General features: G+C 51.1%; 66 protein-coding genes, 1 tRNA gene and 1 pseudogene (2 of these 68 cut by a window edge). 36 read left to right on the top strand and 32 right to left on the bottom strand.

All coding sequences use genetic code 11. From position 1 onward, the window contains the following. The 4 genes from ACFQRK_RS00570 to ACFQRK_RS00555 form a co-directional block, all read right to left on the bottom strand. Nucleotides 1-309 carry the beginning of a class I SAM-dependent methyltransferase gene (locus ACFQRK_RS00570; protein WP_379002581.1) on the bottom strand. The gene continues 321 nt to the left of window position 1, outside the view, so the window shows 309 of its 630 coding nt (coding positions 1-309); it begins with the start codon at nt 307-309; its stop codon lies off the left edge, out of view. 12 nt (nt 310-321) lie between these two features. Beyond that, nucleotides 322-714 carry a RidA family protein gene (locus tag ACFQRK_RS00565; RefSeq protein ID WP_379002580.1) on the bottom strand — a complete coding sequence of 131 codons (393 nt, stop codon included), beginning with the start codon at nt 712-714 and terminating at the stop codon, nt 322-324. A gap of 107 nt (nt 715-821) precedes the next feature. Then, entirely contained in the window at nt 822-1,889 is a 1,068-nt protein-coding gene (locus ACFQRK_RS00560; protein WP_379002578.1) for a fatty acid desaturase family protein, read from the bottom strand. A gap of 178 nt (nt 1,890-2,067) precedes the next feature. Then, nucleotides 2,068-2,259 carry a cold-shock protein gene (locus ACFQRK_RS00555; RefSeq protein WP_379002576.1) on the bottom strand — a complete coding sequence of 64 codons (192 nt, stop codon included), beginning with the start codon at nt 2,257-2,259 and terminating at the stop codon, nt 2,068-2,070. A gap of 166 nt (nt 2,260-2,425) precedes the next feature. Here ACFQRK_RS00555 and ACFQRK_RS00550 point away from each other — a divergent pair, with 166 nt between their 5' ends. The 6 genes from ACFQRK_RS00550 to ACFQRK_RS00525 all read left to right on the top strand — a co-directional run bounded on the left by ACFQRK_RS00550 (nt 2,426) and on the right by ACFQRK_RS00525 (nt 5,796). Continuing rightward, complete coding sequence (locus tag ACFQRK_RS00550) at nt 2,426-2,746, top strand: hypothetical protein (protein WP_379002574.1); 321 nt, start codon at nt 2,426-2,428, stop codon at nt 2,744-2,746. Nucleotides 2,747-2,819: 73 nt separating this feature from the next. Then, nucleotides 2,820-3,266 (top strand): class I SAM-dependent methyltransferase, encoded by a 447-nt coding sequence (locus tag ACFQRK_RS00545; RefSeq protein WP_379002573.1) that lies wholly within the window; start codon nt 2,820-2,822, stop codon nt 3,264-3,266. A 72-nt stretch (nt 3,267-3,338) separates the two neighbouring features. Next, the gene (locus ACFQRK_RS00540) at nt 3,339-4,187 is read left to right on the top strand and encodes a methylated-DNA--[protein]-cysteine S-methyltransferase (RefSeq protein WP_379002571.1); all 849 of its coding nucleotides are present in this window, start codon (nt 3,339-3,341) and stop codon (nt 4,185-4,187) included. A gap of 10 nt (nt 4,188-4,197) precedes the next feature. Continuing rightward, complete coding sequence (locus ACFQRK_RS00535; RefSeq protein WP_379002569.1) at nt 4,198-4,911, top strand: 2OG-Fe(II) oxygenase; 714 nt, start codon at nt 4,198-4,200, stop codon at nt 4,909-4,911. A gap of 11 nt (nt 4,912-4,922) precedes the next feature. Continuing rightward, entirely contained in the window at nt 4,923-5,168 is a 246-nt protein-coding gene (locus ACFQRK_RS00530; RefSeq protein WP_379002567.1) for an Ada metal-binding domain-containing protein, read from the top strand. Beyond that, a complete protein-coding gene (locus ACFQRK_RS00525) occupies nt 5,155-5,796 on the top strand; it encodes an alpha-ketoglutarate-dependent dioxygenase AlkB family protein (RefSeq protein ID WP_379002564.1) in 642 nt (213 codons plus the stop codon). The genes ACFQRK_RS00530 and ACFQRK_RS00525 overlap by 14 nt, the downstream gene beginning before the upstream one ends. Here the strand turns inward: ACFQRK_RS00525 and ACFQRK_RS00520 are convergent. Both ACFQRK_RS00520 and ACFQRK_RS00515 read right to left on the bottom strand, forming a co-directional pair. Next, nucleotides 5,787-6,677, bottom strand: a complete 891-nt coding sequence (locus ACFQRK_RS00520; RefSeq protein ID WP_379002562.1) for an aminoglycoside 6-adenylyltransferase — start codon at nt 6,675-6,677, stop codon at nt 5,787-5,789. The genes ACFQRK_RS00525 and ACFQRK_RS00520 overlap by 10 nt on opposite strands. A gap of 19 nt (nt 6,678-6,696) precedes the next feature. Next, entirely contained in the window at nt 6,697-7,683 is a 987-nt protein-coding gene (locus ACFQRK_RS00515; RefSeq protein ID WP_379002560.1) for a GlxA family transcriptional regulator, read from the bottom strand. Nucleotides 7,684-7,820: 137 nt separating this feature from the next. Between ACFQRK_RS00515 and ACFQRK_RS00510 the strand changes: the two genes are divergently transcribed. After that, nucleotides 7,821-8,267, top strand: a complete 447-nt coding sequence (locus ACFQRK_RS00510; protein WP_379002558.1) for an SRPBCC domain-containing protein — start codon at nt 7,821-7,823, stop codon at nt 8,265-8,267. A 26-nt stretch (nt 8,268-8,293) separates the two neighbouring features. Here ACFQRK_RS00510 and ACFQRK_RS00505 read toward each other — a convergent pair whose 3' ends face one another. The 11 genes from ACFQRK_RS00505 to ACFQRK_RS00455 form a co-directional block, all read right to left on the bottom strand. Beyond that, nucleotides 8,294-10,015 carry an ATP-binding protein gene (locus ACFQRK_RS00505; protein WP_379002555.1) on the bottom strand — a complete coding sequence of 574 codons (1,722 nt, stop codon included), beginning with the start codon at nt 10,013-10,015 and terminating at the stop codon, nt 8,294-8,296. After that, nucleotides 10,012-11,136, bottom strand: a complete 1,125-nt coding sequence (locus tag ACFQRK_RS00500; RefSeq protein WP_379002554.1) for a sensor protein KdpD — start codon at nt 11,134-11,136, stop codon at nt 10,012-10,014. The genes ACFQRK_RS00505 and ACFQRK_RS00500 overlap by 4 nt, the downstream gene beginning before the upstream one ends. Before the next feature lie 78 nt (nt 11,137-11,214). Further along, nucleotides 11,215-12,297 (bottom strand): porin, encoded by a 1,083-nt coding sequence (locus ACFQRK_RS00495; RefSeq protein WP_379002551.1) that lies wholly within the window; start codon nt 12,295-12,297, stop codon nt 11,215-11,217. Between the two features lie 31 nt (nt 12,298-12,328). Continuing rightward, on the bottom strand, nt 12,329-12,889 hold the full coding sequence (locus tag ACFQRK_RS00490; RefSeq protein WP_379002550.1) for a K(+)-transporting ATPase subunit C: 561 nt from the start codon (nt 12,887-12,889) through the stop codon (nt 12,329-12,331). Between the two features lie 88 nt (nt 12,890-12,977). Then, the gene (gene kdpB, locus ACFQRK_RS00485; protein ID WP_379002548.1) at nt 12,978-15,005 is read right to left on the bottom strand and encodes a potassium-transporting ATPase subunit KdpB; all 2,028 of its coding nucleotides are present in this window, start codon (nt 15,003-15,005) and stop codon (nt 12,978-12,980) included. Nucleotides 15,006-15,020: 15 nt separating this feature from the next. After that, complete coding sequence (gene kdpA, locus ACFQRK_RS00480; protein WP_379002546.1) at nt 15,021-16,709, bottom strand: potassium-transporting ATPase subunit KdpA; 1,689 nt, start codon at nt 16,707-16,709, stop codon at nt 15,021-15,023. A gap of 5 nt (nt 16,710-16,714) precedes the next feature. After that, nucleotides 16,715-16,792 (bottom strand): potassium-transporting ATPase subunit F, encoded by a 78-nt coding sequence (locus ACFQRK_RS00475; RefSeq protein ID WP_379004629.1) that lies wholly within the window; start codon nt 16,790-16,792, stop codon nt 16,715-16,717. A 293-nt stretch (nt 16,793-17,085) separates the two neighbouring features. Further along, nucleotides 17,086-18,435 carry a sigma-54-dependent transcriptional regulator gene (locus ACFQRK_RS00470; protein WP_379002545.1) on the bottom strand — a complete coding sequence of 450 codons (1,350 nt, stop codon included), beginning with the start codon at nt 18,433-18,435 and terminating at the stop codon, nt 17,086-17,088. A gap of 109 nt (nt 18,436-18,544) precedes the next feature. After that, on the bottom strand, nt 18,545-19,264 hold the full coding sequence (locus ACFQRK_RS00465; RefSeq protein WP_379002543.1) for an NAD(P)-dependent oxidoreductase: 720 nt from the start codon (nt 19,262-19,264) through the stop codon (nt 18,545-18,547). A 13-nt stretch (nt 19,265-19,277) separates the two neighbouring features. Further along, nucleotides 19,278-20,003: a hypothetical protein gene (locus tag ACFQRK_RS00460; RefSeq protein WP_379002541.1), complete on the bottom strand. Its 726-nt coding sequence runs from the start codon at nt 20,001-20,003 to the stop codon at nt 19,278-19,280. A gap of 17 nt (nt 20,004-20,020) precedes the next feature. After that, nucleotides 20,021-20,740, bottom strand: a complete 720-nt coding sequence (locus ACFQRK_RS00455; protein WP_379002540.1) for a hypothetical protein — start codon at nt 20,738-20,740, stop codon at nt 20,021-20,023. Between the two features lie 216 nt (nt 20,741-20,956). Here ACFQRK_RS00455 and ACFQRK_RS00450 point away from each other — a divergent pair, with 216 nt between their 5' ends. From ACFQRK_RS00450 to arsB, 4 genes are read left to right on the top strand one after another with little or no spacing between them, the layout of a single operon-like run. Next, a complete protein-coding gene (locus tag ACFQRK_RS00450) occupies nt 20,957-21,289 on the top strand; it encodes an ArsR/SmtB family transcription factor (protein ID WP_379002538.1) in 333 nt (110 codons plus the stop codon). Nucleotides 21,290-21,336: 47 nt separating this feature from the next. Then, nucleotides 21,337-21,777: a DUF6428 family protein gene (locus tag ACFQRK_RS00445; RefSeq protein WP_379002536.1), complete on the top strand. Its 441-nt coding sequence runs from the start codon at nt 21,337-21,339 to the stop codon at nt 21,775-21,777. An 8-nt stretch (nt 21,778-21,785) separates the two neighbouring features. Then, complete coding sequence (locus ACFQRK_RS00440) at nt 21,786-22,214, top strand: arsenate reductase ArsC (protein ID WP_379002534.1); 429 nt, start codon at nt 21,786-21,788, stop codon at nt 22,212-22,214. Further along, nucleotides 22,211-23,269, top strand: coding sequence for an ACR3 family arsenite efflux transporter (gene arsB / locus ACFQRK_RS00435; RefSeq protein ID WP_379002533.1), 1,059 nt, complete (start codon nt 22,211-22,213; stop codon nt 23,267-23,269). The genes ACFQRK_RS00440 and arsB overlap by 4 nt, the downstream gene beginning before the upstream one ends. A gap of 33 nt (nt 23,270-23,302) precedes the next feature. Here the strand turns inward: arsB and ACFQRK_RS00430 are convergent, their stop codons facing one another. The 6 genes from ACFQRK_RS00430 to ACFQRK_RS00405 all read right to left on the bottom strand — a co-directional run bounded on the left by ACFQRK_RS00430 (nt 23,303) and on the right by ACFQRK_RS00405 (nt 28,854). Continuing rightward, a complete protein-coding gene (locus ACFQRK_RS00430) occupies nt 23,303-24,244 on the bottom strand; it encodes a transporter (RefSeq protein ID WP_379002531.1) in 942 nt (313 codons plus the stop codon). Nucleotides 24,245-24,269: 25 nt separating this feature from the next. Beyond that, entirely contained in the window at nt 24,270-25,331 is a 1,062-nt protein-coding gene (locus tag ACFQRK_RS00425; RefSeq protein WP_379002529.1) for a cytochrome-c peroxidase, read from the bottom strand. Between the two features lies 1 nt (nt 25,332). Next, nucleotides 25,333-26,205: an MbnP family protein gene (locus tag ACFQRK_RS00420; RefSeq protein WP_379002527.1), complete on the bottom strand. Its 873-nt coding sequence runs from the start codon at nt 26,203-26,205 to the stop codon at nt 25,333-25,335. Nucleotides 26,206-26,324: 119 nt separating this feature from the next. Then, on the bottom strand, nt 26,325-26,723 hold the full coding sequence (locus ACFQRK_RS00415) for a hypothetical protein (protein ID WP_379002526.1): 399 nt from the start codon (nt 26,721-26,723) through the stop codon (nt 26,325-26,327). Between the two features lie 116 nt (nt 26,724-26,839). Then, the gene (locus tag ACFQRK_RS00410; RefSeq protein ID WP_379002525.1) at nt 26,840-27,211 is read right to left on the bottom strand and encodes a hypothetical protein; all 372 of its coding nucleotides are present in this window, start codon (nt 27,209-27,211) and stop codon (nt 26,840-26,842) included. A gap of 47 nt (nt 27,212-27,258) precedes the next feature. Beyond that, nucleotides 27,259-28,854 (bottom strand): tetratricopeptide repeat protein, encoded by a 1,596-nt coding sequence (locus ACFQRK_RS00405; protein WP_379002523.1) that lies wholly within the window; start codon nt 28,852-28,854, stop codon nt 27,259-27,261. Between the two features lie 323 nt (nt 28,855-29,177). Between ACFQRK_RS00405 and ACFQRK_RS00400 the strand changes: the two genes are divergently transcribed. The 4 genes from ACFQRK_RS00400 to ACFQRK_RS00385 are packed head-to-tail and all read left to right on the top strand — an operon-like array spanning nt 29,178 to nt 31,405. Continuing rightward, nucleotides 29,178-29,555, top strand: a complete 378-nt coding sequence (locus ACFQRK_RS00400) for an ArsR/SmtB family transcription factor (protein ID WP_379002521.1) — start codon at nt 29,178-29,180, stop codon at nt 29,553-29,555. Next, complete coding sequence (locus ACFQRK_RS00395; RefSeq protein ID WP_379002520.1) at nt 29,527-30,477, top strand: SRPBCC domain-containing protein; 951 nt, start codon at nt 29,527-29,529, stop codon at nt 30,475-30,477. The genes ACFQRK_RS00400 and ACFQRK_RS00395 overlap by 29 nt, the downstream gene beginning before the upstream one ends. Nucleotides 30,478-30,521: 44 nt before the next feature. Beyond that, nucleotides 30,522-30,995 (top strand): SRPBCC family protein, encoded by a 474-nt coding sequence (locus tag ACFQRK_RS00390; RefSeq protein WP_379002518.1) that lies wholly within the window; start codon nt 30,522-30,524, stop codon nt 30,993-30,995. Between the two features lie 11 nt (nt 30,996-31,006). Then, nucleotides 31,007-31,405 carry a VOC family protein gene (locus tag ACFQRK_RS00385; protein WP_379002517.1) on the top strand — a complete coding sequence of 133 codons (399 nt, stop codon included), beginning with the start codon at nt 31,007-31,009 and terminating at the stop codon, nt 31,403-31,405. On the opposite strand, the gene ACFQRK_RS00380 is transcribed toward ACFQRK_RS00385, so the two are convergent. Next, entirely contained in the window at nt 31,380-32,339 is a 960-nt protein-coding gene (locus tag ACFQRK_RS00380) for a LysR family transcriptional regulator (RefSeq protein WP_379002515.1), read from the bottom strand. The two genes, ACFQRK_RS00385 and ACFQRK_RS00380, sit on opposite strands and share 26 nt — an antisense overlap. Before the next feature lie 98 nt (nt 32,340-32,437). Here ACFQRK_RS00380 and ACFQRK_RS00375 point away from each other — a divergent pair, with 98 nt between their 5' ends. Then, complete coding sequence (locus tag ACFQRK_RS00375) at nt 32,438-33,067, top strand: NAD(P)H-dependent oxidoreductase (RefSeq protein WP_379002513.1); 630 nt, start codon at nt 32,438-32,440, stop codon at nt 33,065-33,067. A 17-nt stretch (nt 33,068-33,084) separates the two neighbouring features. Here ACFQRK_RS00375 and ACFQRK_RS00370 read toward each other — a convergent pair whose 3' ends face one another. The 3 genes from ACFQRK_RS00370 to ACFQRK_RS00360 all read right to left on the bottom strand — a co-directional run bounded on the left by ACFQRK_RS00370 (nt 33,085) and on the right by ACFQRK_RS00360 (nt 35,615). After that, complete coding sequence (locus tag ACFQRK_RS00370) at nt 33,085-33,939, bottom strand: NAD(P)H-binding protein (RefSeq protein ID WP_379002511.1); 855 nt, start codon at nt 33,937-33,939, stop codon at nt 33,085-33,087. A 73-nt stretch (nt 33,940-34,012) separates the two neighbouring features. Beyond that, complete coding sequence (locus ACFQRK_RS00365) at nt 34,013-34,828, bottom strand: DUF6597 domain-containing transcriptional factor (RefSeq protein WP_379002510.1); 816 nt, start codon at nt 34,826-34,828, stop codon at nt 34,013-34,015. Nucleotides 34,829-34,847: 19 nt separating this feature from the next. Continuing rightward, nucleotides 34,848-35,615 carry an oxygenase MpaB family protein gene (locus ACFQRK_RS00360; RefSeq protein WP_379002508.1) on the bottom strand — a complete coding sequence of 256 codons (768 nt, stop codon included), beginning with the start codon at nt 35,613-35,615 and terminating at the stop codon, nt 34,848-34,850. Between the two features lie 307 nt (nt 35,616-35,922). Between ACFQRK_RS00360 and ACFQRK_RS00355 the strand changes: the two genes are divergently transcribed. The 5 genes from ACFQRK_RS00355 to ACFQRK_RS00335 all read left to right on the top strand — a co-directional run bounded on the left by ACFQRK_RS00355 (nt 35,923) and on the right by ACFQRK_RS00335 (nt 38,524). Beyond that, complete coding sequence (locus tag ACFQRK_RS00355) at nt 35,923-36,303, top strand: VOC family protein (protein ID WP_379002506.1); 381 nt, start codon at nt 35,923-35,925, stop codon at nt 36,301-36,303. A 106-nt stretch (nt 36,304-36,409) separates the two neighbouring features. Next, on the top strand, nt 36,410-36,892 hold the full coding sequence (locus ACFQRK_RS00350) for a helix-turn-helix domain-containing protein (protein WP_379002504.1): 483 nt from the start codon (nt 36,410-36,412) through the stop codon (nt 36,890-36,892). 10 nt (nt 36,893-36,902) lie between these two features. After that, nucleotides 36,903-37,337 carry a VOC family protein gene (locus ACFQRK_RS00345; RefSeq protein WP_379002502.1) on the top strand — a complete coding sequence of 145 codons (435 nt, stop codon included), beginning with the start codon at nt 36,903-36,905 and terminating at the stop codon, nt 37,335-37,337. Continuing rightward, nucleotides 37,321-37,782: a DUF1569 domain-containing protein gene (locus tag ACFQRK_RS00340; RefSeq protein ID WP_379002500.1), complete on the top strand. Its 462-nt coding sequence runs from the start codon at nt 37,321-37,323 to the stop codon at nt 37,780-37,782. Before ACFQRK_RS00345 ends, ACFQRK_RS00340 begins: the two co-directional genes overlap by 17 nt. Then, entirely contained in the window at nt 37,736-38,524 is a 789-nt protein-coding gene (locus tag ACFQRK_RS00335; RefSeq protein ID WP_379002498.1) for a DNA alkylation repair protein, read from the top strand. Before ACFQRK_RS00340 ends, ACFQRK_RS00335 begins: the two co-directional genes overlap by 47 nt. Nucleotides 38,525-38,544: 20 nt before the next feature. Here ACFQRK_RS00335 and ACFQRK_RS00330 read toward each other — a convergent pair whose 3' ends face one another. Both ACFQRK_RS00330 and ACFQRK_RS00325 read right to left on the bottom strand, forming a co-directional pair. Then, nucleotides 38,545-39,450, bottom strand: coding sequence for a DinB family protein (locus tag ACFQRK_RS00330; RefSeq protein ID WP_379002497.1), 906 nt, complete (start codon nt 39,448-39,450; stop codon nt 38,545-38,547). A gap of 96 nt (nt 39,451-39,546) precedes the next feature. Next, the gene (locus ACFQRK_RS00325; RefSeq protein WP_379002495.1) at nt 39,547-40,443 is read right to left on the bottom strand and encodes a helix-turn-helix domain-containing protein; all 897 of its coding nucleotides are present in this window, start codon (nt 40,441-40,443) and stop codon (nt 39,547-39,549) included. A gap of 222 nt (nt 40,444-40,665) precedes the next feature. Here ACFQRK_RS00325 and ACFQRK_RS00320 point away from each other — a divergent pair, with 222 nt between their 5' ends. After that, complete coding sequence (locus ACFQRK_RS00320) at nt 40,666-41,679, top strand: WD40/YVTN/BNR-like repeat-containing protein (protein WP_379002493.1); 1,014 nt, start codon at nt 40,666-40,668, stop codon at nt 41,677-41,679. An 89-nt stretch (nt 41,680-41,768) separates the two neighbouring features. Next, nucleotides 41,769-42,380, top strand: coding sequence for a dihydrofolate reductase family protein (locus ACFQRK_RS00315; RefSeq protein ID WP_379002490.1), 612 nt, complete (start codon nt 41,769-41,771; stop codon nt 42,378-42,380). A gap of 241 nt (nt 42,381-42,621) precedes the next feature. Here the strand turns inward: ACFQRK_RS00315 and ACFQRK_RS00310 are convergent. Then, nucleotides 42,622-42,695: transfer RNA gene (locus tag ACFQRK_RS00310), tRNA-Pro, on the bottom strand. Here ACFQRK_RS00310 and ACFQRK_RS00305 point away from each other — a divergent pair. The 7 genes and pseudogenes from ACFQRK_RS00305 to ACFQRK_RS00275 all read left to right on the top strand — a co-directional run. Beyond that, nucleotides 42,696-43,808 (top strand): phosphotriesterase, encoded by a 1,113-nt coding sequence (locus ACFQRK_RS00305; RefSeq protein WP_379002488.1) that lies wholly within the window; start codon nt 42,696-42,698, stop codon nt 43,806-43,808. It begins immediately after the preceding tRNA gene. Nucleotides 43,809-43,865: 57 nt separating this feature from the next. Further along, entirely contained in the window at nt 43,866-44,519 is a 654-nt protein-coding gene (locus ACFQRK_RS00300) for a Crp/Fnr family transcriptional regulator (protein WP_379002486.1), read from the top strand. A gap of 68 nt (nt 44,520-44,587) precedes the next feature. Further along, on the top strand, nt 44,588-45,382 hold the full coding sequence (locus tag ACFQRK_RS00295) for a sulfite exporter TauE/SafE family protein (protein ID WP_379002484.1): 795 nt from the start codon (nt 44,588-44,590) through the stop codon (nt 45,380-45,382). Between the two features lie 90 nt (nt 45,383-45,472). Then, the gene (locus tag ACFQRK_RS00290) at nt 45,473-46,033 is read left to right on the top strand and encodes a YeeE/YedE family protein (RefSeq protein WP_379002483.1); all 561 of its coding nucleotides are present in this window, start codon (nt 45,473-45,475) and stop codon (nt 46,031-46,033) included. 178 nt (nt 46,034-46,211) lie between these two features. Continuing rightward, complete coding sequence (locus ACFQRK_RS00285; protein WP_379004628.1) at nt 46,212-46,637, top strand: DUF6691 family protein; 426 nt, start codon at nt 46,212-46,214, stop codon at nt 46,635-46,637. A 45-nt stretch (nt 46,638-46,682) separates the two neighbouring features. Then, a complete protein-coding gene (locus tag ACFQRK_RS00280) occupies nt 46,683-48,077 on the top strand; it encodes a rhodanese-like domain-containing protein (RefSeq protein ID WP_379002481.1) in 1,395 nt (464 codons plus the stop codon). A 34-nt stretch (nt 48,078-48,111) separates the two neighbouring features. Further along, nucleotides 48,112-48,186 (top strand): annotated as a pseudogene (locus tag ACFQRK_RS00275) (hypothetical protein); the annotation flags it as partial. 5 nt (nt 48,187-48,191) lie between these two features. Here ACFQRK_RS00275 and ACFQRK_RS00270 read toward each other — a convergent pair. After that, entirely contained in the window at nt 48,192-48,362 is a 171-nt protein-coding gene (locus tag ACFQRK_RS00270; protein ID WP_379004657.1) for a hypothetical protein, read from the bottom strand. Nucleotides 48,363-48,383: 21 nt separating this feature from the next. On the opposite strand from ACFQRK_RS00270, the gene ACFQRK_RS00265 reads away from it, so the two are divergent. Both ACFQRK_RS00265 and ACFQRK_RS00260 read left to right on the top strand, forming a co-directional pair. Continuing rightward, nucleotides 48,384-48,668 carry a cation transporting ATPase C-terminal domain-containing protein gene (locus ACFQRK_RS00265; protein WP_379002479.1) on the top strand — a complete coding sequence of 95 codons (285 nt, stop codon included), beginning with the start codon at nt 48,384-48,386 and terminating at the stop codon, nt 48,666-48,668. Next, a complete protein-coding gene (locus ACFQRK_RS00260) occupies nt 48,628-48,927 on the top strand; it encodes a cation transporting ATPase C-terminal domain-containing protein (protein ID WP_379002478.1) in 300 nt (99 codons plus the stop codon). The genes ACFQRK_RS00265 and ACFQRK_RS00260 overlap by 41 nt, the downstream gene beginning before the upstream one ends. A 283-nt stretch (nt 48,928-49,210) precedes the next feature. On the opposite strand, the gene ACFQRK_RS00255 is transcribed toward ACFQRK_RS00260, so the two are convergent. Then, nucleotides 49,211-50,068, bottom strand: coding sequence for an RNA polymerase sigma factor RpoD/SigA (locus tag ACFQRK_RS00255; RefSeq protein WP_379002477.1), 858 nt, complete (start codon nt 50,066-50,068; stop codon nt 49,211-49,213). 249 nt (nt 50,069-50,317) lie between these two features. On the opposite strand from ACFQRK_RS00255, the gene ACFQRK_RS00250 reads away from it, so the two are divergent. The 4 genes from ACFQRK_RS00250 to ACFQRK_RS00235 all read left to right on the top strand — a co-directional run. Further along, entirely contained in the window at nt 50,318-50,770 is a 453-nt protein-coding gene (locus ACFQRK_RS00250) for a cold-shock protein (protein WP_379002475.1), read from the top strand. A 283-nt stretch (nt 50,771-51,053) separates the two neighbouring features. Next, nucleotides 51,054-51,644, top strand: a complete 591-nt coding sequence (locus ACFQRK_RS00245; RefSeq protein ID WP_379002474.1) for an RNA polymerase sigma factor — start codon at nt 51,054-51,056, stop codon at nt 51,642-51,644. Nucleotides 51,645-51,762: 118 nt separating this feature from the next. Continuing rightward, nucleotides 51,763-52,758, top strand: a complete 996-nt coding sequence (locus tag ACFQRK_RS00240) for a FecR family protein (RefSeq protein ID WP_379002472.1) — start codon at nt 51,763-51,765, stop codon at nt 52,756-52,758. Nucleotides 52,759-52,879: 121 nt separating this feature from the next. Next, nucleotides 52,880-54,311, top strand: the 5' end (the start) of a protein-coding gene (locus tag ACFQRK_RS00235; protein ID WP_379002470.1) for a SusC/RagA family TonB-linked outer membrane protein. 1,778 nt of this gene lie beyond the right edge of the window; only the first 1,432 of its 3,210 coding nucleotides appear in the window; it begins with the start codon at nt 52,880-52,882; its stop codon lies off the right edge, out of view.

Here is a 54,311-nt window from a genome sequence, read left to right as displayed (position 1 = left end):
CCGATGCGTATCAAATGGCATATCGGTTACCGAACCATGGTAGAGGGTTATTGTGGCCCCGAAATGCTTTCTTGCCATTTCAATGGCCGTCTTCGAAATCTCAATCCCCGTCACTTCCATACCGATTTCCCTGAAAATCTGCGCATTTCGTCCATAGCCAAAGCCGGGGATGAGAACCGTTTTCACCGACTGCCGAGCAAAGAAATCCCTCGCTACAATTGCCGATTTCGACGGCTCAAAGCCCCACATCTCGCGCTTTTCAGCGAACGCAGCCTCCCAAAATTCGGGTTGGTCGTTATCACCTGTCACGACGATTTCAATTTAAGCTATTCCCTTTTTCGCTATGCAGTCGATTTCTACTTTAATGCCCTTTACGAGTCCCGATTGCACGGTTGTCCGTACCGGTCTTATCCCCGTGAAGTACGTTTCATAGACCGCATTAAACCGGTCAAAATCGTTGATATCCGCCAAGTGGACGGTACACTTGATCACATCGTCGAGCGTCATACCGCCTTGGTCCAATAGGTACTGTAGGTTTTTGATCGTCAGGTGAGTTTCTTCCTCGATGGTTCCCAGGACAAAGGAAGAGGTGGCGAAATCCACCGGACCTTGCCCGCTCACATAGAGGCAACCGTCTACCAACAAGGCGTCCGAGTACGGGCCGGTCACAAATTCTTCTTTACGCAGGGGATGTGAAAAACGTTTCTTTTCCATATATTCTCTGGATTACATTAGTGGGGCAAATTATAAAAACGGGCGGAGTTTCCGCCCAAATATCTTTGTTTTTTTACCTGTTGGCATTCCCGTTCGTGCGGCGGCCGTCACCCTCTGCCCAGCCGGTAAATGTGGCGCAGGTGGGAGGCAAACGCGTGACCCATCGTGCGGTGCTCCAGATACGTTACGCCGAACTCCTTGCAGGTGGCCTTCACCAATTTGTTGATGGCCGGATAATGCACATGGCTAATGCGGGGAAAGAGGTGATGTTCCACCTGGAAGTTAAGCCCGCCCAGCAACCACGATACCGTGCGGCTGCCCGTCGCGAAATTGGCCGTAGTACTGAGTTGATGAACCATCCATTCTTGTTCGATTTTGCCACTTTCTCCGTCAGCAACCGGAAACTGCGTCGCTTCCACCACGTGGGCCAGCTGGAAAACCACTGCCAGGCAAAAACCGCAGGATACACCCACGATCAGCCAGCCGATAAGCGCGGGGAGCCAGCCTACCGCAACAATCGGAATAACAAAGTATACCGCCGCGTAAGACAATTTGGTACCCCAAAAGATCAGGTGTTCGCGTAGCGGCATTGCTTTTCGCTCCGCCTGCGGCCCCATCTTACCGGAGAAATATTTCTCGAAGTCCTGAAACAGCACCCACGCAATGTATGAGATTCCGTATAGCACAAACCAATACGCGAACTGGAACCGATGGAACCAATGACGCGGCTGATCAGCGTGCATGCGCATGAATTTGATGTCGATGTCATGATCAAGACCGTCGACGTTGGTGTAGGTATGGTGGCTGATGTTATGCTTCTGTTTCCAGAAATAGATCGTCCCGCCGAGCATGTTTAGCGTATACGCCGATATGTTGTTAATCCAAGCCTTTTTCGAAAAACTTTGATGCCCGCCCTCGTGCATGATATTAAATCCGATTGTTGCAAATGCAACCCCGAGAAGGATACACAACATGCAGGAAAGCCATATGGGCATAGATAGCGAAAGCAAAGCGGCATACAGGCCGAAAGCGGTGCATACCAAAAGTATGCTTTTAATATACAGCTTCCGGTTGCCGGTATTGGAAAGCTGCCGCGTTTTGAAGTAATCGTTTACCCGCGTGCGGAGCGTGCTGGCAAAAGGTTTATTGGTGCTGTTGAAACTGGTCTTGGACATGTAATGTTATATTAAAAAAAATAAAAAGTTTCCGAATATACGGAATCGAAGACCGGCAGCTGAGCGGCGGTGGTATATTTAACCTTTTTTAACACCGGCCACGGCTGCGGTACTCCGCAAAAAAAACCATCCGGGCATAATCTCCGGATGGTTTCTATACAATATTTGAAAAATGGGATTAAATCAGTTTTACATTTACTGCATTGAGGCCTTTCTGGCCTTGTTCGACTTCAAAAGAAACCTCATCGTTTTCCCGGACACGGTCTTTCAACCCCGAAGAATGAACAAATACGTCACGTCCACCTTCGTTAGGGGTGATGAAACCGAAACCTTTGGTTTCATTGAAAAATTTTACTACGCCTTCTTGCATGGCATCTTGAATAAAAAATAAATAAAATAAATTAATTGGCAGTAAAGGTATAAATAATTTACTGAAAATCAGCTTTTTTCTTTGGATAGTTTTATTCGATCGTTTTTGGGAAGCCGGCAAACATTGCCGACACTGAATTGTTTTACGGGAAAATTACCGGGAACTCATGAAAAAGAATAATTTTGAAGACGGGATCGCCGCCCCCCTGCAAGTGCCCGCTGAGCACGATCCAGGGGCTCCGCTGCAGGAGCGCACGGTGTTCGCTTTGGCGGACCTTGGCAAAGGTACGGCGAAGAAAGTAGCTGCGAAACTCGCCTTGTTAGGCGACGTCGATGCCAACGAAATACAGGTGAAGGAAATCCTCGAAGCGCTTTTTGACAAAGGCCTCGTAAACGGCTCAGATAACGCCGGCAATCGGGAGTACAACCTGGCAAAGGAGACCCGGCCGCATCGCGGACGTGTCGATCCCGATGCGCCAATGTATTGACAAAGCGAAACCTTATGCACGCTCAGTAGGCGTAGCCCACTGGCCTTGCGGGGCGACTCTTAACCGAAGCAAAATGGCACCAATCATTTCACAGCGTCTTTTGGAAATTGTGGAAGCCCTGCCCTTAACGCATGGCCTCCGGGTATTGGAAATTGGTTGCGGCACCGGCGCAGCAGCTCGTGAAATCGCAAAGCGGATCGGTAACGGGCACGTATTAGCCATCGATCGATCTGCAAAAGCCATCGAACAAGCCATCCGCAGTTCGCAACCGGAAATCAACAAGGGCACTTTGCGATTCCTCCAAGCAAAAATTGAAACGTTTGAATTGCCGGAAAACCAGCAACGATTTGACCTGGCCATTGCCGTCCGCGTAGGTGCGTTAGACGGACGCCACCCCGAGCTCGAACAGCAAGCCCTGTTAAAAATTGCCGCAGCATTAACCGATAACGGCAAATTGTTCATAGACGGAGGAAATCCCTTGAAAGAAAAGCCTCTTCCCAAGCCCAACCGCACCACCTGATACATAGAGCACGTTTCGGATTTTATGGCAATGAATTGTTTTGGAAATTTGCAGTAGAGAAAATTCATTGTTATGAACATACAAGCTAGCATCAATTACCATCGAATTGCGGAAGCAATCGATTACATCAGGGAAAATTTTAAATCGCAGCCCAACTTGGATGACGTAGCAGAAAAAATCCATTTGAGCCCATCGCATTTTCAACGGCTATTCACCGAATGGGCGGGAACCAGTCCGAAGCGCTTTTTACAGTACATCAGTGTTGAGCATGCGAAGCGACTGTTAAAAGAAGAACGGGCCACTTTATTCGACACCGCCTATGAAACCGGACTTTCCAGCACGAGCCGGTTACACGACCTGTTTATCAAGATCGAAGGGATGACGCCCGCGGAATACAAGAATGGCGGAAAAAACCTAGTCATCCATTACAGTTTCGCCGAAAGCCCCTTTGGTCCACTGATCGTGGCTTCCACACCAAAAGGTATATGTTACCTGGCTTTTCAAGAAGACGAGGCGAAGGCGTTGAGCGACCTTACCGCCAAGTTCCCAAACGCCACCTTTCTGCGGAAATTAGATTTGCTGCAACAAAACGCACTGTTCATCTTCCAGAACGATTGGCGCGAACTCCACCAAATAAAGCTGCATTTAAAAGGTACAGACTTCCAATTAAAAGTATGGGAAAGCCTATTAAAAATTCCGATGGGCAGCTTGTCAACCTATAGCAGTGTCGCCGACCGGGTTGGCAATCCCGGTGCTTCCCGCGCGGTCGGCACAGCCATCGGCAGTAACCCGGTCGCCTTCCTCATCCCCTGCCACCGGATCATCCAATCATCGGGAGCTTTCGGCGGATACATGTGGGGGGCAACCCGAAAGGCCGCCATCATCGGCTGGGAAAGGTCAAAAATCCATTCGGGAACTTAAACTGGCCGCCATGCAACACCTCATTGAAAGAATAAAAAACACAGATTGGCAAAACGTTACCGAACAGATGCACCTACAGGGATACGCCATCGTTTCCCGCCTCTTGACCGATGAACAGTGCAACGCGTTGAAAGCCCTGTACGATCAATCGGATCGATATCGAAAATCAGTTGTCATGGCTCGGCATCGGTTTGGTTTAGGCGAATACAAATACTTCAGTTATCCACTACCCGAGGTGATCCAGACGCTCCGTACACATATTTATCCGTATCTCGCTCCGATTGCGAATACGTGGTTCAAGGTACTGAATATGGGGTCCGAATTCCCCCTAAACCATGCAGCCTTCTTGGAAAACTGCCGCAAAAGCAACCAGCAAGAGGCAACCGTGTTGATCTTGAAATACGGCAAGGGAGGCTTCAATACCCTACATCAGGACCTGTACGGCGATGTGTATTTCCCCATGCAACTGGTATTCATGCTTGATGAGGTGGACAAAGATTTCACCGGTGGAGAATTTGTACTGACGCAACAAATCCCAAGGGCACAATCCAAAGCAATCGTATTAACACCTAAAAAAGGAGATATGCTAATTTTTACAACCAATTTTAAACCTGAGAAGGGATCGAAAGGGTATTACCGGGTGAACATGAAACACGGTGTAAGTGAAATAAAAGATGGCGAGCGCCACACGTTGGGAATCATTTTTCACGATGCATTAAACTAAGCCTTGGTAAAATGGTCGCACATGCAGAACTATCGGACGCCGTGTTAAGAAGTAAAATCAGAAACCAAGAGATTTGCTTCGGAGGAAACAAAATACTCAAAATTTATGGTTTACTAAACTGTACGTCAGGCAAACGGATGAAGAAAGCACACCGAGTGTTCTTTGCTACAGAACAAGAAGCACGGCAAAACAACTTTCGCCCTTGTTACCGCTGTCTGAAAGAACGTTATAAAAACTGGAAAGATGGACTTATTTAATCAAAAGATCGATCCACACAAAAATTGGCTTCCTTACCAGGGAACCGTCAATTATTTCGGCAGGTTGCTTGCCCGAGAGCAAGCGGATTTTTACCTACATAGGCTATTGGAGACCATTGAATGGCGGAATGACGAAGCCGTCATCTTCAGAAAGAAAATTGTTACCAAACGAAAAGTGGCTTGGTATGGCGAAAAGCCCTACGCATACACCTACTCGAATACCACCAAATATGCATTACCCTGGACCGAAGATCTATTAGCGTTAAAAGCACTAACGGAAAAAGAAACCGGAGAAACCTTTAACTCCTGCCTGCTCAACCTGTATCACAACGGAGACGAAGGAATGGCCTGGCATAGCGATGGCGAAGCCGACCTGAAAAAAGACGGTGCCATTGCGTCTTTAAGTCTCGGCGCGGAGCGCAAATTTGCCTTTAAACACAAACAAACCGGTGAGAAAGTAACGCTTACATTGGAGCACGGAAGCCTGTTGGTTATGAAAGATACCACGCAAACCTTTTGGCTACATAGGCTTCCGCCCAGTAAAAAGATTGTGAAGCCGAGGGTCAACCTGACCTTCAGAACCATCGTTATCCCTCGCCCTGGAGCGCATGTAGCCACTCAGCCGTAAATGCGAACCGCCTCCTTCGGCAACTGCTGTACGTGGGCAATGTATCCCGTTACCTTTCGGTCCCAGTCCAGGCGATAGCTGTAGCCTAATTTTTCCGATACATAGCCGGCCCAGTCCCTGAATAATTCAATGGTTGCCCACACCGCCCGCCAGGTGTCTGTCAAATCGCCACGCGAATACGTAGCCAGCAACCGGCTATAGGCTTCCGGCTGCAGGTATCGCTGGTAATATTTCCCGAACTTACCCGGATTGACCGCAAACCCATACTGACAGCCGATGTACCAGTCGGCCATTTGCATCAACGCACCGCGAATCACCTGATTCAACAATTCGTTCACCCATATCAACTCCTCGCGCCACAGGCCTTTTGCCAATCCCGCGTTGGTATACCAAAATTCGTTGCAGCAATCTTCGAATGAGCGTGCCGAAGGTTTTTGCACCCAATACCCCCTGTCACTGGCAGGTGGTAACGGCGCGCGCGTAAATAAGCCCTTTTTATCCCATAGGACCTTGCACAGACTATCTCCGGTAAAATGGCTCAGTTTTTCCAGCGGCACCAAGGTCAGGTCAATCCGGTTGCCGTCGGTAAACTGCAGCAAATATGAAAAAGCGCCCGCCAATTCCGGTGTCGGCGGATAAAGCTCCATGTCCTCAGGCATTTGCAGGATCATAAGCTCGCCGAATACCTCTACCCAGGCAGGATTGGCAAGGAACGGTCCAAGGTGTTCAACTACGTAAATTATATCATAATCCTGGAATATGTCCTTCGTTACATTCGGATTAGACCGCGATCCATCCTGCAATACAGCCAATATCCCTGAATCCTTTGCCGCAACTTCCAAAATTATTTCCAGTATCTGGGCTTCGCTCCTGCTAACCATTTTAATTATTTGTTACAAATTAAACAGCTTCCTTGTTGTATCGATTCCGGTATTCCAACGGCGACATACCGGTAATTTTCCGGAACACCTCCCGGAATGCCTTTACATCCGAGTACCCCACCTCATACATTACTTCATTAACAGTCTTACGGGTAGTTTCAAACGCCTTTTTAGCCGATTCGATTTTGACACGTTGCAGGTATTCAAGCGGCGTATTGCCGGTAGCTTTCACAAACCGCCTATCAAAGTTTCTCCGTCCGACGGCAAATCGCTTCGAAAGGTCTTCCACCGATATCTTTTCACAGAAATGATCTTCAAGATACTGCTGGGCATTTTTCACCACATCATCGCCGTGAGTCTTTTGCCCGGTGAATATGGCGAAAGCCGATTGCGTTTGCCGGTCGAGCTCGATCTGAAAAATCTTTGAACAATAAATTGCCGTCTCCCGGTCGTAGTATTTTTCAACCAAGTATAACAGCAAATTCAAAAACGAATAGCCTCCGCCATTGGTATAGATACCCCGTTCGTCGGTGATCAATTTTTCCGTTTTCAGCTGTATATTTGGAAATAACGCCCTAAAATGATTTGCCGAATTCCAATGGATGGAACAACTCCGCTTTTCCAGCAGTCCCGATGATGCCAAGATAAAGGCTCCGGTACACATGCTGGCCACCTCGGCTCCATTTTTATATTGCTGGCGCAGCCATTCGATCAATAACCTATTGCCATGCATGGCTTGCTCAAACGCCGGTGTGATGGAAGGGATGAGGATCAGGTCTGTCTTCTGCAACGAGGCGATGTTCACCTGAGGCTTGAAGGTCAGTAGTCCACCGATGAACGTCGATTCGTCGGCTACGCCAGCCGTCTCAATCGTAAACAACGGTTCTTTTCCCTGTTTTTGCCGATATTCATTGGCGCCCGTAAATACCTGGTAAGCACCAACGATACAGGCAATCGTACTGTTAGCGGTTTGCACGTCGGGCACTAAAATGGTTACGTGTTTCATCGATACTATGCTTTATACAAACTTAGGGAATTCCGACGTCCGAATCAACCCATCATAATGTCCATTTCACACCTACCAGCGGGGGCGTATTTGTCAATACCTTTGATGAAACGATTCATTTATCAAAATTTCACATCATGGAAAATCAAGATTTCAAAAAGAGCATCTGCCACAGGTTGCTTATCGAAGCGCCGGCTGAACAAGTCTATGCTGCCCTCACCACGCAAGAAGGCCTAGCCGGTTGGTGGACCCCGGAGACGGTGGCCAAACCGGAAGTAGACAGCATGTTGCGTTTTTCTTTCGGCCCTGACTACTTCAAAGAAATGCAGGTAGTGGCATTGATCCCATACAGCAGGGTAGAATGGCGATGTCTCAAAGCATCCGAAGAGTGGATAGGCACCACGCTGACCTTCGAGCTGGAACCGCACACCAAAGGGACCGTACTATTCTTCCGCCACGACGGATGGGCCGCATATACCAAGGAATTTGCCTCGTGCACGTACGATTGGGCGCTCTTTTTCCGGAGCCTCAAATTTCTGTGTGAAACCGGAAAGGGATTTCCGTACCCTGGGTTTAACAAATAGCTTGAGCGGCCCTATGGACAACCGCCTCAACAAGGCAGCTCAAAGAAGAAGGTGCTTCCCAGTCCCGGTTCGCTTTCTACGCCGATCCTGCCGCCCTGGTTTTCAATAAACTCCTTGCTGATGGCCAGTCCGAGACCCGTACCGGATTTATTGCTTCCCGGTACCTGGAAATACCGGTCGAAGATGCGATCGCGGTAACGTGGTTCAATCCCCCTGCCCGCATCCTGGACGGAAAACCGGAGTACTCCGGCACCTTTCCGGACGGCAATAACGACGCGTCCGTTATCCGGCGAATAGCGGATGGCATTGGTAATAAAATTGGTTAATACCCAAGCCGATTTCTCAGCGTCGATGTTCATCATGGGCAAATCGGAATCACAATCCACTACCAGATCGATGCCCCGTTGCACTGCCTGGGTTCTAGTGGCGCCCACCGTATACGTGATGATGGCCTTCGGATCGCTCGGCTGCATATTAAGCTGGATATGCCCGCTCTCCAGGCGCGACATATCCAGTAGCTCGCCTGTGATCCGCAAAAGTCGCTCGCTGTCCTCCCGTATGCTATCCACCAGTACGTGCTGCTCCCCATTGAGGGTGCCGGTAGCCGGGTGTTCCAGCAGATCGAGGCTCATCTTAATGGACGAAATCGGCGTTTTCAGTTCGTGTGAAACCGTGGCGATGAAATTGGTTTTGGCCGAATCCAGTTCCTTGAACGGCGTGATATTCCGCAGCAGGATAACCGAACCGATACGCCGGGATTGCCGTTCGCCGGTGGGCGTGATGTCAATATCGATGGTCTCCCGTTCGAAATAACTCTCTTTCCCATGAGCAAAGACCTTAATCGGATCCCTGTCTTCCCGGTTATCCCGCCCGGTCGGCTCTCTGACCAACGTGCGTATCAGATCGTTTTCAACAGCGAGCTCAGCAACCGGACTTCCAACCAGTTCCGATTTACCCAATCCCGTCACGTTCACCGCCTCATGGTTGGCAAACAGCACCGTTCCGTGCTCATCTGTCCCGATCACGGGGTCATGCATGTTATCAATCAGGGTTTCTATACGCCTTTTCTCCATCAGCAATTTCTCCAGCTTGCTGTTGGCGTATTCTTCCAGCTTCTGGGCCATCGTGTTAAACGACCGGGCCAGCTCCCCAAATTCGCTATGGCCTTCGAAGTGTACCCGTTCGTCGTAATGCTGGTCAGCGATCTGCTTAATGCTTTCGGTAAGCTCCTTGATCGGATTGGCGATGTTTCCCGGCAGGTTCACCAGCAGGATGAATGCGATGAGGAAACAACCAGCGCCGGTGACCGATATCCAGATAGTGGCCGACTCCGCCGTTTCTTTGGCTATTTCACTCTTGCGCACAATCGCGTCCATGTTCAGCCGCGTCAGTTCAGCGATATCCCTCCGTATTTCGGCATGGATGGCACTATCTATGGGATCGCTTTTCAACACGTTGAAATCAGCGACGATCTTTCGCGTCACTTCCCCCTCGCCGACCTCCGTCTGATTGCTTATCTGCCGCTTGAGGTTGGACTCGAAACGGGAAAGCGCACTGGTGTCCCGGCCGACATCATCTAAGGCCATCAGCATATTTCGGGAATACTCCAGGGTATTATAGTTAGCGGTGAGGATATTATCCGTATCGCTTTTCAGGTTGTTTATATAAAAGGTACTCACTGCGGCCAGCAGGACGATAAGGACAAACAGTGCCCCGACACCGAATGTCAGTTTGGTTTTTGTCTTCATGACAGCATAATTAAATCAATATCCGTTTCTGCCAGTTTATTCAGCAGTCGGTTGAACACGCCGGTCGAAAGGATCACCCGTAGCAACGTCACCCGTGGCTTACCGATACAAACCGTGGTGATGTTCATCTTGATCGCTTGTTCAATGATAGCGGCAGGAATACTATTGCGCTGGACCTGAATCACCTCGCCGCCCCATTGAGTGGCCATTTTAAAGTTATTGATCAGCATACGTTGTTTATCGAGTGCAATCCTATCCAACCGCTCCCGGGGCGTCTGTACATACAACACATACCAATCCCCGCTGTAATAACTTGCGATACGGGCTGTTTTACGGATAATGTGCTTGGCTTTCTCCGCATCACTCCCAATACACGCCAGGAAACGCTCGTGCCGGAAAGCCTCGTTCCGATGCACTTCGTGATCCACTTTTCTTACCACGTGGCCGGCCACTTCCTTCAGCGCCAGTTCGCGGAGTTGCAGAATGTGTTCGCTCTTGAAGAAATTGTCCAGCGCGGTCTGTATCTTATCCTGCTGGTAAATCTTTCCTTCCTTCAACCGCGTAATCAAATCTTCGGCCGTAAGATCAATATTGACGATCTCGTCGGCCATGGCAATCACTTTGTCGGGTATGCGCTCCCTGACATCGACGCCCGTAATGGCCTTTACCTCTTCATTCAGGCTCTCAATGTGCTGAATGTTGACCGCGCTGATCACGGTAATGCCGGCCTCCAGGATTTCGATTACATCCTGCCAGCGTTTTTCGTTTTTGCTGCCCTCGATATTCGTGTGCGCCAATTCGTCCACAACAACCACCTCCGGATGCAGGTTGATCACGGCCTGCACATCCAGTTCGGTCAGTTGTCTTCCCTTATAGAATATGTTCCTTCGCGGAACGACCGGTAGCCCCTCGACGAGCGTGGACGTCTCGGCCCGGCCGTGGGTCTCGATATAGCCAATCTTCACGTCAATCCCATTGCGCAGCAACGTATGGGCCTCCTGGAGCATGCGGTACGTCTTTCCGACGCCGGCGCTCATGCCGATGTAGATCTTGAATTTGCCCAATCTCGATTTCTTGATGAGATCGAGGAAATGATCCGCCGATTTTCGGTCTTCTTCCATTGTCAGGTAGCTTGTATACGTTATCCCAAAGGTAGCATTTTGCGCCTTTGGGATACCAAGAATTAGTTAACTGTTAAATCAAAAAGAGACGGCAAGTGCAGTGATGGCAACGGTACTGTATCCGGTTGCCGGGCCATCGCGCTTAGTGAAAACAGCCTCCTTGCTGCTCAGGTTGCGTACCTCTGTCCGCCAAACCAGGTTGGACAGGATATGGTAATCCACATTCAGGGAATAACCCCACGTCTGGAATCCGGAAGACGTCCCCGTAGCGATCAAAACGCCATCTTTGTCCTGATAGTATTCTCCACGCGCCGTCAGACTGAATTTATCGGTGGGCGCGTATTTTGCCAGCAGCACCGGTGTATACCACGTATGATATTCGTCGCTGCCTTTTTCCTTTTGCTCCATGCCCATGTCGAAACCAGCGGTGATACCAAACTGATCGCTCACTTGGAATAGCGCATAGAAATTATGGAAATACCGCATCCGGCGGGTGCTATCAGGCCTGTCGTTACCGATAAACGAGCCGCTGTTCAAGGTAATGCGATCCGTGGGCTTAAACGTCACCTGATGGCCGAAAGCCGGGGTTGTATTGCCGTCTACTCGCTGGATCCGCTGCCACCCGTTCAGGTACAGCGCGGCGAGGTACCATTTCCCGTTGGGACTGTTATAGCCCAGCCGCGCTCCCGTTTCGAAATAGGGTGAGTTTTCGGCAGATAAGCTGCGGGTCACCGTCCAGTTATCTTTACCTACAGCGCTTTCGAAACCGAGGTGCGACGGGAGGACGCCCGCATCTAACCAGAGGTCGTGCGTGCGGGAAAGCTTCACACCCACGTTGGCCTCGTAAAGGTTCTTCAACACGTCCGGCTCAGCGGAATAGTTGGCATTCATGTAAGTTCCCGCAGCGACGGCCAGGTTTACGCGAACGCGGTCCTGGTTGAGGCTTGCTTTGATAAAAACCAGGTTGAGCGCTACCTCGCCTGTCCGGTTGTGACTGTATACAAACTCCGGTCGGGTGTTGTTCAGCGGACGGTTGAAATCCTGCTGATAATAGGCCTCCGCATACCCGCTGATGGTCAGTGTATTCTCTGCGCGGTCCTGCGCAAAGGCACAGGTGGTGGCAAGCAATGCAACAGCATTGCAATAAGCAATCTTAATCATATGTAAGGGAAGTTATCTACGTATTTGAAAATTAATCCAATGCATCAAGCGCTAAATTCAATTTCAGCACATTGATTTTCTCGGGGCCCATCACGCCCAAAAAGGGCTGTTCGATCTGTTCCGAAATGAGTGCTTCCAGTTGATCGGCTGGCAGGTTGCGGGCGGCTGCAATGCGTTTCACCTGCACGCGCGCCGCCTTCGGCGAGATGTGCGGATCCAGGCCACTGGCACTGGCGGTCACGAGTTCCACGGGGATTTCCGATTTGCTCACCTCCGGATTGTGCACCAAAAAGGTGTCGATCCGCGCCTGCACAACAGCGAGGTATTCTTCGTTGGAGGGCCCTTTATTGCTGGCGCCCGAACCAGCTGCATTGTAGTCAACCATAGAAGGCCGCGAATTGAAATAACGATCGGCTGTAAAAGCTTGCCCGATATTGGCATAATATTTCTTTCCATTCGCGCTAATAACCTGTCCCTTGCCATTATTCGGCGCCAGTTGCGCAATACCAAGTAAGACCAGCGGATAGCACACCGCAAAAGCCACCAAGGTCACGAGGGTAAGTTTGATGGCCGGTAAAAGATGTGTTTTCATTCGAAATAATATATTTTTTTAAGCTTTTGGAACCTGCCTTACACCGCCTTTCACGTAAGACGCTGACAGGGAAGGTTTCCCGATCAAATTAAATGAATAGTGACACCACGATATCGATGGCCTTAATACCAATAAACGGCACAATAACACCGCCAAGGCCATAAATAAACAAGTTCCTGCGTAGCAATGCCGAAGCGCCGATGGGCTTATAAGCCACACCTTTCAGCGCCAGCGGAATCAACAACGGGATGATGATCGCATTGAAGATTACCGCCGATAAGATTGCACTTTCGGGGCTACTCAGGTTCATGACATTCAGCTTCTGCAAAGCCGGAATCGCGGTAATGAATAACGCCGGGATAATGGCAAAGTACTTGGCCACGTCATTGGCGATGGAGAAAGTAGTGAGCGTTCCGCGCGTCATCAGCAGCTGCTTACCGATCTCCACCACCTCAATCAACTTGGTGGGGTCGTTATCCAGGTCCACCATGTTGCCCGCTTCCTTGGCGGCTTGTGTACCGCTGTTCATAGCCACCCCCACATCCGCCTGGGCCAATGCAGGTGCATCATTCGTACCGTCGCCCATCATTGCTATCAACCGGCCTCCGGCCTGTTCCTTCTTAATGTAATTCATCTTGTCTTCCGGCTTAGCCTCTGCGATGAAATCATCCACACCCGCTTTCTCGGCAATGTTTCTAGCGGTCAACGGATTGTCGCCCGTCACCATGACGGTCTTGATGCCCATTTTACGGAGCCGCTCAAACCGCTCCCGGATGCCGGGCTTAATGACGTCCTGCAATTCGACGACGCCAATGGCCTGCTCATTTTCGGAGACGACCAACGGGGTGCCGCCGTCGCTGGATATCGCTTTTACCCGTTCTTCGATTTCGCCGGGGAAATTGTTGCCCGCCTGCTGTACCATACGGCGGATGGCGTCGGTAGCGCCTTTACGGATGCGTGTACCTTCAAAATCGATCCCTGAACTGCGGGTCTCTGCTGAAAATTGGATGAAACGGGGTGATTGCACGCCGTATGTTGCCGGATTCACACCAGCCAGTTCAACGATGGATTTGCCTTCGGGGGTATCATCTGCCATGGAACTCAGGGCGGCGGCACGGATAAAACGTTGTTTGTCCACCCCATTCACGGGATGGAAATTCGTTGCCTTCCGGTTACCGATGGTAATGGTACCGGTCTTGTCGAGCAGGAGCACGTCGATGTCACCGGCGGTTTCAACCGCTTTACCGGATTTGGTAATGACATTTGCCCGCAATGCACGGTCCATCCCCGCAATTCCGATTGCCGAAAGCAACCCCCCGATGGTAGTTGGTATCAGGCAGACAAAGAGCGAAATGAACGCCGCGATGGTAATTGGCGTATCGGCGTAATCAGCGAATGGCTTCAGCGTGACCGTTACAATAATGAACACCAGGGTAAAGCCTGCCAGCAGGATGGTCAATGCGATCTCATTTGGTGTTTTTTGGCGACTGGCACCTTCAACCAGTGCAATCATCTTGTCCAGAAAGCTTTCACCCGGCTGGGTGGTTACCCGCACATGGATTTTGTCGGATAGCACTTTGGTGCCGCCCGTAACGCTGCTCTTGTCGCCGCCAGCCTCCCGGATAACCGGTGCAGACTCCCCGGTAATGGCGCTTTCATCGATGGTGGCCATCCCCTCAATGATCTCGCCATCCGAGGGGATGATATCACCTGCTTCGCAGCATACAATGTCGCCTTTTTTGAGTTTAGGGGAAAATACCTTTTGGTATTTTCCTTTCTCTATAAATAACTTGGCAGGTGTCTCCTCTCTTGTCTTCCGCAGGCTATCGGCCTGCGCCTTTCCCCGTGCCTCGGCGATGGCTTCGGCAAAATTGGCAAAAAGCAACGTGATGAACAGGATCAAAAAGATGGCGAGGTTATAGCCGAAGCTCCCCTGCGTTGCCCCGCCCGTCAAGGTCCACAAGGTCACGGCGAGCATCACTGCCGTTCCGATTTCGACGGTGAACATAACCGGGTTACGGAACATGATCCTGGGATTGAGTTTAACGAACGACTGCCTGAGCGCCTCCTGTACCAAATCCCCCTGAAACAGTGATTGATTATGTGTGGTTTTCATGTTATTAGCTAAGTATTAGTACAACGAAAAATGTTCGGCTATGGGTCCGAGCGCCAGAGCCGGGAAAAAGGTCAATGCAGCAATGATGACAATGACCGAAAAGACCATCAGGCCAAAGGTTGACGTATCCGCCTTCAGCGTACCCGCGCTCTCAGGGACAAACTTCTTGCTCGCCATTAAGCCGGCAATCGCCACCGGGCCGATAATGGGTATAAACCGATTGATGATCAAATTAAAGCCTGTGGTTATGTTCCACCAGGGCGTATTGTCGCCCAACCCTTCAAAGCCGCTCCCGTTATTCGCCGATGCCGATGTATACTCGTACAGCATCTCGCTGAAACCGTGGAATCCGGGGTTGTTGAGCGTCGGGAGCGTCAATCCAGGCACTGCAGCGGCCAATGCCGTACCGACAAGAATCATAAAAGGATGGATCAAGGCAATGATGATGGCAATTTTCACTTCACGTGCTTCGATTTTCTTGCCAAGGAACTCCGGTGTACGGCCGACCATCAGCCCGCTGATAAAGACCGCGATAATGATGAAGACGAAAAAGTTAAGTATACCGACACCGACACCACCATAAAAGCAGTTTATAATCATCGCCAGCAATTCATTCATACCGGATAAAGGCATGGTACTATCATGCATGGAGTTGACCGAACCCGTCGAGATAACCGTGGTAGCGATGCTCCAAAAGCCGGACGCGGCTGCACCGATCCGCGTCTCCTTGCCTTCCATGGCCCCGCTGCTCATGTCGATGCCCATCCGTTCGATCGCAGGGTTACCCCGCATTTCGAGTGCGACATTCGGAATCGCCAATGCCAGGAAGCCCACTGTCATCACCCCGAAAATCATCCACGATAATTTTCGGCGATTCAGGTAATAACCCAGTGCAAGGACCATCGCCAGTGGGATGATCAACTGCGCAAACAGTTCAACCACGTTCGTCAGGTAGTCCGGATTTTCCAGCGGGTGCGCAGAGTTGGTCCCAAAGAAACCGCCGCCATTCGTACCCACGTGCTTGATAGCCACGAATCCAGCAGCCGGCCCTGTAGACACGCTTACCGTGTCGCCCTGCAAGGTGATCATGCGGTCTTTTCCATCGAAGGTCATCGGCGTTCCACGGAAGATAAGGATTATGGCTACCACCAACGCAACCGGCAGCAGGATGCGGGTGCAGGATTTCACGAAATAATCGTAAAAGTTACCCAGTCTTTTCGTAGTCGTCCCCTTCAGGGCGTTGAATAGCACCGCGGCCGCGGCCATACCGGTAGCCGCACTGACAAATTGCAGGAACATCAGGTACATTTGCCCGAGGTAGCTGATCCCCGTTTCGCCCGAATAGTGCTGCAGGTTGCAGTTCACCAAGAACGAAATCGCGGTATTGAAGGCCTGGTCAGCCGTCATGCCCGGGTTGCCGTCCGGATTCAGCGGCAGCCAGCCCATGTTCATCAGGATGAACATGCCGACGAGAAACCAAAGCAGATTGATGGTCAGCAAGGCCTTTAGGTTTACCTTCCAATGCATTTCAATCGTCGGATCGATACCGCTGATCCGGTAAAGCAGCCGCTCCAGCGGTGTAAAGACCGGGTCCAGCCACGTCCGCTGTCCGCCGTAGACCCGCGCGATGTATCGGCCGAGCGGGATGGCCAACGCCACCGTACCGGCAAACACGATGATAACTCCAAATAGTTCCGTATTCATGTAGATTAAAATTTTTCAGGTTTCAGCATTACATAGACGATGTAAACGAAAACCAGGATAGCCAGAATAAATAATGCAATCATCTTTGATGGATATAATGTTAAACTAGATGCGTTCGAAAGCGTCTACTGCCTTGAAGAAAAGCGCAAAGCATGCTAGCCCCGCGATGATTAAAATTGTTGTGACCATACGTGTGAATTCCTTTCATTTGATGTGTTATTGTTTTTTTGATTCCGGTGGATACCAACGGCATTCCAAAATTGACAACAAAACAACAACAAACTGAAATACAGCACAATACAAGCAAAAAACACAGATATAGGCACAAAAAAAGCCTATCAAAATGATAGGCTCCGTTATCAATATGGAAAGAATCTCAAAGGTTGTACGCCTCGATCTTCCGATAAAGCGTAGCGATACCGATTTCAAGTAACCGGGCAGCCTCGGCTTTGTTGCCACCCGTGTAGTTCAGTACGTTCTGGATATGTGCCTTCTCGGCATTTGCCATGGAAAACGCCGCAATTGGTTGGCCTTGGTGTGGCTGTACGGGATGGTTGAACTCATAAGGCAAGCTGTCCGTATCGAGTACGTCCCCTTCGGCCAGGATCACGCTTCGTTCGATGACATTTTTCAGTTCCCGGATATTGCCCTTCCACCGATGCCGTTTCAGCGCTTCGATGTACTGCCAGGTAAGTGCCGGACACGGTTTATTCATCCGTTCGGCCGACAGCTCCGCAAAAAATTCGGCCAGCGGGCCGATGTCCTCAATCCGTTCACGTAATGCAGGCAAGGATATGATAAACACAGAAAGCCGATAGTACAGGTCGTTTCGGAAATTCCCCGATTCCGTTTCTTTCTCCAGATCGCGATTGGTAGCCGCGATGATGCGGACATCCGACCGTACCGGCTTCGTCTCGCCCACCCGGAGAAACTCGCCCGTTTCCAGTACGCGCAGCAGCTTGGCCTGCAATTCGATGGGAAGCTCTCCAACCTCATCCAGAAATAGCGTACCGGTGTTCGCCTCCTCAAAAAGTCCCTTTTTATCTTTGGTTGCCCCGGTAAATGCACCCTCCCGATGGCCGAACAGCTCGCTCTCCAGCAAATCCTTGCTAAACGTAGCGCAATTCAATGCAACGAACGGCTTGGCTTTCCGATTGCTCGCCTGATGGATAGCTTGGGCGAATACTTCCTTGCCGGTGCCTGTTTCGCCGAGCAGCAACACGGTGGTATCCGTCTGTGCCACTTTCTTCCCGAGGTCAATCGCTGCTTGAAGCACCTTCGATTTTCCGATCATGCTATCAAACGAATATTTCCTTCCCACCTGTTGTTCCAGCTGATGTACCCGCTTCGACAGCTGTACCTTCTCAAAAGCCCGATGAATCAAAGGTAGGATCCGGTTATGGTCATCCCCTTTGGTTATGTAATCAAATGCACCATTTTTGATGGCCTGTACACCATCGGGAATGTTTCCATAGGCTGTCAGGAGAATGGTTTCTGCCAACGGCTGTTTCTCCCGGATTTCCCGGATGAAGTCAACCCCGTTTCCATCGGGTAGCTTCACGTCGCAGACCACCACATCAAAATCCGCACGCGACAGCTTAAGCCGCGCCGATTTCAGGCTATCGGCCTGTTCGACCTCAAACCCCTCCCCATTGACCCCGATAATCCGAGCCATCAGGCCCCGTAGTTTTTCCTCGTCGTCGATTAATAGAATACGCTTTGACATCCTCAATGCACGCTTGGTACTTTCGGTCGCACGGAATCGCATATCCGCAGCCGGCAACCGTTATGGAAAAGTGGAGAATTTTAGAAGATTATGGTAACAACGCGCCCATTCATTTGTTGTAAATCACCGGCATTTGTCCCTCCCACCGACGCCACATCGCCTCGTCTGTCATCAATCCGGCCATAAAATGCGCGACATTGACGCGACTGGTTTTGCCCGGATTAAGAATTGCGCTTCGGATGGGCGATGGGTAGCACGTATATTCAGACACCGCTCCCTCGTCGATCAAACTGTCAGGACGCACCACCACCCATGAAACGAACGAATGCGGTTGCCCAATGGTTGCTCTCAGGTAATCTGCCGCATTTTCATTGTCGGCATGCGGGGGAACCAATGCCCGCAGTAAGTTGATAACAACCTTTTGTATAAAGGGAATGTGCTCAACCAAATCCCGATTACGGTTCCCAACGGTATTCATCAAGACAAATTTGATCCGGCTTTCCGGTTTGTTGGCGCTGATGGTTTCGCAGAGTAACCGAACCGCATCGGTTACAAGCCTCCTCGGTTTCCCGAAAATTCCCTTGAAAGACATCGTGTGCCCCAGACAGGATGCTACGGCCTGGCAGTCCTTGAGGTAACCGGCCAGTTCATCGACACCCATTTTCGTAACATCGGATCTGATTAACGTGATGTGCGCATTCTCGGCCCACGAATCCGGTACGTTGCCGGTCGGGCGGACAATTGCCTTCACACGGTGTCCGGCTCCGATCAGCTGTTCAACCAGCAGCTTCCCGGTCGCGCCGCTTGCCCCGACAATCAGTGATGTCATCGCTGTCGGCTAGCTAATTAATCCCCCGATGGCGCACGATGCCAATAAAATACGGGGTATTTTCGCCGCCATCGCCCGTTAGGAATACCGTCAGATAATCACCAGGATCCAATGCTACGCCCGTGCGCCTGGCCAGCTGTTCACCCTGCTCATTCCGAATGGTTAACACGTGCGTTCCCGTATTCGTGGTCGGTATAAATTCCTCCCCCGCTTTGCCGGTTTCCGGTGTTTCGGTCGGCCGATCACGGAAAGCCGCAATCGGTTCGGCCTCCGCGATGTGCAACGTCACGCGGTGGGCGGTCTCGGCCAGGTTAAAAAAGCGGACGCCAGCGATCGCTGCCGGGTCATCCGTATCTTCCGGTACGTGATCCTCCGTAAGAAAATGCTGCGGCGTGGCCTCAGTACCAAACAAGAAAGAAGTATAGTAGGTATTTTCCCGCAGGGCAAAAGCCGTATCCACCACCCGGGCCAACTCATTGGATGAAATGATCTCCAGTTTGCAATTATCGCAGCTGGGCACCGTATAATAATCCACACCCCGATAGCCCTGCCCTTGGTTCATTTGCTGAAATCCACGTCCGACGTCCAATCGATGCAATACCGCCTGTGCTTCCAGAAACGAATTCACAATCGTAAATCCGGAGAGAACTTCCGGTTGAGGCTCTTCGTCCTTTATGCAGCCCGCTAGTAAGGCTACCCCTAAAAAAAGGGCAAAAGGCACGTTTCTTTTTCTTTTCATAACCGACTTATAAGAGGTTAATTAACCCATTGCCGCACCACCCCGACATAGAAGGTAGTCGGATCCCGTTCATCACCCGTAAGGAAAACGCTTGTATAGCTGCCTGCAGGCAGGTCAACCGTACCCTGTCGCGTTGCCACCGTCTCTCCCTCTTCATCTACTACACTTATCGCATAGGTACCGATGGCCACCTGCGTAAATGCCTCCCCGGCTTTGCCGGTCTGGGCCGTTTCCAAGGGCCGGTTGCGGAAGGCGGCCGCGGGCTCGATATCACCGATACGGAGAGTTACCCGATGGTCCGAATTTGCCAGGTTAAAAAATCGAACCGCCGCGATGGCGCGGGGGTCGTCCACGCCTTCCGGTATCCGATCTTCGGTAATAAAATGCCGCGGAGCATCGTGCGTACCGTATACAATGGAAGAATAATACACGCTATCCCGTACGGTGAAGGTCGTGTCCACAAGCCGGTTATCCTGATACGTCGAATAGATTTCCAACCGGCGACTCTCCCCGGGATAGTATACAGGCCATTGCGGTCCATAGCTCCGGTATGGAAGTGGATCCAGCCCCTGTATCGCATTTCGGTTAACGTAGTAATAGGCTGCCTCGGCCTCGACAAACGTGTTGACAAACGTCAGACCACCCACTTGCTCGGGCTGCGGATCAGTTCCCCGTAAACAACTGCCAAGCAGCGCGACACTGGCCACAAAGGCAACAATCAAGCTCAATTTTTTCATATAGATACTAACGTGTGGCAGCGGACAAATGCTACACCTCCTTTTTCGGTTGGTGTTCCCTATATCTTCTGCTAGCCTATTGTTTAAAAATGGTGGTTTCTATTCTGTGATAGTTAATTTACAAAAAGTACGCACAAAAGTTTGCAATACACGTCAGATTCTTACCCCAAAAAAAATTTGCGCGCGTGGACAAATAATCGTAATATTGCGATCGAAATGGGTGCATCAAAAACAAGTTTGTTTACGGCCGAGCAGAATGACCTTGCCAATATGGCCAAGGCGCTGGCGCATCCCGCGCGCATTGCCATCCTGCAATATCTCGTCAGGAAAAATGCCTGCGTGTGCGGGGATTTGGTAGAAGAGTTGGGACTGGCCCAGGCCACCACTTCGCAGCACCTGAAAGAATTAAAGAACGCGGGCCTCATTCAGGGGACGATTGAGGGTGTAAGCGTATGCTATTGCATCGATCCGCATACGTGGAACAAGTACCGTGAAATATTCGGTGCATTCCTTACGGAAGCTACCCTTGACGGCAGCCGTTGCTGCTGATTTTTTTTGAACTAATTAATCGTAATATTACAATAAATAGAAATACAATGAAACTATCCGAAGTAAAAAATGTACTGCCGCACCTAGATCAGGTAACGTTCCAGTTGGAAAGCGGCGCGTATGTCCCCGAACATTTCCACGTAACAGAGGTAGGAATGGTGACCAGACATTTCGTCGACTGCGGCGGAACCATCCGCAGCGAAAAGGCAGTGAACTTCCAGCTTTGGGATGCAAATGATTATGCACACCGCTTAAAGCCGGGCAAACTGCTTAACATTATCAACCTATCGAAAGAAAAATTGGGCCTCGGCGATTTCGAAGTAGAAGTAGAATACCAGGCAGACACCATCGGCCGGTACCGATTGGCATTCAACGGCCACAACTTTGTGCTCCAGAACATGGCTACGGCTTGTCTTGCACAGGATGCCTGCGGTGTACCCGCGCAAAAGGCAGCATGTTGTACCCCCGATTCCGGAACCTGTAACTAAGACACCAGATGGAACAAAAGAAAATACTCGTGCTTTGCACCGGAAACAGCTGCCGAAGCCAGATTGCCGAAGGATATCTGCGTCGCTTCGCCGCGGGCGACGCGGAGGTATACAGCGCAGGTGTGGAAACCCATGGGGTCAATCCACGCGCCATAGCCATCATGGCAGAAGACGGGATCGACCTTTCTCGGCACACGTCCAACCATGTCGACGAATACCGGGATATTGCCTTTGACTACGTCATTACGGTATGTGATCACGCCAACGAGCGCTGCCCCTTTTTTCCGACAAGGGCGCAACGGTTCCATCAGAATTTCCCCGATCCGGCGAAGGCATCGGGTACAGAAGCCGAGGTCATGGCACAGTTCCGGGCGGTCCGCGAGCAGATCAAGACCTATGCATCGAATTTTATCCGGCAGCACATTTCCGCACAATGAGCGCAACGGACTGCAACCCGACGATCCGCGGCAAACGCCTCGGCTTTCTTGATCGGTACCTAACGCTATGGATTTTCCTTGCCATGGCGTTAGGTGTAGGCATCGGATATTCCGTTCCCGCCGTGCCAGACTTCGTCCAATCGCTTTCTTCCGGCACAACCAACGTGCCACTCGCAATCGGGCTGATTCTCATGATGTACCCACCGTTTGCAAAGGTTCGCTATGGGCAGTTGGGACAGGTCTTCCGGAACACAAAGGTACTGGGTGCGTCGTTACTGTTGAACTGGGTGATTGGCCCGGTATTGATGTTCGTACTAGCCTTGCTGTTTTTGCATGACTATCCGGAATACATGGTGGGACTCATCCTCATCGGCTTGGCCCGCTGCATCGCCATGGTCATCGTATGGAACGAACTAGCGGGAGGTAACCGCGAATATGCTGCCGGACTAGTCGCCTTAAACAGCATCTTTCAGGTGGTGCTGTATGGTGCGTACGCCTACGTCTTTATAACCGTCCTACCGCCCGTTTTTAATTACGATGGGCTTGCCATAAACATCACCATCGGACAGATTGCCGAAAGCGTAGCCATCTACTTGGGCATCCCCTTTTTAGTGGGTATCATTAGCCGCCATTTGCTCATCCGGGCGAAAGGCGAGGAATGGTATCAGCAGCGGTTCATCCCTTTTATTTCGCCAATTACACTGGTCGCGCTCCTGTTTACGATCGTGGTTATGTTCAGTTTGAAAGGCGACCTGATTGTGCAGCTTCCACTGGATGTCCTGCGGATCGCCTTGCCACTGGCAATTTACTTTGCCGTCATGTTTTTGATCAGCTTCTTTGTGGGAAGATCATTGGGCGCAGACTATTCACAGAACGCAGCCATTTCTTTTACCGCTGCGGGCAATAACTTCGAATTGGCCATAGCAGTAGCCATCGGCGTGTTCGGTATTCACTCCGGCCAAGCGTTTGCGGGCGTCATCGGCCCGTTGGTAGAAGTTCCTGCGCTGATTTCATTGGTCAACGTGGCATTTTGGCTGCGTAGGCGTTTCTATTGAGGGAACGCTTCTACGCAGCCTTTGCCAGCCCGGTTAAAACCCGAACGAAACATGCGCCAGCAATCGGCTACCCGCTCTCGCCCGACCCTCAGCGAGGTCTTGAGCGAGAGGCGCCTGATAGTTGCCACCCAGGGAGATTTTCCCAACGTTGACCTCCACCCCTACTACTCCGATCAGCGAGTTTCCGCCGGATTGGGCGACATCATATTTACCATAGACCACATCGTTGGTCTGGCTTTCATACATCGCCCCTGCATTGGGTGCAATACGAACCCTGTTTTTAATGTTAAACTTGTAATAAACAAGTGTATTGGCCGTCAGCTTGTTTCCATAACGGTACTCGTGCCGGTTCTCGGTATTCACCTTATAACCCACATTGGCATTCAGCCCCAGGTCCATCAGCCTGATGTCGTATGCGAGGTTGACCATGAAGTCTGTACTCGCCGTGCCCAGCTGAAAATTGTTGGGCGCATCCTGCGATACCGAAGCCCGTTCGCCGTTGTCGTACAAACCCGTGGGAACTTTAACACCCACACCTGCCCAAAGCGAATGCACCAGCAATTTGCTGGCTTTCGTTGTAGCTGCCTGTTCAAACACCTTATAAAAACCCATCACTGCGATGTCGCCCACACCGTTTTTTTGGCCTGTTTGCCCGCTGCTGCGCACATGGCGCGTATTGAAGTTATACGGGAGGATGGCCATGGCGCGCCAGCGTTTGCCGAAGTTCCATGCACCCCAAAGTTCCAGACTCTCGTAGGTCTCGTCGGCTGTAATCGGCGTCCGGTTGCCCGTCGGCCCCAAGTGCGTGGTAAGCGACTTGTGCTGGTAGCGCATGCCGATAAAGCGCTTATTGAAATCCGGGAGTATTCCCAGGTAATAGCTGCCCACGCCGCATCCGCAAATGTCGCAGGCCTTTGATACATGCATCGAGCCAACCAGCAAGGCGGCCATCACTATAATTTTTCGGAAATCCATGTTCTATACTATACGTTCATTATGTTTAGTTTACAATCAAGCCACCCATTTCCGGTTCCGCGAATAACGGGTTAGTGACAAACTCACGGTCATTCAGTGTTTGCAGGAATGCCATCAGGTTCTCCTTCTCCTCGTCGGTCATCGGAATGCCAATACGTCCATCGGGCTGCCGGAATATCGGGTCGAGCGTTTCGGAATCGACCATTCCACTGCGGTAATGCTCCAGCACCCTGTTCAGCGTCAGGAAACGCCCATCGTGCATGTATGGCGCCGTGTACTGCCAGTTGCGCAAGCTCGGAACCTTGAACGCATAGCGGTCCCTTGGATTGAGCGTAACCGAGTCACGGCCAATGTCGTTTACCCGGTTGGGTTGCAATCCATTGTTTCGGTAGCTCCGGTCGGTGAACAGCGGTTCGCTGTGGCACGTTGCACAGCGCTGCTTAAAAAACACATATCCCTTTTTTTCCGCTTCGGTAAAAGCCGCGCCCTCCTCGTTCCGCATCACTTTATCATACTTCGTATCGGCGCTCACCGCCATCAGCATAAATTGCGAAAGCGCTTTAAACAACCGCGCGTCCGTAATTTCCTCCGTACCGAACGCCTTTTTAAAAAGGGCCGGATAATCGGGATGTTCACGCAGCTTGCGGATCACGTTGGGCACGGTTTCATCCATCTCCACCGGGCTGGTAATCGCATTCACCGGTGAGAGGTCGAGGTCGAACACGCCGCCGTCCCAGAAAAACTCCCGCTGCCACGCCAGGTTCACAATCGGCATGGGATTGCGTGTACCCAGCCGGTCGTCGATGCCATGGCTCACGTCATGCCCGTGGTGTGTGAAGGATGCCGACTGGATGTGGCAGCTTCCGCAGGCAATGGTATTATTGCGCGAAAGCCGGGGTTCGTAGAAAAGGCGCTTGCCCAATTCAAATCCCGCTTCCGTTACCGGATTGCGTGAAAAATCGTATTCCGGTTCCGGAAAGTTTGCCGGGTTCGTAAAACCGGCAAACACATCGGGCAGCACATCGCTTCCCTTTTTACACGCAAACACCAGCCCCACCAATATTCCCAATACGCATAGCTTCTTCATATTAAAGTTCATCCTCGCTCCTGACGAAGTTTTCCGTATGGTCATGACTAAACATTGAAGGGAAATTGTTGGCGATGTGGACGCTGTATTCGCTGAACATCACGTTGGGATGTTCCGGGATACTGAACGTATGGGGCCCGTTGAACACCTGCATGACGTCTACGAGCAGGTGCACGTTGCTACGCAATCCCGCACGTACCTTGGCCATACCACCCGGAGCTAGATCCACCGTGATTACCTTGATGTTGTTAATGGTGGGCGCGCTGTAGCCGCCAAAACCGCCGATGTGGTACTTGAACTGCTTGTTGCCTGTCGGGTCACCCTGCTGATCGTCCGAAACCAGGTTGCAATGCCCCTCAAACTTAAAAAAAATGTAGCCGCTGTTCCATCCCCAGTACATGCCACCCCCTTCGTGACCCTGGTCCGGATTAAAGGAAAGCACACCCTTTCGCGCTTCGACCGGCATTTTACTGCGCTCGGCATCTACGCCAAGGATAAAGGACACCTTCGTGTAATCGCCCTCCGGGGCTTCTACCTGGGTAAACCGCGTAGCGCGGTCTCCGCCATTAACGAGAAAATAACTGTCCTCCTGAGGTACCGCATATTCGCTGCCATCTGCCTTGTAAAGCTTGATGTTGCTGACGAAATATTGCAGCAGCTTGATGCTGAACTTTTCGCCTTTCGCATTGGCATATTCCCGAGGGTGGAAACTCAGGGTTTCCTCGCCCACGATATTATCAAATTCAATGGAGAAAGCCCCCTTCTTTCCCGCATCCGGCAGGGGGGAATCTTTGCCGCAAGCTGCAGCTATCAACGCAGCAATGATAAGCATTGCTGATTTTATGATCATACGTCCTTTTCTGTTCGTTTTCATTTTTCGAATTGTTTGGGTTCAAAAACTACGCATACGGGTTGAGCGCCTCCTTGGGTGATCCGCGCTTGCGGCACCCTCCAGAGGCCAACCAATTTCCTCCCTGCTCCTTGGCAACAGGGCTATTTCGTGATGTGAGTAAGGACGGTTAGGTTTGGGGGATGGAAATTATCCGTTGCGTAGAGGTAGTGGTAACATACCTCCGGAGAAATCGGGGCTGCGGAATCGCACGCAGCCGGCATGCGGATAACGAAGGGTTCAGGCAGCAGAAAAACCACCGTCTCCGTGTTAGGATTCGCATGGTCATCGCCTGTACCGTTTGTTTCGTCGTCTTCCAGCACCTTCAGCTTTTTCATTAGCACGCATTGCCCATTGCAATGCAATTCCGGCCGATTGCGGTTCTCGCACAGCTCGTTCACGATGCGCTGTTTGTTCGCGCCGTACCACGCGAACACGCCCAGGCAGCCCAAGCATTGGAACACCAGTGAAAACAGGAGTAAAATAGAAAGCGTTTTCTTCAAGCTTCTAAGCCGCTATTTAAGCAATTTTGGATACCACAAATCCGGCGACCACGTCGCCCGGAAAGTCTACGGCAAAGCTACTGCTGTGTCGCCGGCCGGTCGGCCAGCGTTTGCTGTCAGGAAATGGGCGGATGAAAAATGGCGTGATCCATCTGGAACAGGTAGTGTGGATCACCGTGTGGGCCGTACTGAACAATCGACTCAACACCAGGCAATGCCTCCGAACTTGCATGTTCCGTTGCCTGAGAAAACAACACGACTTCCTTTAGTTTAATATCCGGCTGCTGCTGTTCCTTTTCCTGCTGTTCTTTCAGTTTTTTCATCAGCACACACTGGCCTTGGCACGGACTGTTCGGAATAAAGCGGTTTTCACATTGATTCTTGGCGATGAAATCCCGGTTCACGTAGAAACCCACTGTCACCCACAGGGCCGAAAGGCTCTGCAAAAGCGTGGCAAGGGCTAATAGCAATGCAAACGGTTTACTCATCGCAAGCAAATGTAATGATTTTTTGAATTCGCGCAACCCTACCGGCGTCACCTTTGCGGTTCTGGCAACACCTTGCCGAAACTCTTTGCCTTTTCCAGATACAACCGGGTATTGACCTCATCATGTAGCCCGGCATAAGACATGGCAAGCATAAAATTCAACTCCCCTAAGCTGGCCGGAGTAAGCTTTCCGTAAATACGCTGTCTTTCGCCCTTCATTCCTGCCTCAATGGACGTCGCCTCGTCCTTCAGGGTCTGCTCAAACAACGCTTTGCTTTTCTCAAATTCGGAATTTGCCATCAAAAACCTGGCATAAGCCAACCGGGTCATAAATAGATCATTGATATTGAACATACGATGGCTTTCCCTCCGTAATGATTTTTCTCCCTCGGTCGTAAAGACGGTTATTGCCCGATTGAAATTTACGTCTGCCGCATCGCGCTCTCCTTTCTGCGCGTAGACGAGCGCCAATTCGATAAAGCTTCTGAAATGCAGGGAATCTTTTTCCCCGACTATCCTTTCAAAGGTTGTTGCAGCGCTGTCCAATTCGTTATACCGCTTCTGCAACAGACCTTTTAAAAACCAGGTTTCGATGTTTTTTGGATCTTTCTCAAGCAACCTGTTCCAGATCTTCCACGAGTCATTCCGGTTGTCCTCGTCCAAGGATATCAGTAACAAATGCCGATACGCAATCGCATTGTTTGTGTCAATCGTCAAGGCTTCCATCAATTTTTCCTTTGCTTGATTGATATCCTTTGCCCGTGCCAGGCGCAAACCTTCCATTGCCAATGAATTTGCCTGTCCCTTCAGTTTCCGCTGCTCATATTGGTCATTTTCTCTTTTCACCTGTTCCGGATCGTTCAGGAAGGAGAACTTACCCAGATACAAATCGGGCTCTTCCCGGCGCGGGGTCCAGTTCTCGTGATTCGGGTGCGTAAATTCCCGATCGGGTTTGAAGCGGACAATGCCCCAGGTATTACTGATTTCGGAAAGCGCCGCTTCCCGCTTATCCAATGGATAATAATACCGGAGACTTACATACCCAAGATCAAACTTAACCAGGTGCACAACCAGACAACCGTAGTTATCAACCGTATCCTTAAACTTGTATTTCCATTTCGTATCGTAAATGAAAACCGTATCTGCGTTGATGACCGTTTTGAACGGGTTCCCCACATTCTCCAGGAGTTCAAAATCCGGGCTGTAGTCAATCAGATTCTTGCCGAGTATGTTTTGATTCACCCGCGTCCGATATTCCTCAACCGAACTGTTATCCTGATTATGCTGGTAATAGGCACTTAACCGGATCCATGACGATGAATATCCTACAAAAATATCCCCTTTCCTCAGCTCAACGGGGCCGCCAAAGATCAAATACGGATTAAAATGGACACGCTTTTTGTGCATTTCCGCGCGTTCCTCACGCGAAAGCATGCCAAAGTTGCTCAATGAGTCAGGCAACCTCGGGTTCTCTACCGTGTTGTATCCAGCCGGCTTGAACACCCAGGCATTAACCTCGTCCAGATTTTTGATGGGTGTCCCGTCAAACGTTCCAATCTTTCCTGATCGGATAATATCCTGCGCATGTATCTCAACAAAAAATAGTACAGCCGCAACGATACATAAAGTGCTTTTACGGTTCATAATTCAGATGTTTACTCCACGGATGCACCTGCCCGGGATATTCCATACCGCAAATGAAAATAATTTTCAACCAGCTCTTTACCCTTGGGAATGATCTACACAGAACATAAGACGCACGTCCTGTTGACGCCTTACATCGAACGCTATTGGCGGCCCATGCCAATCTGCCGCCGTTCCGTGAGTGGAGTCGCTCATTTCTGCCGAAACGACCGTCATGCATTTGAGTCGTCTCGGCGGGTTCGGCTGTCGACCAAAATTTTCCCAGAAAAAACTTGCGCAAGCAAATACTTGCATGTATATTTGCAAGCAAATACTTGCGAATCATGGAGGCTCGAAGAGATGTTTTCCAAGCCATAGCGGATCCGACGCGGAGGGCCATCCTGGGGATGATCGCCAAGCAGCCGACCAATGTCAATACCATCGCCGACCGATTCGATGTCAGCCGCCAAGCCATTTCTTTGCATCTGAAGATACTCGCCGAATGCGGTTTATTGTCCATGAAGCAACAGGGCCGTGAACGCATCTGCGAAGCCAAGCTGGAAAAACTCCGCGAGGTGAATGAGTGGGTGGCGCAATACAAGCAGTTCTGGACGCAAAAACTGGATGCGCTGGAAAGCTACCTGAACCATCTTGACGACAATAACAAGATATCAAACGATAAAACCGTAGATCATGAAGAATCCGTTAGGAAAAATAGCTAAGGAAGAAGACGGCTATAAAGTCGTTTTTGAACGGGTACTCAACCACCCCATCGCAAAGGTCTGGGACGCCATCACCAACCCGGAAGAACTGAAATTCTGGTTTACTGACATCGAACTGGATTTTCGGCCGGGGGGCACCATTACCTTCCAGTTCCGGGATACCGACAAAACCAAATCGTATGGCGAGGTGATTGCCATTGAGCCGCCCAATCGCTTTGTGTGGACCTGGGAAGGTGAACTCGCTGTCTGGGAGTTGACTGCGTTGGCCGAGCACAGCACGCGGTTAACTTTCACGTACAGCAAGCTGACGGCGGATTACGCCGTAAATGCACCGGCAGGGTTCCACGACCTCCTCGACCTGTTAGCCGAGCGGCTTGACGGCAGCGAAGAAACGTATGCCTTCGGCGCGGAAGATGACGCGGCCGGCCCGCTGCAGACGCCGATTCATTACGCGGCGGCCGTATATGGGACGTATCCGAATCTCGTTAAACATCCACCCGTTGTGGTCGAAAAAACCGTCGACGCGCCCGTTGAGCGGGTGTGGCAGGCCATTACCAATAAAGAGCAGCTGAAACAATGGTATTTTGATCTGGATGATTTCAAACCCGAAGTTGGCTTCCACTTTACGTTTCCCGGTCAGGGCCACAAAGGCGAACAATACCTCCACCTGTGCACCGTCACCGAGGTCATTCCCCGGCAGAAACTGCAATACAGCTGGCAATACGAAGGCCATCGCGGCTACTCGCTGGTGACGTTCGAGCTCGCCGAAACGGGAACGCAGACGAAGCTGACACTAACCCACCACGGGCTGGAAACCTTCCCGCAGGACACTCCCGACTTTGCATGGAAAAGCTTCAACGGCGGCTGGAGCGAGATCATCGGGAAGATGCTGCCGGAATTTTTGGCGACCCCTCAAAAATAAATGCGGACGCAGGCCGCAAATTGTTAACCATTAAAACATAACATATGGAAGCACCCAAATTAGCAACCGTGGAATGCCAGATGATGATCAGAAAGCCCGTGGAAACGGTTTTCGAGGCATTCATTGACCCCGCTGTTACCACCAAATTCTGGTTCACCAAATCAAGCGGAAAACTGGAGGCAGGAAAAACCGCCACCTGGGAATGGGAAATGTACGGCGTTTCCAGTGAGGTGCAGGTAAAGGAAATTGTGCCCAATCAACGAATCACCATCGAATGGGACAATACCCCCGTGACCACGGTCGATTTTGAGTTTACTGCCCTAACTCCTGACACCACCTACGTAGTAATCAAAAATTATGGCTTCGACCAAACCGGTGATGCACTGATCGAAGCCATCAAGGACAACACCGGCGGATTCACCACGGTACTGGACGGACTGAAAGCGTGGCTGGAATTCGGCATCGAACTTAACCTGGTCCGAGACAAATTTCCCGATACCGGATCGGCGCATCACTAACAAAACTCGACATGGAAAAGCAAATTACGACCTTCCTGACATTTCAGGAAAACAATGCCGAAGAGGCCATGAATTTCTACATCGGATTATTTGACAACTCCCGGATTATCGACATCCGACGCCACGGGAAAGGCGGGCCCGCCAAAGAAGGCTCCGTCATGATGGCTACGTTCGAACTAAACGGAAAACAATTCATTTGCAGCGATAGCTACGTGAAACACGCGTGGACCTTCTCACCAGCGATTTCAATGTACGTCGAGTGCCGCACCGAGGAAGAACTCAACAAACTGTTCGATAAACTCTCCGAAGATGGAATCGTTTATATGCCATTGGACAACTACGGCTTCAGCACAAAATTCGGTTGGGTCGGAGACCGATTTGGTGTCACGTGGCAATTGAACTTTCAATAGAGGTCTGCGCCCGCCCGAGTTCGTTGTTTTCTGATCGTTCCCATTTATCTTTTAACAGGTGCTCCAGCTGGCTAATCTCTTCCCGATACATGGTTTTCTTTCGTGTTCCGAAGAACAGCGTATTCTCCAAGGGGACGTTTCCCTCCCATACCAGGCTAATTTTCCCGGATGCAATTGCTTCCGAACATAGAAAATCAGGAACCACCGAAAAACCCGCTCCGTTGCTCAGGCAGCGGATAATGGAACTGATGTTAGGGACGATGTAATTGGGGCTAAAATCCGGATGTTCGCCGAAATGTTTCAACCAAAAGTTTTTCAGGTGTTCCATATCGGCGGCCGTACTGTACCAAAGCTGCTGCTTCAGCAACGCGGCAACATCCTTGATTTTTTCGGCAGCCAATAAACTCTCCACTTCAGACACATCGGTTTTCCTTCCCGCAATCAAAACAATCCGTTCTTTGGAAAACGGCCGATACTGTAAGTTTTGCTGATTGCCTTTCTGCGGGGTGATAATCAGATCCAAAAGACCATTATCCAAATCGTGCTGCATTTTCGGATATTCACCGAATTGGATGATCAGGTTAAACGGAAGACTCGCTATGTGCTCTTCCAGTGTATATTGAAAGGTTTCAAAGCACATGCCCACACTAATAGTTGGCCGCTCATCCTGCGCACGCTTGTGGAAATGCTGCTCGGCTGCCTCCATTTTTTTCAGGGGATCCAATACATAGTTGTACAGGATTTTTCCCTTTTCGGTCGGCACCATTTTTCGCGCCGAACGGTCAAACAGCTTATAACCCGTGAAAGCTTCCAGCGAATTCAAGTGCAGGCTTACGCCCGGTTGCGAAATAAACAGTTCCTGCGCCGCCGCAGATAACGTACCGGTTTCATAAATCGACTTAAACGTACGAAGCCATTCCAGATTCCATCGCATATCTATAATTATTATTATACAAATATACAATTTAATTTATTTTAATAATGAATTGAAATGATGGAAATTTGCGGCATCAATAATTAAATAAATAGAAAATGAAAACAGCATTTATCATAAACGGCGGTCAGACTTTTGCGCATTCGGGGGGATTATTTAACCAAACCCTTACCCAATGGACCAAGGAAACCTTGCTGAAGAATGATTTTGACGTGCGGGTCACCGATATCAACGACAACTTCGATGCGCTGGCTGAAGTAGAAAACTTTAAGTGGGCCGACCTGCTGATCTATCACACGCCCATCTGGTGGTTTCAGGTACCAAACCGGCTGAAAAAATACATCGATGAGGTATTTACCGCAGGACACTTAAACGGGATGTACGCCAGTGATGGACGAAGCCGTCTCAATCCGGCGATCAATTACGGAACCGGAGGGTTGATGCATGGGAAAAAATACATGGTTACCTCCTCATGGAACGCCCCGGATACGGCTTTCACCCTACCCGGAGAGTTCTTTGACCAGCATACCGTGGACGCAGGCGTCTTGTTCGGCTTCCATAAAATGAATCAGTTTGTCGGAATGGAGCGACTCAACGGGTTTCATTTCCACGATCTGGAGAAAAATGCCACCGACGAGCGGATAGCCAACTACCATCGGGAGTACATCCATCATTTGCAAGAAGTGCTGGCATCCGAACAACAATTGCCCCATCCCCAGGCTTGTTGATCGGATAGCCAGTCGCCTTACAGTTCCTGGATATAATCGCCGACCGCTTTGCGTTTTCTTCCCAATAACTTCTCGAGCTGATCGTCCACCGCGGCAAATTCTCCGGCCCGGATGCTGGCCGCCATGCTGAGCGTGAATCCGATGTCGTCTTGTGGCAATCCCGCTTTTGCGAGCTCCGCGGCAAAGTCCGCTTCGGGGATGTCGTGGTACGCCGCATCCAGTCCTTTCCCGGCGTTAAGGCGCGTGGCCAGATCCGCAAACGAGAGCGCCTCCGCTCCGGTAATCCGGTATACTGCGCTTTCATGCCGGCCCGATTCAGTCAGCACCCCAGCGAGCGCCTCCGCGATGTCCTCCCGGCTCACAAAGCTAACCTTTCCGTCGCCCCCCGGATAATAGATCTGTCCGTCCTGCACCGCGGTTCCGATGAACAGCGGTATGGTTTCGAAGTACATGCTGTTCCGGAAGAACGTGTAGGCAAGCCCCCGATCCTTGATCGCCTCCTCGGTCGCCGCGCAGGTTTGGCCCGCCCAAAAGATAGCCTCCGGCCCCGGTACGAGCGTGCTGGTGTACACAATTTTCCGGACACCTGCCATCGCCGCGGCCGCAACCACGTTCAGCTCCTGCCGGGATGCCAGGGGCCCGGAGGCAGAGGTAGAAATCTGGAGCAGCGTCTCCACGCCGTCCAGTGCTTCCACCAACGCATCCCGGTCATCGTAGTCCGCCATGCGGATGGTTATACCTACATGCCGGTCCGTTTCCAGTTTGGCCGGGTTCCGCACAATCGCCGCCAATTGGCTTGCCGGTACTTTTTTCAAAAGGTGGGTAAGGGTCAACTGCCCCAGGTGCCCACTTGCGCCTGTTAATGCAATCATGAGTTCAATTCTTTTCCGGCAAAACTATGCGAGGCCGACCAAAGAAAATTGAACAAACCCGCCAACGCGGGAATCAGATGATCAGGTGGGGGAAGTTCGGTAACTGTTCGGCAAACGCCCGCGTAAAATATCGGGGCGAGCAACCCACAAAGGCTTTGAATGTACGGATGAAATGCGGTTGGTCGGCATAGCCATGCGCAAGCGCCAAGTTGGTCAAGCGGCGCGATCCGCCCTCGCGAAACTGTTGCATAGCACCCTGGAACTGGCAGATCCGCGAAAACAATTTCGGAGAAACGCCGATGGCCTCCCGGAATTTGCGCTGGAAACCACGTTCCGAAATCCGAAGTTCCCGCTGAAGCTCGCGCAAGGCCAGGCGACCGCCACTGCTCACCAACCGCTTGGCCGCATAGAGTGCCTCCGCATCCAGTTTCGCCACGTTGGCCGCAATACGCTGGCACAGGTAATCAGCCAAAATCCCGATCTGCCGGTCGGCAGCGGATGTGTTCAGCAGCTGCTCGACCAGCAATGCGCCTACCTTGCCATCCAGGACATCCATGGCTATGCAGCGGTCCGTCCATTCGAACGCAGGTAAGCCAAAGATGGATTGTAGCGCATGCGGATGGAAATACACACCCACGGCGTGGAAGCCCGAAGGAAAAAAGATATTCACCGGTTCGACGGTTTGCCCGTACACGTAACAGACCGGCCATCCGTTGTCGGGCTTTGCCGCCCAGTCCGGTGTCAGCTGCTGGAAAATCAATCCCGGCAGGCCGTCGGCAATGGTGGTAAAAGCGTGGTACGCTTTGGTCTCGTCCCTATTGTCCAACGTCCAGAAATACCGGACATAAGGCAGCAGCGGCTGTGGCGGTGCAATTTTGCGGAATTCCATTCATCAAAGATACCCATTATTAGCCTTCCGAGAAACCATCCAGTGCCGCAATCTGCTTTTTATATTCCCGAGGCAGTATTGCATTTTTCAGCCACGATTTCACCCGGATCATCCGGCTTAACTTATAACCGTGGAGTAGCATCGATGCAAACGGATTCCTCCCGAGGCCCAGCAGGTTGTTCACCGCTTCCGGAACCAAGGCTATCTGAGCCTGCTTCAGGATCCCGTACCTGAACCAGCCCAGGTGTTTCCGGTACTGCCGGTAAAGATCGGTGGTAAACGGCCCATTCAGCAGGTTCTCGTGAAGACTCGAGCTCCGCATGGAGAGCCATTGCGGATAGTCCGATGGCAGCCCCTTCAACCCCATACGTAACCCCACGCGGTAAAAGACGGCGAATACTTCTTCCTTCTCCGCCTTGGTTAATTTCCTTTCCAGCAATTCATGCGACCGGATCGAATAATCGATTAACATCGACAACACATCGCGATACGCCCAGTCAGGGATGTCCCTGCCGCGCTGTTCCTCCACCCCCCTATGGATAGCCGAAATCCGGTCAATCGCAAGCAACGCATCTTCCTGCTTCGAAAATACGATTTGACGGGCATAGGAGACCGTCGAAAATAAGCGCTTAAGCGGGTCCGAAGGAAGACGGCCCGTGAAGTACAGCCAGTCTACCGCCTTATTCAACGCAAACTCCGCTGCCGCGCCGGCAAAAATGAGCAGGATCGTATCCCCGCTTCCCCAGATCCGGCGCACAATTGAATCCCTGTCGACAAAATATACCATATCTTTTCAAATAAATCGCCCCCGTCCATACAAAATTAACACTTCCATTTAACTTTGAAAAAAAAAGTACTTTAAATATTAAAGGCAATAAACCGCATCCGCTTCAGGAAAACGGCCGAAGGTTAAGAAAAATGAAACTTGGCCGTTTTATACAATTTTAGCACGGCAACTCCTGCCAATTTTGCTTAATAAAATTTGCTTTGTTTAAGACACCATCATGAAACAGACGCTTGCAATTATGGTAACGATGCTTTTATGTACAGGCACATTGGCCCAACATCCTTCAACCACAAAAAACAGACAACCAATGAAATTAAATGCAGGAATCATTACCGAAAAAATGGCCGAAACCAAGGCCTTTTACACGCAGACCCTTGGTTTCGGGGTAACTTTCGAAAACGAGTTCTACCTGTTGCTGCACACCCCCGGCGGGGAAACCGAAATCAGTTTTCTTTTGCCCAACCACCCCAGTCAGCAACCGTTGTTCCAAAAACCCTTCCTGGGCCAGGGCATGTACCTGACTATTGAAGTGGACGACGTGGATCAGTTGTACAACGAACTTAAGGAGCAAGGCGTAACAATCAAAATCGATATCCGCGACGAGCCCTGGGGCGACCGGCATTTTGCCATTGAAGACCCCAACGGTATCGGTATTGACATTGTGAAATATTCGCCAACCGAAGAATAGGCGGAAAAATTGTCCAGACTCCCCCGCTAGGTTGGCTTTGTTCGCCCGGCTAAAACCGGGCGTCAACCCTTACTTTTGCAACTACATATCCATTTTCTACGCGTCCATGAAATCAGAATCCTATCCCAAAGTTTATTTATACAGGCGGATCGTGCAGGCGAAGTGCTTTATCGACGATCACTATGCTGAACGGATTGACCTGAATGCCATATCGGGCGAAGCCTATTTTTCAAAGTTTCACTTTATACGCCTGTTCAAATCCATCTACGGCAAAACACCCCGCAATTACCTGCAACAGGTACGGATTGCGCACGCGAAAACCTTACTCGAACAGGGCTTTTCCACTGCCGAAACCTGCTTCGCGGTAGGTTTTGAAAGCATCACCTCCTTCAGCGGTTTATTTGCCAGGACGGTAGGGCTGCCCCCATCTGAATTTTCTGCAAAATACCGCGAGAAAAAACAACGGATCCTGCAAAATCCCCGGGCCTATGTACCGAGCTGTTATGGGGATCAACACGGATGGTTTCAAAATAGCAATTTTGGAGAAGTGATTTTAACAAGCAATGCGGACCTTAGCACCGTTACTTAATTTAAACATTATGATCACGAAAATGACCGTCACAAACATCCACGTTATCAATCAGGATAGCGCGTATGATTTTTATGTGAACAAACTGGGTTTCCGGGTAGTGGATGATATCCCCATGGGGCCGGGCACCCGCTGGCTTACCGTTTCGCCGCCCGAGCAACCCGATCTGCAGATTGTCTTATTTCCGGTGGTGGTAAGCAAAATGTTCCCGCAGAAGACCGCCGATACACTCATTGACTTAATCAAGCAAGGGATCTTCGGCTGCGGCGTCTTAACCTGCACCGACATTTTCGCCACGTACGAAGAACTGAAAGCCAAGGGCGTTGAATTTATCAAGGCGCCGACGGAGGAGTTTTACGGCATGGAAGCCTTTTTTAAGGATGATTCGGGGAACTACTTTTCACTGCAACCCATCAGCAACTTTGACCATGAAAACGGTATTTGACAAGTCGATACAGGATGAATTGGCGGACAGGGTCCGGCTATTGAAGGAGAATTCCCACCGAAATTGGGGCAAGATGACTGCTTACCAAATGGCCAAACATTGCAACAACTGGAGCGAGTGGGTGCTGGGAGTAGGCAGCTACGCCAACCACGTTTACAAACAGGATTTCCTCGGCAAGCTCTTCGGCAAGGCGGCCTTGAAAAGCAATGTCAAAGATGACAGGCCGATGGGTAAAAATATGCCGGCCGGCATACATGTCATCAAGAAAACCGAAACCGGCGACCTGGAAGTGGAAAAAGCCCGGTGGTTACGGCTAATCACGGAATACGACCGCTTCCGGAACGACCGGTTCATCCACGACTTTTTTGGCAAAATGACCAAAGAACAAATTGGTATCTTTGCGTACAAACACTTTGACCATCATTTACGGCAATTTGGAATCTAACAAGAAAGTAGACTACGGCATTACCGAGAAATTCGGGAAAGAACTGGCAACGTTGCTGGCCAATAAAATCACGGCGATCGCATCAGCGTTTCCGGCGAAAGCGTTTGTACGTGACGTTACCGCGTCTGTAGCCGGGAAAACCTACACCCAGCGGGTAGCAGTGATTGCAGACCAGCTGCACACACATTTCCCCGGCACGTATCCGGAGGCGTTGGCCGTATTTATGAATATACTGGGGCCACCCAACCCGAATGAAACGGGTATGTTTACCCACTATTACTGGATCCTGCCCATCGGCAAGTTTGTGGAAAAATATGGCCTCGAGCACTTCCAGCTGTCGATGGACGCCATTGCCGAAATCACCCGGCGCAATACCGGCGAATATGCCGTGCGCCCGTACATCAGAACGTACCCCGAAGCATCGCTGGCCATCCTCCGCAAATGGGCCACGTCCGATGACTTCCACCTGAGACGGCTTGCCAGTGAAGGTCTCCGTCCGAAGCTGCCCTGGGCACCAAAGCTGGATACGTTCATTCAGGATCCGCATCCGGTCTTCGACATACTAACGCTACTGAAAGAAGATGAGATCAAATTTGTAAAGAAATCCGTTGCCAATCACCTGACCGACTGGCTGAAGGTAAACAGGGAGCCCGCCGCTGCACTCATCCGGAACTGGTCGGCATCGGATAATCCTCACACACAGTGGATCATCCGGCACGCTACCCGGAAGATCAGCCTATGAAGATCAGCCTATGAAGCTCTTTAAATACGAGCAGCAACCTGTTGCCGATGCCGCTCGGTATGGAATGCCGCAAACGTCAGCCACTCAAAAAACGTCAACACACCAAAAGGAGGCATGTCGAACCCGTTGCATATCTGGGTCAGGTCGAGTTCTGTACACGCCAGCAGCTCGTCTTTAATACCCTGCAGAGCCCCTACGTGTCGACCTGCATCATACGTCACCGCAGGCGGAACCAAAAACTCCGGAGCCTGCAAACCTACGGACTGATTGCTCATCAGCGCGCGGATCTCCGGAACATGGGTATCATAGTCGCGCGTTGACGCCGCCGCATTTCCCGTCAGGAAATCCCTGAAGCCCGCGTTGCTCATGATGACGTGCTCAACCAGCTGGCCGACCGTCCATTTCGACGTGACCGTCCGGTTGTACGCTTCGTGAGATAGGGCACCGATCAATTCTGCCAAGCCGCCGAACGTAGCGCTGATCCGGCTCCGCAGGTCGCTTTTTTCAGCAAGTTGTTTCATGATGTTGATGGTATCGTTCCACAAACGCACCGTCTCCTGGTAATGAACGTCGTCGCGGAAGCCCCGCTGCATGATGGTCAACTCACAACTAAATGTATCAATGGGCTCAACTTCGTACCGGATGACGCTGTATTCCCCCTCGATGTCGGGTGCCTCCCAAAAGGAACTCCAATAGGAGAACTCGACCCATCGTTCATCCGCAATTTCAAGGATAACGCCTTTGTCCTGGTAAGGCTGATCCTCCCATATTCCCGAAAAGCCGATCGGCTCTCCCTTGACCCACCGCGTGACCAGCTCGGCGTTCCAAGCCGTTTGATACGTGGCGGGGGAACGAAGAATTTCCCAAACGACCGATGCCGGCGCATTAACCCTAGTAAAAACTGAATAGCGAATTTCGTGATTCATAACCATGCCAATTAGTGATTATCCTTTAGTGATTATCCATTCTTTTCAGCAAAGTTAACCCTAGCCGGTACGCCCGCACCTATTCAACTAGGGGAACTAGCTATTCAATTCCCGGAATTGCGTGGGGGTCATGCCTGTATGCTTCCGGAAGTAGGACGAAAAGTTGTTGGGCTCGGCGAATTGGAACGCTGCACTGATTTCCTTGATGGCTTTATCGGGCTTGGTCAACAAGTATTTAATGTGCTGCAGCCTGAATTCATTGATAATCTGGCTGGGAGTTTTGCCGGTTTCGGCACGCACCACGTCAGTCAGGTGACCGGGAGATACATGAAGCTGTTCGGCGTATTCCCTAATGGTCGTCCCCTGCTGGAACGCCTCGCTCGCGAGCGAAAGGAACCGCTTCGTAATCGTTTGTGAAGCGGTGAGCTTTACGCCCTGGTCTGCATCCGCTAACGTTTGCAACTGGATCAATTTGATCAGTAGTATTTCGAGGTATTTGGTAATGACCAACGGCGAAGTGAATGGGTCATAATTCCGGTACTCATGGAAAATATTCTCGACCACATTTTGGTAAGCCTTGATTTCAGTTTCCGGAACCCGGTTTACGCGGGCGACCGCCGCCAGCTCGGTTTTAAAGAGCGATTTATAATAACTCCGGTCAATGAAATCGTCTGTAAAGAAAATCGAATATCCCGCTGGCCTTCTCCGGAAAGCGTTGTTCAGGCTGATTTCCACGAGCTCCTTCGGAGGGACGTATACGATCCGGTTCGTGACATTGGGCACCAATTCCCCGTTGACCGAAAAATGGCAGATAGCCGAAAAATCAACCGACAGCTCGTGGAAATTCTGCCGATAGCGTTTTAATTTCGCGTAGTCGATTTGACTTTCAACGTGATAGCCGTAGATCAGAAAGTCCGTTTCAACTTTTAAGCTACTGACCCCTATAGCCGAAGCCAGTTCATCGATGGCTCCATAATTGATCGTGCGTTCCAACTTCCTGTTACGTTTCTAGATCGTTCACGTAAATCATTAACAATTCTCTCAACCACAAACTTACATAAAAATCTCAAGGGAGAAGTGAGGCAGCTTGTCCGAATTATTCCGTAAATTAAGCGCATCTTTCGATATGATCCAAATTATGAAAGCCGTAGTTAAAAACCACCCTCCCGTAAAGATAGTGACGCAATGATGATTGCTGCAAAAAGGTTATTGGCAATGGCACTGGCAATTCTGCTACCTGCTTGCGGTAGCCCTAACCGTGACACCGCATCCGCGACATCACCCAGCCATGCTCCAACCGACACGGTCAATACGCCCTCCGAACCCAGCGACGGTATTGTTTACTTTTCGACCGATCACGGATTGACCTGGAAAAATACAAGTACGGGGCTGCCGGCTACCACCCGCATCGGGCTGGGTGGCATCGCCGTTTCTGGAAACAAGCTAGCGCTTCTGTCAAAAGATAGCGGGCTTTACTTCTTTGATAACCAAAACGACAGGTGGATGAATATTCCCACGGATCGGCAATTGATCGAGAGCAACCCGGGTGCCCTGCTTTTTTACAACGACCACCTTTATGCAGGCACACAATGGGGTGGCGTTTTCCATTCCGAAAACGAAGGAAAAAGCTGGACCAAACGAAATACCGGTCTGGCTAGTTTAACCATCCGGAAGTTTGCGCAGATCGACCACAAACTCTATGCAGCAACGAACGCCGGACTTTACTCCTACAACGACCTACGCAATGAATGGGAACTGGAGTATGGGAACCGTACGCTGCAAGTCAATGGCATCGCGGCGCTCGATGGCGATGTGTACGTTGCCACAAATCAGGGCGCATTTCGTTCGCCGATCGGCAAGAGAGATTGGCAGAAAATCTTTTCGGATGGAGCCTTGCACAATATAAGTTCGGATGGCAACACGCTCTACGCAATGGTATATAACGAACTGTTTTCATCGGCTGATAAAGGAACGAGCTGGCGGCTTATCCAATCCGGCCTACCTACCCAGCTGTATACGTTCCACGTGATCAGAAGCGGCAATGCCCTGTTGGCGGCACAATGGGATGGCGTTTATCGGAAAGACAACGAATCCGGAAACTGGAAATTTTCCAGCACCGGGTTGCCCGACCGGCTGGCTATTGCAAACATGATAAGCTATAACGGGGCCGTTGTCGTCAGCGGAAGCGAAAGGAAGCTACGAGCGGGGATGACCACCCACAAAAACTGATTATTTAAGCACCATTTAACGGCCGAACGGTTTTTACTAAATTTGAATGTAACGTAGCGGTCGAAATCATTTATCTCAAATCTATAAACATGAAAAAAGCAAACGTAACAGCTGGTTTAACCATATCCCTTGATGGATATGGCGCCGGGCATAATCAAAGTTTTGAAAGACCATTTGGAGACAATTTCGATGCAGACTTGCTGGATCGCTGGATGTTCGCCGAGCCGGAAAAGCATAGCCATAAAAAGGAAATAGATGCCATTCTTGACGCAGGTGCATTTATCATGGGCAGCAATATGTTTGGCCCTAAAGACCGAAGGGATAAATCCGAATGGAAAGGATGGTGGGGCGATAATCCGCCGTATCATGCCCCGGTTTTTGTGCTCTCCCACAACGAACGGCCGCCCATAAAAATGGAAGGTGGAACCACATTTTATTTCGTGACAGATGGCATTGAATCCGCATTTAGAAAGGCAAAGGAAGCGGCAGGAGATCGAAAGGTAAAGATTATGGGAGGCGCAAACACGATTAATCAGTACCTGACGGCCGGACTCATTGATGAATTGTGGGTGCATATCGTACCCACTACCATTGGTGCAGGCTCACGGCTTTTTGAGGGGGTACCAAATCTCAGGCTTGAACCGGTCGAGGTAAGTGGAACCGGGGTGGTGACACACATTAGGTACCGGGTCCTGAAATAGCATGGCCGCTACCTGAGAGCACAGTGTTTTGGGCGCTGCACAAGCTTAACGCCCGCTGCCCCGCACTGGTTTGCCGCAGCCATCCCGTATTACATAAAAAACCCCTGCTTTCGCAAGGGCTTCATTTTAGTGAGTCGGGGTGGCGGGATTGGCTGCATCCCGCTGCCCCGCACTCGTTTGCCGCAGCCATCCCGTATTACATAAAAAACCCCTGCTTTCGCAAGGGCTTCATTTTAGTGAGTCGGGGTGGCGGGATTCGAACCCACGGCCTCTTCGTCCCGAACGAAGCGCGCTACCGGGCTGCGCTACACCCCGATGATTCCGGTAATGCGGTTGCAAAAATATCATTTCTCTTTGAAAAAGCGAAAACTTAGATTTGTGAAAATGAAACGGCGTACTTTCATCCAAAAAGGGTTCTTGTCCGCGCTACCGCTGGCGGGTATTGCTCCGCCTGGTTGGCTCCTTCGCCCCTCCGCCCAGGTGATGACCGTCAATGGCCCCATTGCCATCGACAAGCTCGGGACGGTGCTGCCCCATGAGCACATTCTGGTCGATTTCATCGGTGCGGATCAGGTTAACCCCAAGCGTTACGACCAAGATGAAGTGTTTGCCGCCATGCTCCCCTATCTCGAAGATGTGCGCCGCCACGGTGTACGCACGTTCGTGGATTGCACGCCCGAATGGATCGGTCGTGACGCCCATTTGCTCAAACGGTTGTCTGACGCATCCGGCATGCACATTGTCACCAATACCGGTTACTACGGTGCCGCAGGCGAAAAATACCTGCCGCCCCACGCATATACGGAAACCGCCGAGCAACTGGCAGAGCGGTGGGTTGCCGAATGGCGCAACGGCATTGGCGATACCGGCATCAAACCCGGCTTCATCAAAACGGGCGTAGACGGCCACCCACTCTCGGCCACGCAGCGCAAGCTGATCCGCGCCGCCGCCCTCACCCACCTCCAGACCGGGCTGACCATCTTTGTGCATACCGGCGATGGGCGGGCCGCCCTCGAAGAGCTGGCCATTCTCACTGACACCGGCGCTGCGCCCGACGCTTGGGTGTGGACACACGCGCAGAGCGAGCCGGACAGGGCGCTGCATATCCAAGCGGCCGAAGCCGGTGGATGGGTCGCATTCGACGGACTGTATCCACAGCTGGTCGACCGCTACGTGGCCTTCCTCCGGGACCTGAAAGCCCGGCGCCTGCTGCACCGGGCCCTGATCTCGCACGACGCAGGGTGGTACGAGGTCGGCAAGCCCGACGGAGGCCGGGTTCGTCCCTATGTCGCCCTCTTCCAAGACCTCATCCCCGCCCTAAAAAAGGCGGGGTTTACGGCGGCAGAGCGGCGTCAGCTTTTTGAAACCAACCCGGCAGAAGCACTGGCCGTCCGGATCAGGGAAAAATACAGGCCCCAAAACACGTAACGTTATCAATTCACCGTATTAAGCGACAAACCGCATTAAGAGATAAAAATAGCCATCATGCACACACAAACGCCGACAATACCCGATTACCTGAACACCTATTTCAGCCACTTTGAGCCAAACCTGAGAAAGGCCTTGTCCGAAGCGTGCACCGTGAGGACATTCCCCGCCGGCGAACAGTTGATGCAGACCGGCCAGTATTTCAAGTCCACGATGCTGCTTGTGGGAGGCCTCGTCAAAGTGTATCGGCAGGGGAACGACGGCCGGGAATTTTTTGTGTACCACCTGGAGCCGGGTAGCGCCTGCGCCCTGTCAATGATATGCGCCACCAAACAGGAGAAAAGCGAGGTACTGGCCACTGCCGTCGAAGATACTACGGCATTGCTGGTGCCGATTGCCCGGATGGACGACCTGATGCGCGACTATAAAACTTGGTATTACTTCGTGCTGGAAACTTACCGCTCGCGTTTTGAAGAATTGTTGGAGGTCATCGACCACATCGCGTTCAAAAGCATGGACGAACGGCTGGCCTATCACCTCGAAAAACTTAGCAAACGACACGGCTCCAGGGAACTGTATACCACCCACCAACAGATTGCCCACGACCTGGGCTCCTCGCGGGAAGTGATTTCGCGGTTGCTGAAAAAGATGGAACAGCACGGCAAAGTCGTGCTACAGCGCAATTCCATCCAACTCCTGTCGACCGTGTGACCTAGGTCACCGACAAGAGATTGCATCGCAACCGACCTTTGCAAGGGTAACGTCAATACACGAAAAAAATGGAATTCGTCGGTTATCTTGCTTCATTGTTTATCGGCATCGCCCTGGGTCTTATCGGCGGCGGTGGCTCTATACTCACGGTACCTGTACTGGTATATCTTTTCGAGCTTCCACCCGTTACGGCTACAGCCTATTCGCTATTCATTGTGGGGGCCACCAGTCTAGTAGGTGCATGGCCCAAATACCGCCGGGGGTTAGTTGACATCAAGACCGCCACCCTATTCGGCATTCCCTCCATCGCAGCCGTATACGCCACACGCAAGTACCTCGTCCCCGCCATCCCGGACCCCCTCTTTATGCTGGGTGATTTTACCTTTGGCAAACCCATGGCCGTAATGCTGCTGTTCGCCGTCATGATGTTTGCAGCTTCCATTTCCATGATCCGGAAGCAGCCCTGCAAGGATTGCCCGGAGGATGCTGAAATCCGGTATAACTATCCGATGATCTTTTTGGAAGGGATGCTGGTCGGCACACTAACGGGACTCGTAGGCGCGGGTGGCGGTTTCCTCATCATTCCCGCCCTTGTACTGCTGAGCAAATTGTCCATGAAAAAGGCCGTTGGCACTTCGCTGCTGATCATTGCCGCCAAGTCGCTCCTTGGCTTCATGGGCGATGTGGCCAATAGGCCCATCGAATGGGGTTTCCTGTTGCTGGTTACCGGGCTGGCAATCCTGGGCTTTTATCTGGGCAACCGGATTTCGGGCAGGGTATCCGGACATAAATTGCAGAAGGGTTTCGGGTGGTTCGTCCTCCTGATGAGCATTTACATCCTGATCAACGAACTTTTTCGTTAGCCGTCCGTTGGAAGGTGACAGAAGTCACTGAATGGGGCCGCTCTGGTTGTTATCTTTGTAAACAAATGGATTGATAAAAAAAGAACGCTTATGATAGAATGGTTGAAACAACCGTGGCCGTGGTACATCGCCGGCCCGCTGGTGGGTCTCACGGTCCCCACACTCCTGATTCTGGGCAACAAGCATTTCGGCATTTCGGCCAACCTGCGCCACGTCTGTGCGATGTGCTTCCCCGCGGATATCAAATTCTTCAAGTATGATTACCGAAAGGAATTCTGGAATCTCTTTTTCGTCCTCGGTGCCTTCGGTGGCGGGGTGATCGCGAGCCTATGGCTGGCTAACCCTCAGCCGGTCGAAGTAAACCCGGCCCTGGTCACCGAACTCGCGGGATATGGCATCAACGACTACACCAACATGGTACCGAAACAGCTTTTCAATTGGGATTACTTGCTAACGGCAAACGGCCTTATCATGATGGTCGGCGGCGGATTCCTGGTCGGCTTCGGCTCGCGTTACGCCGGGGGATGTACCAGCGGACACGCCATAATGGGATTAAGCACGTTGCAATGGCCTTCACTCGTGGCTACCGTCTGCTTTATGATCGGTGGCTTTCTGATGGCCAATGTCTTTTTGCCTTTTATACTTGGTTGAGATCGGATTTACTTGGCAATACTATTTTCCTTCATGGTTTAGATTATTTAAGATGATGCGCAAAAATAACAATTCCAATTCTCAAATTTCGACTTTCAATTCTCAATTTTCGGCTTTCGATCCAAAAAACGAGAAGGAAGTACGCACGCAGGATACCCTATGTGTCAATGAATCGCAACTGCAACACAAGTGGTACCACAACCTCAAGTACCTGATTGTGGGCATCCTATTCGGGATTGTCTTCGTGAAAGCTGAAATCATCAGTTGGTTCCGCATTCAGGAAATGTTCCGCCTGCAATCGTTCCACATGTATGGGATCATCGGGTCGGCGATCGCGGTGGGTATCCTATCGGTTTGGTTAATCAAGAGATTCAACATCAAGACCATCTACGGCGAGCCCATTACGTTCACACCGAAAAAATTCAGCAAAGGCCAGATTTACGGGGGGCTCATTTTTGGATTGGGTTGGGGCCTGACCGGCGCCTGCCCGGGCCCCTTGTTTGTCCAGATCGGCACGGGCGCCACCGTGGTAGCCATTGTGCTGCTCAGCGCAATCGCAGGCACCTGGGTTTATGGCAGACTGCGGGATAGCCTTCCCCATTAATTAAAAACTTTCAGCTTATAACAGTTTTCATCAAACAAAAAAAGCATGTTTTTTCAGCACATTTATGATAAATCACTCGCTCAGGGCAGTTACCTCATCGGATGCCAGGCGACCGGCGAGGCCATCGTGATCGACGCGAAGCGAGATGTCGACACGTATTTGGACGTTGCAAAGCAGAACGGGCTTCGTATTACGCACGTTACGGAAACGCACATCCACGCGGATTTCCTTTCCGGCACGCGCGAACTCGCCGCACTCACCGGGGCGACGATGTACCTTTCGGACGAGGGGGGACCAGATTGGCAGTATCAATTCGCCCATGAGGGACTGCGCGGAGGCAATGTCATCAGGGTCGGCAACCTCTCCCTCGAAGTTATCCATACGCCGGGACACACGCCGGAAAGCATCAGCTTCCTGCTGCGCGACCATCCGGCCACGGATGAACCGATCATGCTCTTCACGGGCGATTTTGTCTTCGTGGGCGACATCGGCCGTCCGGACCTGCTGGAAAAAGCGGCAGGATTGGCGGGTACGCAAGATATTGGTGCGCACCAGCTGTTCCAGTCGCTGACGAAATTCAGCAGTCTGCCCCCTTACGTACAGGTATGGCCGGGACACGGTGCCGGATCGGCCTGCGGCAAAGCCCTCGGTGCCGTACCCAGCACCACCGTGGGGTATGAACGGATACGGAATTGGGCGTTCCGTTTTGAGAACGACGAACGGGGATTTACGGACTACCTGCTGGCCGGCCAGCCCGAACCGCCGAAGTATTTTGCCATGATGAAAACGCTTAACAAGGTGGATCGTCCGCTGCTGACAGAAGTACCGCGGCACCCCAAACTCACGGCGGATCAATTCCTCGCGGCATACCGCGGCGGCACCCGCATCATTGACGCCCGGCCGAAAGCCCTCCATGCCTCCGGAGCCATCCCCGGGAGCCTCGGCATCGAAAACAATTCATCTTTCTCCACTTGGGTAGGTTGGCTGGTGGGGTACGACGAACAAATCGTGCTCGTGGCCGACGATGGACAGGTTGAAGACCTGACACGCAAGCTCATGCGCATTGGTATGGACAACATCTTGGGGTATGTATCCAGCGTGGATGACCTCGGACTTCCCCTGGAAACCCGTAAGCTGATCGACATCGATACCTTCCGGACGTTACTCGGCCGGGATGATGTACAGGTGGTGGATGTACGCAGTGCTTCCGAATACGCGGCGGGCCACATACCGGGTGCCGTCAACCTGTTTGTCGGTACGCTTGCCGACCACCTGGACGAACTGGACCGGGGCAAACAGCTGGTCATCCACTGCCAAAGTGGTGCACGGGCAGCCATCGCCCAGTCGGTACTGGCAGCCAATGGCTTCAAGGATGTACAGAACTTCTCCGGCGGCATGGAGGCATGGAGGCGACAACCCGTACCCAATTCGGCGGAATAATCCGTAACTTTAACGTGTCATCACGTTCTGCAGTATGCCCCACCAGATCCCCGGCCATCTAAAAGGCCTTACCGACAGTGAGGTAGCCGCTTCCAGGAAGCAGCATGGCAATAATCAGTTAGCCACCGTCCGGAAAAGCTCCTGGCTATCGCCGGGAGACGCATTTATGCCAACATCAAAAAAGCCGTCCAATACATCATTTCCATCCACATTCCCATTATCCTGACCGTTTCGCTGCCTCTGTTTCTGGGCTGGGTATTCCCGCAGATCTTTACCCCCGTCCATGTCATTTTCCTGAAGTTGGTGATGGGGCCTACCTGTTCCATCGTTTACGAGAACGAACCCATGGAGCGGAATACAATGCAACGCCCGCCGCGGATCATGACCGATACGTTTCTGAACGGACGGGAACTGCTCATCAGCATCGTCCAGGGGCTAGTGATTACGGCCAGTGTGCTGTTTGCCTACCAGCTGACTGTTCAGGCCGGGGGCAGCGAGGAAAAAACGAGAACGATGGTATTTTACCACGCTGATTTTTGCCAACATCCTGTTGAGCTTTGCCAACCGCTCGTTCTACTACAGCATTTTTGAGCGTTTCAGGAGCCGGAACCCTCTGCTCACCGGCATTACGGTATTGGTGTTGGTCATACTGTTCGCCATCCTCTACGTCGAGCCGCTATCTCGTTTTTTTGACGTGACGTCACTCCGTGCATCCGAATTGGGAATTTGCATGGCCCTAGCTACGGTCTCGGTATTGTGGTTTGAGGTTTACAAATGGTTCCGCAGAAAAGCGAATAGCTTGTCCGCGCACGCCGGACAGGCGCATGACGGCTCCCGGGAAGGGCTATAACCGGATAACCGCCCACAGACGAAGCACAGCACCGTCGTACCAACGAGCGGCTCACTGTCGTCTATCGGCTTGCCGGCATCATCCACCCTACCCTTGCAGAACGGGCAGCATACCTCATCGTCTTGTGTGTCCATAACGCGGTTCTTCTTCCAAAACCAGCCTTTTGGTTGGCGCGACACCAAAACTAATACTAATTTTTTTAGCCCACAAGACTTATTGAAAATTTTGGGGACGATTCTAAAGAGTTTTCTTAAAGTTTACGTGCGGCACTTGCAAGTATCGATCATAGGTAGAACGCCAATTTCCGGCCTTCGGTTGAACGCTGTAACCAAAACAGTGCTTTGGCTTTGAGTTGCCGGACGCGTTCGGTCGTCAAACCCAATCGCTGACTGATTTCCATGAGGTTCTTCGGTTCGATTCCACCCAGTCCGAAAAAAAGTTCCAGGACCAATTGCTCGCGTTTGGGAAGATGGCGGATCGCATCTCTGACCACGATTTCCAACGATTCGCGCATAGCCTCATGATCCGTCGGAGCGCCGCCGTCATATAAGGTATCCAGCAGGTTGCTCTCCGATGAATGCGAAAAAGGCGCATCAACCGATACCTGGGATTCGCCGTTCAACAACGTGCGCCCAAGCCTGGCGGGCGAAACATCCAGAACCTCAGCCAGCTCCTCTACCGTCGGCTCGCGCTCCAGTTGCTGCTCCAAGGTTGATTGTGTCCGCTTCACTTTGACAATGTCTGCGATTTGGTTGAAGGGCAGGCGCACCGTGCGTGATTGCGTGGAAATGGCCAACATGATACTTTGCCTGATCCACCACACCGCATAGGAAATAAACTTGAATCCACGCGTTTCATCAAATCGTTTGGCAGCCGTAACCAGCCCCAGATTTCCTTCGTTAATCAGGTCTTCCAGCACCAAACCCTGATGTTGGTATTGTTTGGCTACGGAAATCACGAACCGGAGGTTTCCATTTACCAACCGGTTTAACGCCACGGCATCTCCCGCCCGTATCCGGACGGCCAAATCTATCTCATCCTCAGCAGTAAGCATCTCATATTTACTGATTTCGAATAAATAGCTGCTTAGGGATCGGTTTGTGCGGTTAGTAATCGATTCGGATATTTTCAGTTGTCTCATGTGCTGCTTATGTGGAGGAAATTCCGTAAATGTAGTCAATAAACCGCATAGATTAGTTAATATCGGAATAATAACGTATCTTTGTCCTATCCTCTCTGACCATCCGTGTCCAACAGGATGCCCGTGTTGTTAAGCATTCAATACGTTAAAAAAAAACGATTAATTGCCAGGACATCTTTTCATTTTCCAAGCCGCTATCATCGGCCTTGGAAAACGCGGGGTACAATTTTTAACGAATAATACTTCTCAATGGCTGAAACATATAGTAAAAAAGAACGAAACAAAAAGAAGCTGCAAAAACGGAAAGAAAAGGAGCAGCGCCGGGACGAAAAACGTTTCGAGACCTCAAAAAGCGGCAGGAAACTGGAAGACATGATCGCCTATGTGGATGAAAACGGCAATCTTTCCAGTACACCTCCGGACGAGCGCAAAGTCAGCCGCATCGCGCTGGAAGACATCGCCATTGCCACCCCGAAAAGCGAGGCGGCAGATCCCGCTGCGCTGCCAACCGGCACCATCAGTTATTACGATGCATCAAAAGGCTACGGGTTTATCACCAATTCGCGGAACCAGGAACGCATTTTCGTACACCGCACCCAACTGGCCGATCCGTCGATCGTGTTAGCTACCGGCGACAAAGTCGAATACCAAGCCGCCAGGGGCCCCCGCGGAATGCAGGCAGAGCTCGTACGCAAGATTTAAGTTCCGGCAACGGATCAGGTAAAAAAACCATCCGGTAACGCATACCGGATGGCAATACAATCTTCAAATGAACCTCCTCATTCTCAAGGACACGGTCCTTCAACCCTGAAGAATGAACAAACGCTTCCCGTCCGCCGTTATCGGAGGTGCACAAAGGCCACTATAATTTCTTGATTTTCAATTTATTTTTAAAGAGCAAAAACTTAGATTTGTGAAAATAAACTTTTAGTTAACATTCCCTTAATTACAGAAATTTACGTTTGCTGCAATTTAGTCGACGACGATGGCGGAACCGGGCGATGAATTCCTTATAAAACGAATAAAAGCTAACGATCAGAAAGCGCTCGAGCTTCTTTTCGAAAAATATTATTTTTCCCTATGCCATTTTGCGAAATCATTCGTCGTCAGCACCGATCTTTCCGAGGAAATTGTGTCGGACGTATTCCTGAAGCTCTGGCTCAACCGCGAAAAAATCGAGATCAGGAGCAGCCTGAAAGCCTACCTTTTCATTGCCATCAAAAACCAGGCGCTCAACCTTCTTAAAAAGAACCATTTTCCGTTTGAAAACCTGGATCACACCGAAGCGCATCACCTTCTGGCAGAAAATTCAACCGAATTGCCGGTTACCTATGCCGAAACCGAAAAAGAACTATTGGCCATCATCGACCAGCTCCCGCCCCAGCGCAGAACCATTTTTAAATTGAACCGCATTGAGGGCCTCATGTACAAGGAGATTGCCGAAGTGCTCTCTATTTCGGTCAATACCGTACAAAAACAAATGGTCGAAGCCATCAAATACGTGTCGAAATACAAATCGCAATTTTATCAGCTCTGTATCAACGGCCTTACACTGATCACCTTCCTCCTCTCCTAGCGAAACGCTGGCCTTTACAGAAACCCCATCTATTGTTAACAAAAATTTAACCGCTACCAATGGTAGGTAAGGGTAAGAAAAAGTGTCATGTCCTTGAAAACCCATTCATACATTAACAATGGACAAAAGCACCTTTTTCGAATTAGCCGCCAAAATATTGGCCGGGGAAGCCTCAGCAGCGGAACAAGAAAAATTCGACGTCTATCTGCGCAACGAGGAATACCTGCAACTCTATGACTGGTTGCGCGAAGAGTGGCAAAAAGAGCTTAAATACAAGTCGGGCGAATTCGATCTGGAAAGAGGGCTTCGCAAGCTACGGTCGAAAATCACCGACGCAACCGAAGCGGATACCCGGCAGCAATCGTCCATTTTATCCCTGAAACGTGTCCTCCGGGTTGCCGCAAGTTTGCTCGTGCTGGTTAGCATCTCCATTTTCATCTACCGGCTGCATGCGCCCCACAACGTGCCACAACAGACCGACAGGATCACGGTATCCGCCCAACGGGGCGAGCGGAAGACCTTTCAACTGCCGGATGGATCAACCGTGTCGCTCAATTCGGGTGCAACCATCCAGTATCCCGCGGCGTTTTCCGGAGATATCCGGCAAATCCACTTAACCGGCGAAGCCTTTTTTGACGTAACAACCGATAAAAAAAGACCGTTTGTGGTAACGGCGGGCGGGTTCGAAACTACGGTACTGGGTACTTCGTTTGATATAAACCACCAAGCGGGAAGGTTCTCCGTAACCGTCGAGACAGGCAGGGTCCGTGTGGCGAAAGCCGGTCGCAACGAGGGGGTCATCCTCGAAAAAGACCAACAAGCCACCTTCGATTCCGCCACGGATCGCTTCCGCAAGACAGCAGTAGTTACAGCAAAATACACCGATTGGAAAGACCATACCCTCCGGTTTGACGAAATCACCGTCGGAGAGGCCTTCGAAAAAATCGAAACCTGGTACAATGTGACGATCCGATGCGATTCAGCCGCACTGCTCAACCGCACGATCAAAGGAACCTACCACAATGAACCGTTGCAAAACGTGTTGGATGACCTGGCTTTTATGATCGGCATCACGTACACGTACCAAAGCGCAGACACACTCATTATCCGTTAACCTAACAGACGCTATATGGAAAAATAAACACCGCCGAAAAAAAGAAAACCGGAACTGCTGGTACCAGTTCCGGCATTAAAGAATCAACGTTTTAAAAATCCTCTTTAATTATCGCAAAATAATGAAATTAATTCGACTTTCCACCCTTGCCTTTCTCCTGCTACTCGTAGGGGGCCTAACCCCCAGGGATGTCTATGCGCAAAATGAGCACAGCCCGACGGTAACGCTTAGCGTCACCAATATCACGCTGGATCAGCTTTTTAAAAAGCTTGAAGAAACCAGCGGCTATCAATTCCGGTATACCGACGAGGTAATCCATGCCAAGCGGCTGTACACGTATGATTTCACCGACGAAAAACTCAGCAACGTACTCAATCAGATCGCAAAAGACAGCGGCCTGGACTACAAGATCCAGGGAAAAAACATCACCCTCAGAAAAAGCGAAAAGAAAAAGGTGGAAGGTAAGGTTACCAACGCCGAAGGAGCGCCATTAATGGGGGTATCGGTGACGGTCAAGGGTACGGCAAATACTGCTTCGACCAATGCCGACGGTGTCTATTCGATTACCTCCCAACAGGGAGCCATCCTGCAGTTCTCATCCGTGGGCATGGAAACGCTGGAAATAGCCTATACCGGCCAGCCCCGTCTGGATGCGGTTATGACCGAGGACGAGGTGGGACTGGAAGAGGTGGTCGTGGTGGGATATGGCACGCAAAAGAAACGGGACATCACCGGAACGGTTGCTTCGCTTCCGATGGAACGGCTGGAAATGGCGCCAAACGTCAATCTTACCCAAGCCATACAAGGCGCCATCCCCGGGGTACAGGTATCCACGTCGTCAGCCGGAGCCGCAGCCTCGCAATCCATCATGGTGCGGGGCCGGAACTCCATAAAAGCCAGCACTTCCCCATTGGTGGTCATCGATGGGATTGCCGGCGGACTTGCCGACGTCAACCCCAACGACGTAGCTTCCATCGAGGTGTTGAAAGATGCTTCGGCTGCCGCAATTTACGGATCCAGGGGAAGCAACGGCGTCATTCTCGTCACCACAAAGTCGGGAAAGGGCGGAGACACCCGGATCCGGTATAACGGCTATTATTCCATGCAGCGGTTTGCCAACCTACCGGACATCATGAACGGAGAAGAATTCTACCGTTTCAAAATGGAACGGAATCCCGAAGCCTTCACCTCTTCGGAACTGGACATCTACGAATCGGGGGAATGGGTCGATTGGCTGGACTTGGCGCTGCGCGATGGAAAAAGCACGCAGCACAACCTTTCTTTTTCCGGTGGATTCAAGGAGACGCAATATTACATTTCCGCCGGGGTGACGGATGTAACCGGGCTGGCCGTCAATGACGATTACCTGAAACTGACCTCCCGGATCAACGTGGATACCAAATTCAAGAACTGGCTGACCGTGGGTACCCGGACCCAGCTTGCCTACACCGATGCCGGGGGGATTGCACCTACCTGGGATGGCGACCAGGGTGTATTCTGGATGAACCCCTTTACAAAAGCGTACGACGAAAATGGCAAACTGACCATCTACC

This window comes from Parapedobacter sp. GCM10030251 (assembly GCF_042666505.1).
Classification (GTDB): domain Bacteria; phylum Bacteroidota; class Bacteroidia; order Sphingobacteriales; family Sphingobacteriaceae; genus Parapedobacter.
The sequence above is the reverse complement of the archived record's forward strand: the minus strand, read 5'-3'. Positions and strand labels throughout refer to the sequence as shown.

Coding starts and splice junctions, on each gene's coding strand:
- ACFQRK_RS00255 (WP_379002477.1), bottom strand. CDS start 50,068: ATGAGACAACTGAAAATATCCGAATCGATTACTAACCGCACAAACCGA.
- ACFQRK_RS00450 (WP_379002538.1), top strand. CDS start 20,957: ATGGGTGCATCAAAAACAAGTTTGTTTACGGCCGAGCAGAATGACCTT.
- ACFQRK_RS00345 (WP_379002502.1), top strand. CDS start 36,903: ATGATCACGAAAATGACCGTCACAAACATCCACGTTATCAATCAGGAT.
- ACFQRK_RS00280 (WP_379002481.1), top strand. CDS start 46,683: ATGTTTTTTCAGCACATTTATGATAAATCACTCGCTCAGGGCAGTTAC.
- ACFQRK_RS00290 (WP_379002483.1), top strand. CDS start 45,473: ATGATAGAATGGTTGAAACAACCGTGGCCGTGGTACATCGCCGGCCCG.
- ACFQRK_RS00390 (WP_379002518.1), top strand. CDS start 30,522: ATGGAAGCACCCAAATTAGCAACCGTGGAATGCCAGATGATGATCAGA.
- ACFQRK_RS00500 (WP_379002554.1), bottom strand. CDS start 11,136: ATGGAAGAAGACCGAAAATCGGCGGATCATTTCCTCGATCTCATCAAG.
- ACFQRK_RS00250 (WP_379002475.1), top strand. CDS start 50,318: ATGGCTGAAACATATAGTAAAAAAGAACGAAACAAAAAGAAGCTGCAA.
- ACFQRK_RS00560 (WP_379002578.1), bottom strand. CDS start 1,889: ATGTCCAAGACCAGTTTCAACAGCACCAATAAACCTTTTGCCAGCACG.
- ACFQRK_RS00525 (WP_379002564.1), top strand. CDS start 5,155: ATGGACTTATTTAATCAAAAGATCGATCCACACAAAAATTGGCTTCCT.
- ACFQRK_RS00555 (WP_379002576.1), bottom strand. CDS start 2,259: ATGCAAGAAGGCGTAGTAAAATTTTTCAATGAAACCAAAGGTTTCGGT.
- ACFQRK_RS00495 (WP_379002551.1), bottom strand. CDS start 12,297: ATGATTAAGATTGCTTATTGCAATGCTGTTGCATTGCTTGCCACCACC.
- ACFQRK_RS00370 (WP_379002511.1), bottom strand. CDS start 33,939: ATGATTGCATTAACAGGCGCAAGTGGGCACCTGGGGCAGTTGACCCTT.
- ACFQRK_RS00475 (WP_379004629.1), bottom strand. CDS start 16,792: ATGATTGCATTATTTATTCTGGCTATCCTGGTTTTCGTTTACATCGTC.
- ACFQRK_RS00350 (WP_379002504.1), top strand. CDS start 36,410: ATGAAATCAGAATCCTATCCCAAAGTTTATTTATACAGGCGGATCGTG.
- ACFQRK_RS00445 (WP_379002536.1), top strand. CDS start 21,337: ATGAAACTATCCGAAGTAAAAAATGTACTGCCGCACCTAGATCAGGTA.
- ACFQRK_RS00520 (WP_379002562.1), bottom strand. CDS start 6,677: ATGGTTAGCAGGAGCGAAGCCCAGATACTGGAAATAATTTTGGAAGTT.
- ACFQRK_RS00490 (WP_379002550.1), bottom strand. CDS start 12,889: ATGAAAACACATCTTTTACCGGCCATCAAACTTACCCTCGTGACCTTG.
- ACFQRK_RS00245 (WP_379002474.1), top strand. CDS start 51,054: ATGGCGGAACCGGGCGATGAATTCCTTATAAAACGAATAAAAGCTAAC.
- ACFQRK_RS00385 (WP_379002517.1), top strand. CDS start 31,007: ATGGAAAAGCAAATTACGACCTTCCTGACATTTCAGGAAAACAATGCC.
- ACFQRK_RS00510 (WP_379002558.1), top strand. CDS start 7,821: ATGGAAAATCAAGATTTCAAAAAGAGCATCTGCCACAGGTTGCTTATC.
- ACFQRK_RS00420 (WP_379002527.1), bottom strand. CDS start 26,205: ATGAAAACGAACAGAAAAGGACGTATGATCATAAAATCAGCAATGCTT.
- ACFQRK_RS00465 (WP_379002543.1), bottom strand. CDS start 19,264: ATGACATCACTGATTGTCGGGGCAAGCGGCGCGACCGGGAAGCTGCTG.
- ACFQRK_RS00410 (WP_379002525.1), bottom strand. CDS start 27,211: ATGAGTAAACCGTTTGCATTGCTATTAGCCCTTGCCACGCTTTTGCAG.
- ACFQRK_RS00535 (WP_379002569.1), top strand. CDS start 4,198: ATGCAACACCTCATTGAAAGAATAAAAAACACAGATTGGCAAAACGTT.
- ACFQRK_RS00365 (WP_379002510.1), bottom strand. CDS start 34,828: ATGGAATTCCGCAAAATTGCACCGCCACAGCCGCTGCTGCCTTATGTC.
- ACFQRK_RS00355 (WP_379002506.1), top strand. CDS start 35,923: ATGAAATTAAATGCAGGAATCATTACCGAAAAAATGGCCGAAACCAAG.
- ACFQRK_RS00425 (WP_379002529.1), bottom strand. CDS start 25,331: ATGAAGAAGCTATGCGTATTGGGAATATTGGTGGGGCTGGTGTTTGCG.
- kdpA (WP_379002546.1), bottom strand. CDS start 16,709: ATGAATACGGAACTATTTGGAGTTATCATCGTGTTTGCCGGTACGGTG.
- arsB (WP_379002533.1), top strand. CDS start 22,211: ATGAGCGCAACGGACTGCAACCCGACGATCCGCGGCAAACGCCTCGGC.
- ACFQRK_RS00395 (WP_379002520.1), top strand. CDS start 29,527: ATGAAGAATCCGTTAGGAAAAATAGCTAAGGAAGAAGACGGCTATAAA.
- ACFQRK_RS00315 (WP_379002490.1), top strand. CDS start 41,769: ATGAAAAAAGCAAACGTAACAGCTGGTTTAACCATATCCCTTGATGGA.
- kdpB (WP_379002548.1), bottom strand. CDS start 15,005: ATGAAAACCACACATAATCAATCACTGTTTCAGGGGGATTTGGTACAG.
- ACFQRK_RS00320 (WP_379002493.1), top strand. CDS start 40,666: ATGGCACTGGCAATTCTGCTACCTGCTTGCGGTAGCCCTAACCGTGAC.
- ACFQRK_RS00270 (WP_379004657.1), bottom strand. CDS start 48,362: ATGGACGGGGGTAAAGATCTGCGGGAATACCCAGCCCAGAAACAGAGG.
- ACFQRK_RS00375 (WP_379002513.1), top strand. CDS start 32,438: ATGAAAACAGCATTTATCATAAACGGCGGTCAGACTTTTGCGCATTCG.
- ACFQRK_RS00545 (WP_379002573.1), top strand. CDS start 2,820: ATGGCACCAATCATTTCACAGCGTCTTTTGGAAATTGTGGAAGCCCTG.
- ACFQRK_RS00505 (WP_379002555.1), bottom strand. CDS start 10,015: ATGAAGACAAAAACCAAACTGACATTCGGTGTCGGGGCACTGTTTGTC.
- ACFQRK_RS00455 (WP_379002540.1), bottom strand. CDS start 20,740: ATGAAAAAATTGAGCTTGATTGTTGCCTTTGTGGCCAGTGTCGCGCTG.
- ACFQRK_RS00330 (WP_379002497.1), bottom strand. CDS start 39,450: ATGAATCACGAAATTCGCTATTCAGTTTTTACTAGGGTTAATGCGCCG.
- ACFQRK_RS00440 (WP_379002534.1), top strand. CDS start 21,786: ATGGAACAAAAGAAAATACTCGTGCTTTGCACCGGAAACAGCTGCCGA.
- ACFQRK_RS00295 (WP_379002484.1), top strand. CDS start 44,588: ATGGAATTCGTCGGTTATCTTGCTTCATTGTTTATCGGCATCGCCCTG.
- ACFQRK_RS00340 (WP_379002500.1), top strand. CDS start 37,321: ATGAAAACGGTATTTGACAAGTCGATACAGGATGAATTGGCGGACAGG.
- ACFQRK_RS00265 (WP_379002479.1), top strand. CDS start 48,384: ATGGGGCCTACCTGTTCCATCGTTTACGAGAACGAACCCATGGAGCGG.
- ACFQRK_RS00460 (WP_379002541.1), bottom strand. CDS start 20,003: ATGAAAAGAAAAAGAAACGTGCCTTTTGCCCTTTTTTTAGGGGTAGCC.
- ACFQRK_RS00540 (WP_379002571.1), top strand. CDS start 3,339: ATGAACATACAAGCTAGCATCAATTACCATCGAATTGCGGAAGCAATC.
- ACFQRK_RS00300 (WP_379002486.1), top strand. CDS start 43,866: ATGCACACACAAACGCCGACAATACCCGATTACCTGAACACCTATTTC.
- ACFQRK_RS00400 (WP_379002521.1), top strand. CDS start 29,178: ATGGAGGCTCGAAGAGATGTTTTCCAAGCCATAGCGGATCCGACGCGG.
- ACFQRK_RS00430 (WP_379002531.1), bottom strand. CDS start 24,244: ATGGATTTCCGAAAAATTATAGTGATGGCCGCCTTGCTGGTTGGCTCG.
- ACFQRK_RS00305 (WP_379002488.1), top strand. CDS start 42,696: ATGATTCCGGTAATGCGGTTGCAAAAATATCATTTCTCTTTGAAAAAG.
- ACFQRK_RS00550 (WP_379002574.1), top strand. CDS start 2,426: ATGAAAAAGAATAATTTTGAAGACGGGATCGCCGCCCCCCTGCAAGTG.
- ACFQRK_RS00565 (WP_379002580.1), bottom strand. CDS start 714: ATGGAAAAGAAACGTTTTTCACATCCCCTGCGTAAAGAAGAATTTGTG.
- ACFQRK_RS00515 (WP_379002560.1), bottom strand. CDS start 7,683: ATGAAACACGTAACCATTTTAGTGCCCGACGTGCAAACCGCTAACAGT.
- ACFQRK_RS00240 (WP_379002472.1), top strand. CDS start 51,763: ATGGACAAAAGCACCTTTTTCGAATTAGCCGCCAAAATATTGGCCGGG.
- ACFQRK_RS00380 (WP_379002515.1), bottom strand. CDS start 32,339: ATGCGATGGAATCTGGAATGGCTTCGTACGTTTAAGTCGATTTATGAA.
- ACFQRK_RS00405 (WP_379002523.1), bottom strand. CDS start 28,854: ATGAACCGTAAAAGCACTTTATGTATCGTTGCGGCTGTACTATTTTTT.
- ACFQRK_RS00360 (WP_379002508.1), bottom strand. CDS start 35,615: ATGGTATATTTTGTCGACAGGGATTCAATTGTGCGCCGGATCTGGGGA.
- ACFQRK_RS00470 (WP_379002545.1), bottom strand. CDS start 18,435: ATGTCAAAGCGTATTCTATTAATCGACGACGAGGAAAAACTACGGGGC.
- ACFQRK_RS00530 (WP_379002567.1), top strand. CDS start 4,923: ATGGTCGCACATGCAGAACTATCGGACGCCGTGTTAAGAAGTAAAATC.